Genomic DNA, 43,558 nt, shown 5'->3' with positions numbered 1-43,558 from the left:
ACCTAATCTAGTTAATAAAGAAGAAAAACATCAGGAATGGAGTAAAAACGCAAAAAAGAAATTTTACAAGTATAGAAATGAATTAAAGCTTGAAAGAAGACGRAAAAAGGAAAATCTTCCAYTTAATAGTCTTGAAAAAGCAAAATATAACTTCAATAAATTAATGGAAAATATAAGAACATATGATGAATTGGTTCAAAAACGATTGTGGATGATCAATAAACACTGGCTAAATCTTACTTTGTTCCATTATCTTCCAGGAGCGCCRGCGACAAATAATCCTATTGAAAGYTAYTATTCAAAAAGTCTAAAAACGGATAACAAGAAGCAGTTCAGGACWGATAAAGGAATTGAGAATCAGATTAAACTTACTCAAATGAGAAGATTAAATTTGCTCAAGAAACCACAAAAGTCATTTCTGGAATTGTTCAGATTATTTACTCCATTTAAGCTTTAGTAAAAGATATTTTTGAGAGCTGAGTTAAGGATTAAGTAGCGAAGCGTATCGATTTTAGTCAAAAAATTCAGTGAAAAATTTAAGGAGTAAAATAATTCTTTGGCATTCTTGCCAAAGAAATCGTTTCTCAAGGATTATTACAGTTTGTTTGAGCAGTTAGCAGAGAAAAGTGAAGTTTTAAGGACGGAAAAAATGAGAAATCACTAAATTATGAAACTGAGTCAGATAAGCAGAACATTTATAATAATACTTATTTAGCACTAAATTCCTGTACACATATTAACATTAAAAGACAGATTCGTAACAGAAAAGCAATTATTATGGAATTCGGTAGATAAAATGGATTACGTACACGGATATTCCAATAGAGAAAATTTTCGACTCCATGATCAGGCAAATACACTCACTGCGCTATTACATCACGATACCATATATCCTCCTGGAAGCAAAGTGCTTGAGGCCGGTTGCGGTGTGGGTGCACAAACAGTCATACTTAGCAGAAACAGCCCCGAAGCCAGCATCACATCAATTGATATTTCAACCGAATCGGTTGAAAAAGCAAGACTACTGGCTAAAAAAGAGGGGTTGAAAAATGTTGATTTTCAGGTGGCAAATATCTTCGCTCTGCCCTATGAAGACGAGACTTTCGACCATATTTTCGTATGCTTTGTGCTTGAACACCTTAAAAATCCTCTTGATGCCTTATTGTCAGTTAAGAGGGTACTTAAAAAAGAGGGTACGATAACTGTCATAGAGGGTGATCACGGTTCAAGCTATTTCTACCCCAGGAGTGATGAAGCTATGCAAGCAATAAAGTGTCTGATTGATATTCAGGAACTTTTGGGGGGCAATTCTCTTATAGGCAGAGAAATTTATCCGCTATTAAATCGTGCTGGTTTTAAAAACGTGATTGTCTCCCCCAGAATGGTATATGTTGATTCGAGTAAACCCGATCTGGTAGAGGGATTTACGAAAAATACTTTCACTGCGATGGTCGAGGGTGTCAGGAAGCAGGCGCTGGAACTAAAGATGATCGATGAAAAAACGTGGAATAAAGGTATTAGTGACCTCTACCGGACGGCCGGGAAAGAAGGCACGTTTTGTTACACCTTTTTTAAAGGCACAGCTATTAAATAATCTCGCCATAGGTCTGTGCTTTCTTGACTCTTTTTGCCAGTATGAAGTCGATCAACTAAGAGATTGTGCAAGGTTTTTAACCAGGCAAACTTATAATTGTTTATTTAAAATTTCCTAATGTATTCACAATGTATTGGTGAATTCTGTCTTTGTTGGTAAACTCTGTCTTAACTCCACACGCCGAGGCTAAACCATGAGAAATATTGTAAAACATGCAATTTTTTTAGTTGGAGCTCTTTTTTTGCTGACATTAAACGCTTTAGCACTGCCCAATCCTTCAAATGACACTTTCAGACCCGAAAACAATAGTGAAGAACCCATCGGTGTTGACATATGTATAGATTTCATACCATACAACCATGATGAGTTGAGAAGTCATTCCGACATGATTGTAATAGGCACCGTTAAAGAAATACTTCCGTCCAAATGGAATACCATAGATGGGAAACAACCTGATAAACCAATTTCTGAACTCTACTTTGAAAATATTATTTACACTGACATCATTATAAGTGTTGATGAGTACCTGAAAAACCCGCTATCATCCAGAGATGTTGTTGTGAGAGTTACTGGTGGGACAGTTGGAAATGTCAAAATGACTACAGATGCCGATCCAAGCTTCAAAACGGGTGAGAAAGTTTTGATTTACCTAAACAAGGACAATAATTCAAATACAAAGGATTTTGGCCCTGAACACTTTATAGTTACAAATTTTTATCGGGGTAAATATACATTAACTGACGATGGAAAAGCTATAACACTATATGAAAATACTACTCTTAATGAGTTGCTTCATACAATTAATAAAACCAAAAATAAGGCAAATGATGCTGGAATATCAAATACCGGAATATTAAATACCGGAATATTAAATGATACGGAAACGGCGAGCAAGCAGGAACAAAATTCCAGTTCTACTCAGGAACCAAAAAGTGCTCCTCTTATGAGCTCTTTCTGGGCGTTTGTAGCAGTGATCGGAGTAATCATATATCAAAGAAAGAAAAAACAATAACTGCGTATGTTCTTTCTTCGATTTATTGATTTTTGATTCAGAGGTCGTGTCCCCGAATTATAGATCAATTCCGAAAAAGCGAGTACATCCCACGCATTTAATGAATATATTGAGAGACTCTTGCGCTTTCGGTTTTCAATGATTCAAACCCACGACCGATTCAGATTTGGGAAGGAAATAGAAAAGTGAGTGTTCATATTAATGGCATTCTTTTATTCAGGTTCAGGAATGAAAGACTTGAAGTAATGCTAGCTCACTCAAGTGGGCTAATTTGATCAAAAAAACTATGGAGTGGGGTCAAACCCAAAGTGTTGTCCGGTGTAAGAAAATCGGAAAGTAATACAGAATACCCGGCAGAAAGTTTATCCTGAAAAGATAAATTCTTTATAGCTTGAAAGTAAACTAATTTACAATGTTTGTGCCCGTCCAAAAACCCCGCTCCTTTTCAGTTCTATTTTTTCTTTTAACGCTTATTGTCTTTTTCATTCTTCCAGTTCCTGCCTCCGGACTGACCGAAGTGGAGGTAAATCCTGTTAACACACCCCAGGGCGCAGTCGTGCTGATTGTAGACGGGCTGAGTGCACCTTTTATCTATCCTGAACTTACACCTCATGCGCTTGACGGGGCATCCCTTGAAAAAGCCGAACTTGAAAATCTACCCGAAATAAGTAAAGAAAGTATTAGAGTTCTGGAATTCCGAGCACCTCAGACCTTTACCGAAGGAGGGCATTCAGTACTTGTCACGGGAAACCCGGGTGCAGACAGTGAACTTGTAAGCTTCAAAGATGCCACTATTTTCGATATTCTACGCAGGGAAGGCTATCTCTGTATTGCAGTTATGGAAAGAGGGGATTCCTGGTCAATCCGTGCCGAGCAGGATGTCATTCTCAGGGATGAAAATAACTCAATAAATAAAATAAACATTGTTCTCGAGCAACCCGAACCATCCTCTGACAGTTTGGAGGTACCTGAAGGGCTTTTACAGGTTATGGGAGAAGCTGCTGACAAGGCTCCCGGATATGTTACATCAAAAGAGACACGGGAAAAGTATAGCGGATATAACCGATGGGGAGTCGAGACTGCGTGTAATATTGTTAAGTATATGGCTAGAAATACGCCGGAACAAAAATACCTGCTCACTATCAACGTAGGCGCTGTAGATTCAAGTGGGCACCACCGGGATAATTATGGGTATGTAGATTGCATTGAATGTCTTGATACTGATATTTACCCTCTTTATGAGCTCTGCAAGAAAAATGACCTTGCCTTTGTACTGACAGCAGACCATGGAATGGGTTTTTCCAAAGACGATTCCAAGGGAGGGCATCAGTCAGAAAAATTTACGGAGACTGATGAAGCACAACTCATTCCCCTTATAGTGCATGCCCAGGATGTTGAAAGTGGAATTATCAGGGGAAAGCATGGTCAGGAAGACTTTGCTCCAACGCTGCTCGGAATTCTGGATATCCCAGACAGGCCAAGGTTTGCAGAAGGAAAGCAGATTCTTCTGACAGGCCACGTAAACCTGAAAGTGGAACTCCCGGAAAAGGGCTCTGTAGAACTAAGGAAGAATGGGGATGAAGAAGACGGAAACGTGCAGGACGGAAATATTGTAGCTTCCCTGCAACATGATGACGAGTTTCTCTTCCTGGGGCTTGATCCAGAAAGCACCTATACGGTCAGTGCTGTTCTTGATTCCGGAAACAGCCTTGAAAGGCAGGAAAAAGAGCTCACTCTTGAAACCGACTCGGTACTGGAATTCACTGAAAAAGGGCAGAAAATCGAAGAAAGTAGTGAAGAAAATTCAGAATCAATATCAGGTTCAGGAAGAAATTCTACTGCTAGTTTCTTGAAAAAGGAATCTGGAAAATCTAATTCGAGCTTAACGCACCTGATAGGATACCTTGTGATAGGATTGGTCAATCTTGTAGGAATTGTGATTATTGCAAAGATCCTGAAAAAAAGCTGAAGAGATATTTACCACGCCTTTTTCCTGCTTTTTCGCTCAAGCCTTTTTTCAAAAGGTTGAAAAAAAGCTGAATAGACATTTACCACGCCTTTTTCCTACTTTTTTGCTCAAGCCTTTTTTCAAAAGACTTGGTAAACATTTCCAAGGGCTTCTTTAAAAGTGACATCGACAGCTTCCACATGAGCAAACATGGGCCCTTTCCTGAGTTCAGCAATATAAAGTTCCACAGATTCAGGTCTGCCTTCGGCAATGACAAACACCCTGCCGTCCCTTAAATTTTTGGGGTTAGATTCTACGCCAAGACGCTCGGCAGCATTTCTCGCAAATCTTCGAAAACCCACGCCCTGCACCCTTCCGGATACAAGGATTTCTGCCCGTACAGTTTCTCCAGAGGTCACAAGTGGCTATTTTGAATAACCCTGATTTATAGTTATGGTTATTTCTGATGGGGAAGTTCGAAGGGAGGTGATTTTTGAGATGTAATAAGAGGCGAAATATAAGGGAAATAAAGACAGTTTTCGTAACGCAAATTTGTAATTCAGCATAGTGTCTAGGCCGATTTTTCCCATTTTGGCCTGATTACTTTTCCCCACCTTTTGATACAAACTTTACTCAATTTTTCATAAACTTGCTAGAAATTAGTGACAAATATATTTCCTGTTTTAATTCCCTGCATCTTCATTTCTTTCAGCCTGTAACTTTCTCCTTTGATGTTAATCGTCGTACTATGCTGAAGAATCCTATCAAGTACAGCAACCGCTATCACATGGTCCTTAAATATCTCCCCACTCTCCCTATGACTTATTCGATGTTAAGGTCGTTTGCTACTTTTCATAACGTCTTGAGATCAACTGAAATAGGCAGTGATCTCCTTCTTCGTCAAATGAGAGATATTTAGGTATTCAATTCTTACTTGCCATAGAAAAGTTAAGTTCAGCATTGGAAACGGCTTTTCAAACGACAGTATATTTATATTAAGTTATTCTTTTAATTGGCAAGTTGCTCTTGGGTTTGAATTGCCTTTCGCTAGAGAGGTATTTCTGTATCGTATAATGCAAATGTCATAATAAACAAAGGCAAATCTCCATCGAAATTTAACATAAGTATGAGACTTCTACGAAAACCTAAAGTTGTTCCGTTATTTAGAGTCTATTCGAAAAGTGGTTATCGACTGCAACTTTTACAGTAATAAGATGAACAATAAGGATGAACAATAACAGGACGAAAAACCAAAGCAGCTACTCTGATTATAGATTTATTGTGACTTTTCAACATATATCATAGATTTTCGGCAGACTTTTAAAAACAGAAGGAAGTACATTGATGAAAATCGGAAAGAGAGATAAAAGAAGAAAACAACATCACCTTATTACTGAAATATTTAAAATTGTGCCATATCTTTTTCTAAAATTAATAAAGCTACTGTTTAGTTTCCCAATTTACTTACTGAAAGCAATGAGGTTATTGTTTAGTTTCTCAATTCATTTACTAAAAGCAATGTGGCGACTATTCTGTCTCTCAATGCATTTACTGAAATCTTTATGGCTGCTCTTCAGTTTCTTAATTCACTTACCGCATAGGTTTGTAAAACAATTCCTTAGAAAACCATCAAAACCAGTACTACCCACATTAGCCGAAATTGATGAAATGAACGGATACAAATTTGAAGAGTTTATGAAATGCGTTTATGAACAGTTAGGGTATTCAGTCTATCACACTCCATTTTCAGGTGATCAGGGTGCAGATCTGATTCTGACGTCAAAAGAAAAAACGAGAATCGCTGTTCAGGTCAAACGATACTCGAGTAAGGTATCAAACAGTGCAGTACAGGAAGTTGTAGCTGCAAAAGGCTTTTACAAATGTACCGAAGGCATAGTAGTTACGAATAGTTATTTCACTGATTCTGCCAGAAAATTAGCTGAAGCAAATCTTATTGATTTAGTTGATAGAAATGAACTTGAAAAACTGATTAATACTATCCTGAATTAAGCTTTGAAAACGGATCAAGCTTGAATGTGAACTGCTTGCTTTTGTGTGACCTTTTGTGTGACTTCGTTAAGTTAACTATCTGCTCATTCTTCCGGTTTAACTAACCTCTAATTAAACCTTAGTTTGACAGATTCTGTTACTTAATACAGTATTTTATTACAAAAAACGCCTCGCGTTGATACATCATTTTGTGGAACAGTAAAATATGTTAAAACTCTTTAAACACAAAGAATAAATTTGAATTGTATGGACAAAGCCGAAGTCTGAAGTCAATTTATACATTATATAATATATGTTTCTGTCAATTTTGGGATATTAAACAATATATATATTTTTCCATGTCTTCAATTCTACTCAGTAAAGAATAAGTAAATTTAGCAAGGATATATGGAAAACACCCAAAAACAAGAGAACTTTTCAATGGATATATTGTCAGAATCCCATCACAATTTATTATTTTTTACATAGTAACGTTGAGTAATATCATCTCAAATGGTATGATATTTATATTAAATTGCTCATTTAATTAGTAAGTCGCCCTCAGATTTGAGTTCCTTTTCGCTAGAAAGGTATGTGCGTTGTTAGACTACGCAGATATTATACTAAACCGATGCGTGCCATACTAAACAGAGGTCTGTCGTACTAAAAACGAACATGAGATTCTTTGAATAACATGCACAAAAAATGAAAATGCTTGCAGATGGCAGTATTTTCATGCTAAATAGAGGTAAATCTCATAGAAATTTAAACAAAATCCGAGAATTTCATGAAAACCTAAAATTGCCCTGTGACTTAGAGCCTGTACGAAAAGTGATTCTCCACTGTTGCTTTGAAAATATGCAAGATGTAAAACCGAAGCTGATAAAAGAATATTTATATCGATTGTAATTTTTACAACATTCGATTACTGACTTTTCGGATAGCTCTATTACCTAATAAATCAAAATCAATATCTGTTACCCCTGGCAATGGTACCAATATTCAATACTAATTAGGCATATGATTACATAGTAGGCATATGGTTACATAGCCAAAAATTTCGTGGAGTTGAACTAAGTGAACCCACTACGGCTAAGAAAGAAAGTAGATGTGCTCAAAAAAGCAATAAACCCATTTACCGTTATATTTTGGATATTTGCATCTGTGACTGTAGCCTTTACGTTGCTGGTTTTGAGACGAAAGAAGTCACCTTGATGAAAAATAATTTCATTTTTTTTCTTTTTATCCTGAATTGGCAAAAATCCTGATATCAATTGTTCCGGAATGAAGACTCCAACTTTGAATTTGTTTCTTTTACTTAATCATTCCACAATACCAAAATGGAATTGGAATTTATTCAACGTTTAACCTTTTGTGTCGAATGCTGTTGTATTATGAATTAGACTTTCAAATGGTTTTGAGTCTACGAAATCATTTCAGGATACAACAGGATACAACAAAATCTAAAATATGTCAGTTTATTATATAATATCAGTTAAATAAATAATATGACACCATTCGTTATAAAATGATGTTCTATTTTCTATAGTGACGTTCTTTTTCCCTTTATCTAATTGTGGACTCTTGCAAAAAATTCATGAAGAATAAACTCCTAAACTATACATTACTATGAGACAGTTAGCGGGAATATGGTTATTTATAGTACTGGGTCTGCTTTTCGGCCTGTTTGTAGATTTGGGAGCTGCAGATCCTGTTACCTCGGGCGGGGACGTAAATCTTTCAGAACTCAGAGCTTTTGACCTGCTCTGCAGATGTGAAACAGGATGTATAGTTAACACGGTTTCTCTTTCTTCTGATGGAAATTATCTTGCAGTTGGGGATTTTAATCATAATGTTTCTCTTTTTAATTTCGAGGGGAAGAAACTCTGGAATTATACTACTGGAGATATTGTTTACACTGTATCAATCTCTCCAGATGGGACTGGTGTAGCTGCAGGAAGCAATGATAAGAAGGTATACTTTTTTAACAGGGAAGGGAAAGTGCTATGGAGTTACAAAACAGGGGGCAGCGTGAATTGTGTTTTGATCTCTTCCGATGGTTCATATGTAGCAGCAGGCAGTGACGACGGCAAGATTTACTTCTTTAATAAAGAAGGCAAGCTGTTATGGAATTTCGATTCCGGGGCTTCCGTCCGCAGTATAGCCCTCTCCAGAGAAGGCCCTTACGTTACAGCCGGAGGTTCCAATTATTGCATTTATCTCTTTGACAACGAAGGGAATAAAATCTGGGAACGAAGGACAGGTAGTGTAATCAATTGTGTATGCATTACTCCACAGGCCCATTATGTGGCTGCCGGAGGGTCCAATTATAATGTATATTTCCTTAACCAGAAAGGAGATTTTTCCTGGATACACAACCCTGCTTACTGGATCAGCAGTGTTTCCCTGACAAACAACGGTTCATATCTGGCAGCAGGAAGTTTTGACGATAAAGTATACCTTTTTAACAGCACAGGCACAAAACTCTGGGATTATAAGGTAAAAGATGATGTCTACAGTGTTGCAATTTCGCCGGATTCATCATTCATTGCAGCCGGAAGCTGGGACGATACGCTTTATGTGCTCGATCTCGATGGGAAGGAATTCTGGAACTACAGTTGCGGAGGAAATATTAATGATGTGTCCATTTCTCGCGATAGCTCGGCCCTTGCTGCAGCGAGTGATAATGGAGCAGCATATCTTTTTGAGCGGAATTCCACGGTTTTTGCACGGCTCTTTAAAGATTCGCGTTTCCTTTCAGGAGACGGACTCGGACTGCCTTTAAAAGAAGGTACGGCAGTAACGGGAGGCATTGAAAATGTAGTTGAGATTGCTTCAGCCTCTTCAGGTAAAATGCCAGGTGATACAAAAAGTGAAAATGATCATGCTACAGAAAGTTCAGCTTCTACAGAAAGTTCATCAAGGCTTCAGGGATTACTTAATTTCTTTAAATATCCAATATTCCTTCTACTGGCAGTTTTAATAGTGGCGATCTACCTGAAAAACCGAGCCTTTAAAAAACGGGCAAGAGAAGAAAATACGGAAGACTTTGAGAACCTTGATGATGAAAAACACAGGCCTGAAAATTAATAAGAAAATTCGGAAATCTGAAATTTCAGCTCTGGAGGCTTAAACTTCCAGTTCTGCAGATTTCAGTTATGGAATTTGAATTCATTTGGGCTCGGTTAGGGAACAAAAACTAAGAATAGTTTTGAGACAGCCCGTTAACATCTTTTCATTTTCATCTATTTTCTCAATCTATCTCAATCTCCACATGGCTCCCATCGCAAAACGGTTTATTTCTGGATTTCCCGCACCTGCAGAGAGTGACCCTGTTTCTGATCTCGTACTGTTTGCCGTCGGCAGATTTTATCGGGATGCCGCCACGTACCCATAGAGGACCGTGCTCGCCCTGGTGAAGCCCTTCCACAACAACAATCGATTTTTCAAGCTCAGGCTCAATCGTTTTTCCTGTGGCATTGTCAATAATTACCAACCTGCCTGAAGGGCAGTTACTTGCTTCTTCTATAGCAATGTCTCGAGCTTCCGAGTTTTCGGGTTGCTGGACAAGGTTCCATATTTTCCCTGCCTGTGTGCAAAATCCTGCATGGACACATAGATGCTTATTGTCAATAAGAGTCAGCAAAGGACCAGTGATAACATTAGTACCTTCGCTAAAGGGCGCAAAGTCTCCTGACTCGGTTCCGTCAAAGTTGATCTTTGAATGTGTCCCATCACAGAAAGGCTTATTCCCTGAATGGCCACATCGGCACAGAGCATACCGGTTCCTTATAGGGTATTTCTTGACTTCACGCCATATTAGACGTTCAGTGTCTTCATCTTTGCAAATTTCCCAGGTCATAAGAGGAACTCTACCGGTCACCATATATGGACCGTTCTTAAACACAGTGATCTTCATGGAGTCATTGAGTAGATTTGATTTTTTTTCTATTTCTTCGACCATCTTGCAGCCTCCTCTGTGTCTCAGTTTCTCACAACTTTCTATGGCGGAATCACCAATCATTTTCAATATTTTCAAAAAAAGATTGTGAAGATTTTTCATCTTCGTGGCAAGAAAAAAATCATAAACTTATGGATTGGTTAAATTATGGATTGGATAAATTATGGATTGGATAAATTATGGATTGGATAAATTATGGATTGGATAAATTATGGACTGGCTGAATTATGGATTGGCTAATTCATGGATTAAACTTATAGATTAAGCTTTAAGCGGGATCAAAGCAGTTTCTGTCCTGGCTCGTCCCCAGCCCCGGGTTTGCACTCATAAACATCAGTAATTTTCATAACTGCAAGGGCTTTTGCAGGGAACCTGTCTCCTTTGCTCTTGACCATTTTATACATTTTCTCGTAATCTTCCCCTTCAGTCTTAATCTCAATATCTCCTTTTATCTGGTAGCAGCCTTTGATTTCCGGGCCCCATACATAGATCGCTCCCCTGTGGTTTTCATCAAGATTGTTGCGAGTTTTATTAAAATAGTTGTCTGCGATCCAGATTGTTTCTCCATCTTCCTGTAGGTCACACATGCCTATTGGTATGACATTTGGTTCTCCACCTTTAGATGCAGTTGCAAATGGAAAAATTTTCATCTTTGCAAAGTCTTCCTTCATTTCATCAGTTAATTTCACCATTTATTTCACCCCTTATTGAATTGGTTTTTATTAATATGGTTACAATCCTTATATAACTTTGAAGGTCTCAAATATATAAAAAATCCCGGTGATTTTTGTTCCTTTTTTGTGGCTATAAGAAAGCGTACTGGAAGGCATAGAAATATCTGCCGGACTCGACAATCTGAGGTCACCTAATCTCAGCTATTGTCATATTTGATAAACAATCCCCACACCCCTTTAACCTCAATCTTTTTTATCGTTTTTAATCTTGAGGATTATTGTATCCTCTTCAAATTGAGTGGAAGTCCCTCAATTTTCGCTCAATGAACTTTTTTCACTGATGAGTTGAGCCAGAGGGGCCATAGATGGTATCTCGAATTTGTTGGCGACTCTATCACATATGTACTGATATGCATTTACACCCAGTTTCTTTGCTGTCTGAACAATCATCATAAATGTGTCATTTGCCTTTGTTCCTTCCTCTGTTATGGTTTGAAGGCTCACATCCTTTTTTCTGACCTTTGCTCTCGCCGCCAGTTTCGCCGCATTGTTATGCAGTGGACTCTCTGGAAAACTCCAGCACCTTTAACAGCTATTTCTTGTTCTCCTTCGTTTTGGTGATTCTTTCATCCAGCTGTTCATATCTTGTTTAGGAATATTCAAAAAATAACTTCATGTTTTTACATTGGAAATTGCTTTATAACTTCACTTCCACAAATAATCATCAAATACAATTTTCATTTTTTCCTTAAGGTCTCACTTTTTAGTCGCAATCTTGTGCCGGGCAAAGAAGGTACTGAGGTGATGTCAGTCTGTCCCTGGATAATGTCAGCCAGTAGCAGCAGTGTCACCCTGTGAATACGAATTCAACGAACAAAAATAAAGAGGATGAGTAAAGTGAAAATAAAGAAAATATTCAAGTCAATGCTCCTGTTTTAAAACCATATACAAGAAACCTCATAGGATTAAGAACTTTATACAGGAACTAGGAACAGAGGAAGAAACGCTTGTACTTTCAGATGGAGAATTCCGGTGGACCTATATCCCCGGCACAAATACAATAATGAAAACAAAGCTTCCAAAAACTTCTGAAATAACTAAAAGTGATTATCTGACCATAATAGGAATTACCCTTAATGATACGAATGTCTCTTTACTGGGAGTTGAGAAACTTGACAATAGAGAAACGTATCTACTGAAAACAAGTCCTAAAGAAACCGGAGAAAGTGCTGCACAATACTATACGAAAGTCTGGGTAGATAAAGAAACATGGATGCCTCTTAAGTACGAGATGTACGACAGTAGTGGAAACCTGACAGCAAAAGTCGAAATATGGGATCTTAAGGTTAATTCCGGAATTCCAGATTCTGAATTTGTGTTCAATATTCCTGATGGCGCTGAAATAAAAACAACAGGTTAATACTTTCACTCGACTTCCTCAAACCTTTTTTATATTTTTTTCTATCTAAGAGTAATGCCTATTTCCATTTCGAAAATAAATCCCCCTGAAAGGCGAATTACCTTCCACGCAGATATGGACAGTTTCTTTGCGTCTGTTGAGGTAAGAGAGAGGCCAGAACTAAAAGGTCTGCCTGTAGTTGTGGGATCTGACCCAAAAGGAGGTTCAGGAAGGGGAGTTGTAAGCACCTGCTCGTACGAGGCGCGGAAATACGGAATTCACTCCGCAATGCCCATTTCACAGGCTTACAGGCTCTGTCCGAATGCGTTTTTTTTGCCTGTAAACATGAAACTCTACGCAGGCGTTTCGGAAAAAATAATGGAGCTTTTGAAGGGATTTGCAGACAGGTTCCAGCAGGTCAGCGTGGATGAAGCCTATCTTGTACCAGGGCCCGAAATCACGAGTTTTGAAGAGGCTGCCCTTTACGCCCTCAGGATCAAGGATGAAGTACAGAAACAGGAAGGAATTACCTGTTCAGTCGGAGTCGGGCCGAATAAGTTAATCGCAAAAATCGCGTCTGGCTTCCAGAAGCCTGATGGGCTTACCGTTGTCAGGCCCGAAGAGGTGAGGAAATTTCTTTTTCCGCTGCCGGTTTCAAAAATTCCAGGAATAGGGGAAAAAACGGCTGATACACTGAAATCGATGGGCTTAAACAGGGTAGAAGAACTTGCAACCTGTGATGTACAGCTTCTTTCTGAAAAGTTCGGAAAAATGGGACTTCGCATGAAGCAACTGGCAAACGGACTTGATTTTAGGGAGGTTCGGGAAAAGGAAAGTGTAAAATCAATCAGCAGGCACGGAACTTTTGCTGAAGACACCAGCGACCCTGTAAAAATCGCCTGTTCTCTTGACCTGCTTGCTGAAAGTGTGCATAAATCCCTTCTCAAAAACAGGTTCCTTTTCAAAACCGTAACCCTTACCGTGCGTTTTGAGGATTTCTCTACCTATACACGCTCAAAAACCATCCCTATCTGGACTTCGGACATCTTTGTGATCAAAAGGACATCCATGCAGCTTCTTTCCGAATTTATAGGGAATCAAAAGCTCAGGCTAGTAGGCATAGGAGTCACCAAACTCCGCGAAAGAGACGAAAAGCAAACCCTGATAACAGACTTTTAACATAAGCTTTTTCAAAAAACGTCTTTCCCGCAAGCCTTTTGAAAAAAGGCTTGAGCGAAAACCACAGCAACGACAGGTCGGCGTGATCAACCGGCGCAACGGTTGATCGAAAACTTCTGGCAACATTTGAATTTGAGTACCTTATCCCCGAACCCTATCGGCGTGATAAACCGGCGCAACGGTTTGTGATAAACCGGCGCAACGGTTGCGGGTCAACGGTTGCGGGCAAACGGTTTATTTGGAACAGTCGTAATTATATTTTAATAATAGAAAGCCAATTAAGTTTGATGAAAAAAGCTGTAAAGATGACTTTGGCCCTTCTCATAATTGTTGTTTTGACTGTTCTTATTGCTTATGCTACACTTCCTTATTTAAATTATATTTTTGGGGCCCTGATCCTTTTCGTTATATTTCGTCCTTTATATCATTTTTTCGTAAGAAAACTAAGGCTTCGGAAACAATTAGCAGCCGTACTTGTAATAATAATTTCTATCTTTGTTGTACTGGTTCCTCTTTACTTTCTTTTGAATACAGTCATCGACGAAATTGAACAGCTTTTAGTTAATCAGGCATCTATTCTCACGTCTATTGAAGCTGGAGGCCACTTTTTAGCTGATTCTCTCGCAAGGTTGAATATTCCTGTAGATATATTCCAGAAAAAAATTGAAGAAAAAGCAATGGAACTTGCTTCGCGGGCCGTTAATTACACAAGCCTGTTCATTGTGGGGTCAATCCAGAGTATAAGCCAGCAGTCCATTGGGCTATTGATAATGTACTTCATGCTCTATTACCTCTTTACTGGAGAAGACTCGGATTTTATGCGCCAGGTCTCTGTTGCAGTTCCTTTCAATGAAGAAAATACAGCCACTCTTCTGGATGAATTCCGAAGAATTGTTCGGACAACTCTTATCGCCAGCGGGGCAGTTGCTCTTGTCCAGGGTGGAATTCTGACTATAGTATTTGTTATCTTTAATATCCAGGGATCTTTTCTCTGGGGCTTCATTGCAGCAATTCTATCCTTCTTGCCTGTTGTCGGAGCGCCCTTTGTCTGGGTTCCTGCAACTATTGTCCAGTTTTTCCAGAAAGACTATACTGCAGCGATCGCTATACTTGCAGCCGGGATTTTTATAAGTGTTATTGACAACTTCCTCCGGCCCATTATCCAGAAAAGAGTTGGAGAAATCCATCCATTTCTGTCCCTGCTTGGGGTTGTTATAGGAGTATCCCTTTTCGGACTGTTAGGGATCGTTATAGGTCCCCTTTTGCTCTCCTACTTTGTTCTGACCGTACAGATGTTTTCCAGAGAATACCTTTCTGGAAAGGAGTGAAAATGTGCAGATCGAAATACTCGGGTGTGAGTCTTTTGGAGCAAGATCCCTTGCCTGCGTTGTAAAGACGGACGATAAGACGACCCTGCTCGACCCCGGAGTTGCGCTTGCACGCTTACGTTCAGGCCTGCTTCCCCACCCAATAGAAGTTGCTGCTGCTTTCAGGATAAGAGAAAAAGTTCTTTCTGCATTTGGGCAGGCGACAGATGTTGTTATCAGCCATTTTCACGGTGACCATATGCCAATGAGGGCTGAAGATCCGTATCAGCTCCCGATGGAAGCCCTCCCTTCGCTTGATGGGATAAACTTCTGGTGCAAAGGCCCGGAAAAAATCTCAGGCCTGTCTTCAAAGCGGAGGCGTGAACTTTCGGATTTTCTGGGTTTTCCTCTCCCGGCTTCGGAAGGCGTGAAGTCTGGCAATATGGAATTTTCTTCTCCTGTCCCTCATGGTGCCAGAGAAAAAGGCTTCGGGACTGTAATGATGACCCGGATCTGCGAGGGAGATGATGTTTTTGTCCATAGTTCTGACATCCAGCTTCTGGACAGGGAAGCCGTCCTTAAGGTGCTTGCCTGGGAACCCACAATTGTTTTTGCCTCAGGCCCTCCTCTTTATCTTTCACACCGCGTCCCCGAGGCAGGAAAACAGGCCTTGGAAAATGCTCTCCTTCTAGCCAGGCATGTTGATACCCTGATTCTGGACCATCATCTGCTCAGGTCTTTTGAAGGGTACAACTGGTTAAAAGAACTGGATGGAATGGTTGAAATCCGCGTCCTCTGTGCTGCAGAGTTTATGGGAAAGACCCCGGATCTTTTTGAGGCTCAGAGGAAAAACCTTTATGAAAAAATGCCCGTACCTTCGGGCTGGCACGAAGAATATTCAAAAGGTAAAGCAGGTTTTGAGGAATATCTCTGAAAGGCGGCTGGAAGAAATAGAAACACCCCTTTTTCCCTGGAGCATATAGGCTCACAGGTTGGTTTTTAAAATTCCTATTTTATTTGGTCAGGGGACGCCGGTATAATTATTGATATTCTACATTGGATGCGATTGTCTATATTTACGCTTGTGTGTAATTGTCTATATTCTTAATTTGTTCAGAGTGCTGTTCATAGTAGTCATAGAGTTCTTTTCCCCAGGCCAGAGCTCCCGGCTCAAAGCATATCACATATTTTCGGTCAAAGACCGTGCTTTTCGGGAAAAGAGCCAATGCCATAAAATTATTCGCGGCTACGACCGCAGATATCCTTTCGCAGTCCGTGCAGACAAAAAGTTTAGTATTTTCCTTTTTCAGGTATTGTTCGGTCTGTTCTCTGTAATCTTCGATCCATCTTTTCAGGATGGACTCGGGGAGTAACAGCGATATAGGGATTCCTTTTTCGGCAATTTCCAGGTAAAAAGAAGGGAAAAGCGGGTGGAAATATGAAATTGCAACCTTTAGCTCTTTTGCCATCCGGACATTTCTGACGTATTCCGGGATCATCTCAAACATATAGTCTACCTGAGGTTCGATTATAGTGCAGTGCCCAAGCTCGCAAATTCTTTGCAGGAGAAAAGGTGGAATCTCATTCACTTCCCTTTCTGCCCAGTAATTCGCATTCTCTTCTAGAACGGCAAGCGTGTCCACAAGAGGCTTCATCTTCTCAACCACAACTCTACCTATTTCGCTAAGTTTATAGAGGTTTTTTTCCTGGACTATCAGGTGCTGCTCTTTAAGCTTTTTTACCTGGGGCTGGACTGCGGTTGCACTGGCACTGAGAGCTTTTTTTATTGTTTCAATATCTTTTGGTCCTTCAAGCAGAAGAAGCAGTACATTCTTTCTTTTTTCAGAGAGGAGGATCAGATCGAGTAGATTGTTTTCCATATTATGCACCTTGACCGACTGCCTGCAGGCTTGTAAATGTATAGATGTTTTGTAAATTAGGAGAAGATTCGTAATAAGGAATCTTCACACTAAAAACTGGATTATACTAATGTTAGCTTGAAAATGCTGCCATCTGCAAGCATTTTCATTGTTTGTGCATGTTATTCAAAGAGTATCATGTTCGTTTAGCATGAAAATACTGCCATCTGCAAGCATTTTCATTGTTTGTGCATATTATTCAAAGAGTATCATGTTCGTTTTCTATAAAGTTCGTTTTCTATAAAATTTGAAAATTTATAGTTAATATATTTTTCTCTTTAATTTATGAACTTAGTGCATTTTTATCCATTTTTTTCAAGTAAGTGCTTTTTTCCTGAGAAAAACTCAACTCAGAAACTCAATTTCAAAATGCATCTTTGTTCAACGAATTATGTTTATTGAGGTGAAACTCCCAAATTGAGCCACCCAAATTTCACTCTGGAACTTAGGGATCAGGTTAATGGATTCCAGAAACCATTGATAATAATCCCATAAAATTTGGAAACCAAATAATTAGCATGAAAATGCTGCCATCTGCAAGCATTTTCATTGGTTTTGCATATTATTCAAAGAATATCATGTTTGTTTTTTAAGGAATTATTTTGCTGCGAGGAATAGATATTTGCCATTAAGAGATACTGTTAATATGAATTAATATGAATTACTTTTTAAACTTTCAGAACAGTTTCGCTGAGCCGTCATTATAGGCTTTATAGTATTTACTATAGTACACATTGTCCAGCCAATATGATTTGCTTCCGGTTCCAAAAAATTTAGCAACTTTGGTTTCTGCGTTTTCATATCCATCTACTTGATGTCCAGGAATAATGAGAACACTGTCATCGTGGTGGGCATTTGAAACGACGTTCCCATTTGGTAGTTTCCAGAGCCGTAAATGATAGCCACCGAGAAGTCTGTATTTATTGTCTGCCATTCCGTCTCCAGCAACCCAATTTCCATTAGGATATGATATATAATGAGTGTATTCTACGGGGTTGTCAATCCATTTTTTCTTAAGGATCGTATTTTTAACTGTCTTCAGACTTTTCTGTTTCCATATTTAATTTATGGGGTCTGCCACTACGTAATAAGTATTCTGTCCCGAGGTAATCTTTGAGAAAGTCCATTGGGGGTAGGAAATAGAGGCTAAAGAAGAACTGTTCCACCACTCAAAAGGATCATTGCTAGTTGTAATCACTACAGATTTTTGGGTTACAAATTCTTTCTTATCTCCTGGTTTCAGTTTCAAACTATCGCTTTTTGTACTAAGAGCGATCTCTTTTCCGTCAGAGACTGGAAAAGTCTGAGATCTTGTTAGTTCATTTTCCTTAAATTTAGACTTAAGTCCTATTCCCGAATAAGTTTCAGTGATTTTGAGTGTACCATCTGTTTTGTAATCATAAACCGTTGTCACTTCAACTTCCATAGTATGAGACTGTTGCCATTCACTCCATTGTAAATCATCAACAGATTTCTGTTCACTCTCTTCGTTCTCTGTGACTGGTTCTTCCGAAGTGGCATTTGCCACCGGGCCAAGCACTATCCCAAAAAACAGGGTCACTAAAAGCATAACTATAAGCTTTAATCTTTTGTTCTTGTTCATTTGCTCTACTCCGGGTAATTTCATAGAGTGATATAAATAAAGAGCTAGTCTTTTATAGAAACTTGGACACGTATATAACTTTACTAATTTCTCATTTCGTATATATTTATATATCACCAATTGCAGCATTTCGAGAACTTGCAGTTCTTTTCATTGCCTGAGTCCTGTCTCGGGAAGACGGTGTCCTTTTCGCTACGCTGTACTTCGCTCAAAAAGACTGTTTTCGGGAAAGTTTCAAAATTGTATTGTCACGCCGCAGTGTGGCCTTTCAGAAAAAATTAAAAAACATATAAGTGTTTTTGTTTTTTAAAAAACGCACATGAAATTCTTCGAAAAATGAAGTAACTATTCAACATAGAAAAAACACTCTCAATAGGCATCTTCTTAAATTTAAAATGGGCAAAATTTTATTGTCCAATTTTTCATAACTATTGTTAATGATCGCGCTTTTCGGTTTTATACAGTTGGTAATTCTATGCTTATGAAACATTAAAATCAATAGCAATAAACCTGTTTTTTGTACGCTGAATAGATGCCAATAAATTACCATTTTTCTCGTATTTTTCCTATATGGGAGAAGAGAATCAAACCATTAAAGTAATCAATAAAGGTTAAAACAACAAGAGTCATTGTTTTTAAAAACCGGATTCAAGATGTTTCTATAATATATTTTTTTACAGAAATATTATTTGACTTGATGAAGTTAGTTGTTATTTGTTTCATGAAACTATATTTATAACGGAAAAATTAGACTTCACGGTTGATATGGAAAGGAAATGTGACAAAGTCAAGATAGAAAGCCCGTTTAAATAAGCTGAAGTTGATCTCGATAAAAAACTACCCCTGAAAATAATCTGATTCCAAAAAAATAATCTGATTCCAAAAAAATAATCTGATTCCAAAAAAATAATCTGATTCCAAAAAAATAATTTGATTCCGATTACTTATTTTTCCAATAATGATAAACGTAATCGGAATAGGCGTGAAATCTTTAAAAAGCAACTTTCAACTTATTTCTGGACTTTCGCGAAGTATTTATCGATTTCTTCCCAGTCGATTATATTCCAGAATCCTTCAATGAACTTACCTCTATTGTTTTTGTAATCGACATAGTAAGCATGCTCCCACACATCGAGCGCCATGAGGATAGGGTAATCCGGAGCTACATTCACATTGTGCTTTTCGATCTGCATTATCATAAGTCTATTTGTATCATTACAGAAGGTTAAGGCTGCCCATCCGGAACCCTCAACGCTTGATGCAACCTGGGTAAACTCCTTTTTAAACCTGTCAAAACTTCCAAAGTTATCTTTGATCACCTCGGCCAGTTCACCCACGGCCTCTTTGCTCGCATTACTCTCAGGGGTCATCTCCCACCAGAAGTAGTTGTGAAGGATATGTCCACCCAGGTTGAAAGACAGGGCTTTTGCAGTTGCCTTATAATCAAAGTCAGTTCCTTCTTTCCTTGCCTTGTCCATCATTTCTATAGCTGCATTTGCGTTAGTAACATAAGCCTGGTGGTGCTTGTCATGATGTAACTTGAGTTGTTCTTCGGAAATATAAGGTGCCAGGTCGTCATATCCATATTTCAAATCCGGTAATTTGTATAATCCTTTATCCATGTTGTTTTACCCTCTTACTGATCGCCGGTTTTGCAAAATTTGTTTGAAACTTAATCCGAAATTTAATTTGTTTGAAGCTCATGTATCGAACTCAAGCTTTAAGACTCGGTTCAATAAAACTCCATTACAAATTCTGCTAACCAGTTCTCCCCTTAACGATATTAACAGAAATCTGTCACTTAAACGATTCTGCTTAAGGCGATTCTAAGGTGAATCTAAAGTGACTCAAAGGTCACTATGCCTTTTTATCTCGTCAATTACATACTAAATTGCCGCATGACAATTCCAGATGTAAAATATAGTTATACGCCACATCTATTTAAAGGTAAAAGATGAAAACTAATTAAATATTTTTGTAATTATTCATCTGGGATTAATATTAAAATTTTGAATATTAAAATAACGATAATTATTTTCTTATGTTTCCAGTACTTAGCAAATTTATATATACCAGAACATTTCGCTACAAAATACAGAATTAAAAATTAATAAATGAAATTTTTGTTAAACATTTATAGTTTCCAGTACTGGAGTACTATAAATTTTGTAAGAGAGGTAAAACTCAATTGAATTAATACAAAGCTGCAAGAATATATCTGTATTGAATTATATAATTAACAGCAGCTCAAAAACGTATTTTAAAATTAGGCTCAAAAACGTATTTTAAAATTAATAAGTACATCCATTAGCTTCCTGTTGGAATTTTTTGGGATAATTGGTACCTAATTATGGGTTTCATTAATTGTTCTGAATCTATAGTTTAAATTAAATTTATTGATAATCGTTTTTTGGGATCAAGAATAAATAGGGGATGATGGGAGTGACAGTAGAAGAAAACCTGCAACTGATGGTGACTCTGGATGATGCATGGAATTCACAGGACTGGGATACCTTCAAGAAACGTCATGCTGAAGAAGTTGCTGTGTACTGGCCGGGTCAACCGGAACCGACAAGAGGAAAAAAGGCACATCATGAAGAAGCCGTGCAATTTTTTCAGACATTTCCGGACAACCATGTCGAGAACAGGCCGTATAAAGTGCTTTTTGGCCAGGGCGACTGGACATGTTCAGTAGCCATATTCACAGGTACCATGAAAGGACCTATGAAAGGGTCCAATGGAAAAGAAATCCAGCCTACAAATAAGAAATTCAAAGTGGAATTCTGTACAGTTGCTCACTGGAAAGATGGTGAGATCATCGAAGAGAAGCTTTTCTATGACCTTGTGGGATTGATGAAGCAGATTGGCCTGATGTGAGGAAAAAATAATCATTTTTTCAAATCTACCCTGGAGTTTCTGGTATTTTCTGTTTTTGATATTTCTTCATTTTTTATTTCTCCTATTCTGGCAGATTTTTGCAAGTCCATTCAATTAAACATATATATTTTAACAGTTTTCTTCTTTAATTAAGGGAGAAAGCAAATGGTAAATACACTTTCCCACCTGGGGATCGGTCTTCTGATTGCCCTGGCCTTTGGCTTCAAAGGAAAAAAACGAAATGCTCTCGGGTTTCTGGCAATCCTTCCTGACCTGGATTTTATCCCATACATCCTGTTTGCTCTCATCAGCGGCAGTGTAAGCCACGAGACACGAAACCAGCTCTTCTACCTGCTTGGCCACAGGGAATTCCTGCACTCTATCCTCTTCATCCTGCTTGTCACACTTTTCATCTGGTTTAAAACAAAAGACCGCCTGTTCACAGCTACCGGCTTTGCAGCCATATTTTCCCACATCTACCTTGATTATGCGACAAGCTGGAAAATGCGTCCCTTCTATCCTTTCAGTACCGAGACGTCAACTCTCGGAGCTATTTATTTCTTCGATCCTCTGGCAAATATTCTTCCCCTGCTGCCTGTTTTCGTTTTAGTTGTAGCATACATGAAAAGCCGCGGAAAATGGAAAGGAAAATTCAATGATTTCTGTGCCTTTGTCACGAAAAAACGGAGCAAACTCTATCCCGGGCTTTTAATTGTGCTTGTGGTATGGCTTGCAGTCCTGCCGGTGGCAAAATTATTTTTTGTGAATTATATTTCCGGCGCTGAAGGCGCAAAAATCAGCTATCAGGACACCTATCCTTCGTCTGTAAGGAAGTTTATTTCCGCGTATTCGTATAACTCCACTCATTACAGGATTATGGAAATTAGCTACTGGTCCGGGATAGAAAGAAGCGATTACATCGAAAAAGTCAACTTGATCGGCGCTGTTTCGGATGCCTCCGTGTATATTGAAAGAACCGAAAAACTCTACAGCACAGCCGTTCCTCAGGAAATCGATTATCCTGTTTACAGCGTTTCAGAAGAAAATGGCTCGGTAACTGTTACGCTAAGCGATGCAAGGGATCAGTATGTTAAATACTGGGCTTATTTCAAAACGGTTTACAGGTTCGTTTTTGAGAAGGAGGGCGAGGAATATATTGCTTATGCAAGTGAACCAGGGGAAAGGGAGGAAAGATTGGATAAGAATTGGTTTGAGTAAAAAACCTATATAAATATAACAATTTTTGAATATTTTTAGGCTTTTCGTTGTTTTTTGTGGATAATAACTCCTAGTTAATCGCTCTGCATTTTAATATATAGTTAAATATTTTATTAATTATATAGAATTGCTTATGCCTCGTATAAGTCATTGTCCTAAATGAGCAAATTAAGATAGTGTCGAGTCAATCATTAAGGAGTCAATGGCTCTGAATAATTACATTTGATTTTATACGACATTTTGCGGTTGACTCGACAATAGTGACTATTTCCTATGATGAAAAACCAGGTATTCAGGCAATTGGAAATGTTTGAAGCTTCGTGGCTGAATATCATCGAAAGTTTTTTCAGTAAAATGGTGAGAGGCGTGTTGAGAGAAATTAAAATAGACTCAATTAAAGAATTAAAAGAACAACTTAGTCAATATATACCCCAGTTTAACGAGATCCCTCTTTTAGAAAACAAAACCGTTTAAAAGTCCCCGAGAATCTGCAGTACGATTCTTCTTACTTTTTCAATCCTGTCAAAGTTAATGTACACAATCTGTTGCCAGGTTCCAAGAGTAAGGTTTTTTTCAACAAAAGGCACTGTAAGGCTCGGACCGATAAGCATAGCTCTTAAATGCGAGCCTCCATTATAATCTCCCCAAGTTTCGTGATGGTGATAGTCCCTGTCAAGAGGAATTAGCTGATCAAGCGTTTCAGAGACGTCTTTTGAGAGATTAGGCTCAAATTCCATCGTGGTTATTGCTCCGGTTGACCCAATACAAAAGATCGTAACCGTTCCATTTCTTATTTTTGATTTTCTTATTTCTTCTGAGATTATTTTGGTAATATCAACAATTCCGCAGTCCTCTTTTCCGGTTACAGAGATATCCCTTGTTTCCACTGGCATGAAAAGATGATTGGTGAGTTGTATTGATAAATTTTTCTAAGTATCTGAGAAATCTCCTGTTAGTCTTGCTATTTTGCACTGATTCTAAAGAGTAGAATCGATGCAAAGATCAGGATAAAGTATGGAGATATCCATTTTTTGATTCTATAACGCCAATTGCATTAACTTTCACTCTTGAAGCTAATTTGGCGACCCTGTTTTGTTTCACTGCTCGCGCTGGTTTCAGTGTTCGTGCTGGTTTCACTATTCGCGCTGTTTTCACTATTCGCGCTGGTATTAGCTTTGCTGGTTTCATTATTCTTGCTGGTTTCGAGAGCTTGGCTGGTTTCGAGAGCCTGACTGTTTTCGAGAGTCTGGCTTGTTCCATGTCCCTCTTGGCCTCCAAGGTCTAGTTGACCATCGGGGTAACCTTCATCATAACCGTGTATGTAACCTTCGTTATAGCTACTATTCTCACCTAAGCCACCTTTTACATCATAATATTTGCCATTGAAAGCAGTCTGATAGCTGTCTCGGTAGCCATCTTCGTAGCCATGCTGGTAGTCGGGAGACCTCATGCCCGACATTCTTACTCCTAGTATCAAAGTTAGTATGACAAAGACTGCCAGCAAAACTACACTCACTTTAATCCAGTTTCTATTATTCGATTCGTTTATCAATCAACTTTCCCTCGGCAGATTATTAATAATAGATATTCACACTTATTTATCTAAATAATATAAAGTAAATAATATTATGTAGTATTATTATATCAATTCCGGGCAAAATCTTTTAGGTTATATACAGAAGATTTACATGTGTTTAAAGGTCTTATAAAGAGCTAGTTTGTTTTGTGTTACTTCTTAATGTGTATATTTCTTTTGATTTTATTCTCTTAACCAGCTCTTATATCTGTTTAAATCTTATTTTTTAATATAAGTTATGACATAAAATCATACTGGTAATTTTGATCTGGAATTCCAGGACATCAGAACATTCACCAAAAGCTTCAAATTCTGGAATTAACTCATGAAATAGCTTAATTAATTCTAATTAAATTATCCTGTATATGAATTTTTATTTTTTTGTTTAATGGTTATGACGAAAGTACTTGTAGTAAGTGCCTTTAAGAATAATATCTACCCTACATTTTATGTCTTTAATTCTAAAAATATAAGGCATGCGAATGTAAGGAGTAAATAAAAAACCTTTGTTTTTGGGCGAAAAGATATTATGCCAGTACAGCAGGACTTTATGTTGATATTGCAGGATTCGATGTCACTCCTGAGGGATTTTATTCCACTCCGGCAGGATTTTATTCCACTCCGGCAGGATTTTATTCCACTCCGGCAGGATTCGATATCAACAGCAGGACTCAAGGCGGGAGAGTATGAAATATAGTACTGTTATTTTTGATTTTGATTACACATTAGCCGATGCAACGAGTGGTATTGTGTCAAGTTTCAACTATGCCTTCAGCAAGCTGGACATTCCCTGCTTTGACCGTGAAAGTATAAAAAGAACTGTCGGACTACCACTCGATAAAGCATTTATTCAGCTAACAAAGAACGAAAACGAAGTTTTGATAAATCAGTTTCTAAGCTTGTTTCGGGAAAAGGCTAACGAGGTAATGTCCAGAGATACAGTGCTGTATGCCGACACAGTAAATACTTTAGAACGATTAAAACGGAGTGGACTCAATACAGGTATTGTAACCACAAAATATCATTTTAGAATCGTTGAGACCTTAAACATGCATGGGGTCCTGGATTTAATAGATATTATTGTTGGAGGAGAAGATGTTAAAGTCCCCAAACCGTCCCCAGAAGGATTACTCCTTGCAATTAACAGCCTTAGTGAACAACTTGATAATGTGCTATATATTGGAGATAGTCTGATTGATGCTAAAACGGCCCTGGCAGCAAATGTTGATTTTGCGGCTGTGACAACAGGAACGACAATGGAAACTGAATTTTTACAATATCCATATGTAAAGATAGTGAAAAGCTTGTCCGAACTTTTTAATGAGTAAAGACTATTTCTTTTATTTTTGGATTTCAGCATATACTTAAAATAACGTAGTCCCAACATTCAGCTGCGGATACACTGCAGCCAGGAGAAGAAAAATGCAGAGTTTTGTATCAGGCGTACAAAAACTGGCTGAGAGTGTAGGTGCTCCAATTGAGGCCACAGAAGTGGCCCTGTAACCGTAATTGAAGCGCTAAGAACCATGAACCCGAAATTGTTTAATCCCTTTTGCCAGGCGAGGAGAAAATGAAGGACGTGATGTCTGGCATAGATGCGGTAGGTTATCAGGTCATGGAGAGGGCTGATCCCTCAAAAAACCGGGTGATAAGTAACCTTGTAAGGTTAGTAGACCCTACAGGCCTTCCTGGAATTACAGAAGTCTTTACTGGGGACGATCCGGACAGCGTCAATGAACATGCTAAAAAACTGGCATATTCTGCCTTTTGGGCAGTTGTGGGAAAAAAGCTTAACAATTGGAACAGGCCCTACCCCAGTGAATAAAATCATTTTGATGCTCAGGGATATAATAATTGCAGGTGCGGCAAAGCCAGGCTTTATTGTAGGTTTCAGTATCTCTATTGAGGACGCGACTGCCGCCTACAGGGAGTTTTCTCAGCGTGCAGAAGGCTATACGAAAGTGGTAATTGAATTTGAATATTAAAAAATTTAGCTTTAACTATTACAAATATAAGTTTGAAGTTAATAATTATGAACAGTGAGGTTTTTAAAACTCATTTTTCATTTTTCCGGGCTAATGAAAGTAAAATGTCTCTCAATATGGTTTTGAATGATCTTATGGGATCAAAGTTTCTAATAAATATGAAGTTCATGAGAAAGGCTCTGAGACAGTTTTTATCCATTCTCATAAATAATAAATACAATGGATTTTATTTGTATAATTGTATGAGCCAATCTGATAATGAATTTTAAATAACGCTTGTCTTTATGCTGATGAATCAATCTGAAACAAAGTGTTTGAAACGAACCGAGCAAAATAAATATATTATTGAAGTTACAACTTATTGATTATATTATGTCAGTTGAAAACCAAAATGAGATTGTTTGCCCAAATCCTGAATGTAAGTATTATCTCAGGATAGAAGGGAAAGCTATTATAAAACGAGGAAAGTATAAAACCGGCCATCAGCGGTACTACTGTAAGCACTGTGGAAAATTTTTTATGGATACAAAAGGTACCGCTGTTTATCGCAAGCATCTATCTGCAGATGAGATAAGACTGATATATCGTCTATTCCTTGAAAAAAACGGGATAAGAAGTATTGAACGAATAACAGGGCATCATAGGGATACAATAAGCCACTTGATAAAAGACACAGTAAAGAACCAGAAAACGGAAGAATACTTTGTCAAGCAGATCGGGCTTACAGCCAGTGAATGTGAAAAATTATGGGGACTTCTTGAAAAAAAAAGAGAAACTTCTCGAAATAAACTCTGAAAAAGCAGTCATATGTTTATTTTCCTGAGTATAGGCAGGCCGATGCGCAGTGTCCGAAAGTATATAGCCTTGCAAAAAGAAATATCCGACATTTATGGAAGCATTTAGGGCTTACCAAGTTTCTATACTGCATAATGTGAATACCTTAGAAGCTATCAACCGAGAATCATTTGTCCACTTGCCATAATGTCCGCAGACACATTACAGCCTGATTCTGTACCTTTTGGTTTAAGCATCAACCTGTTTTCGCTTATTCCACTTCACGATTCTTACGATGGTTCACTTTACGTTCTTCATAGTATTCTTATCCTGACCAATTATCAAAGCCAGGTTCTTGAGTTCTTGATATTGTCATGTGAACTTCACAAAAACGTTACCATTTGTGAATGTCACACTAAGATTACCTCAAATGGAAAAGGTAGCTTATAACGCAATTCATAGTATAGCTTCTTGTCGCACCTGCAGAATGTGGGATTCTAGTTATCAACAACATTTATCAACATTTGTCAACAGTTTATATTTATTTCATAAATACTCCGTTGCTTGCAGTGGAGTGCGTTAGTGCAAATTTGATTTCTAAATGCAAGCAGGCTGACGGTTCTTACTCCCGAAAGTAATTCTATGTTGACAAAAGATATATATGATAAATATAATTTCTGTATTTCATTTTTCAAAAGAAATTACAGCAGGCAGTAGAAGATAGATAGCATGGTCAGAAATGGGGAGTACAAAAGGGAAGCAGGCGAGCAAAATAAAGATCTTTTAACCATCGCTTTCAAAACCACAATTCCTGTGCTTCTTGGGTACATACCTCTTGGAATGGCTTTTGGGTTTCTGCTTGACGGTGCAGGATATCACTGGATCTATGCTTTTATTATGAGCCTTTTTGTCTATGCAGGTTCTGGCCAGTTTCTGGCAGTAGCTTTACTTTCTGCCGGCGCAGGACTAACTGAGTTTGCCATAGCCACATTGCTTCTGAATTTCAGGCATGCTTTCTACGGTTTGTCCCTGCTTGAGAAGTTTTCCGGTATCGGAAAGGTTAAACCTTACCTTATCTTTGCACTAACCGACGAGACATATGCTCTCCTGACCACAACAGATGTCCCGCAGGGCAGCTCAAAATCAAAGTTTTACTTTTATATTGCAGCCCTTGACCACCTCTACTGGATCACAGGTTCAGTTATGGGAGCTGCACTTGGTTCTGTACTGGATCTTAATCTTGAAGGCATGAGTTTCGTGCTGACCGCGCTATTTGTAGTGTTGACCATAGAGCAATATTTCAGTTCAGAGGCGCGTTTTCCCTTCATAGCCGCAGTTGGTGCAGGGGCCCTGTCTCTTATTCTGTTCAGCTCTGACAACATGTTGCTTGCTTCAATCATTCTTGGGACTCTGATTCTGATTGGCAGGGAAAAGTCAATGCAGAGAGCACAAAGAAAGCAGAAAACACAGGAAACATAGGAAACGGGAGAAAACACAGGAAACACAGGAAACACAGGAAACGGAGAAAACACAGAAAAAGGAGAAAACACAGAAAATGCAGGGAATTTCACAAATAAAGAAAGAAATTCTGTTGATTAATACATCCATACAGTCTGTTGAAGATAAAATAAAGGAGGAAAACTGATGCTGAGCGCTCTTCAAATGTTCATTACCATTGCAGTCATAGCGCTTGCAACCTTTGCAACCAGAGCTCTTCCATTTCTGTTTTTTGGCTCAAGGGAACCCCCTGAAATGCTTGCGGTTATTGAAAAAAACCTGCCTCCTATGATTCTCCTGCTGCTTGTTATCTACTGCTTAAAAGACGTTCAATGGCTTACAGCTCCTTACGGGATTCCGGAATTTGTCACCATAGGTGTCGTTGCCGGGCTGCATTTCTGGAAAAGAAATGCCATGCTCAGCATCTTTATAGGGACCGCGCTTTATATGGTACTCGTGCAGTTCAACGTTTTTTCATTTCTCTGAATTCGTCTCCTGTCTTTCATTGATCCAGTTCTCTTGCCTGTATCTGGTAAAAATCTCCGGTTTTCTCTGGTACAGGTATATTTCCAAATTATTCACATTTCAAGGTTCGATTAAAGCTGCAATCTTTTAAAGGCCGAAATCTATTAAAAAAGCCAACTGAAAAAAGACAAAAATATTTATATAGGTCAATAATAATGCTTTTGCATAAGTGACCTTATATGAATGATAACAAAATCGATGTGTCTTTACTAAAAAGTAAAGGATTTCTGCCTCAGAGGCAGGAAAACATGTTTTCAATGCGTCTGAAGGTCGTGAGTGGGAATCTGGATGTCGAAAAACTGCGGGCAATTGCAGATGCAGCCGAGAAGTATGGCTCTGGCTATGTTCACATAACCTCAAGGCAGCAGATTGAGGTTCCTTTTGTTAAACTTGAAGATGCGGAAGCAGCAAACAACGAACTTGAAAAGCAGGGTATTTTTGGAGGCTCTGCCGGAAAACGGGTAAGAGCCGTGGTTGCCTGCCAGGGAGATAGGGTCTGTAGAAACGGGTTAATTAACTGCGAAAGCATAGCTTGCAAGATCGATGAAAAATACTTTGGGGAGGCTGTCCCTAAAAAACTCAAGATTGCAGTAACAGGCTGCCCTTCAGCATGTGTAAGACCTCAGGAAAATGATTTTGGAGTCATGGGTACGGTAAGGCCTAAAACCGTCGAGGAAAATTGCGTCGGCTGCAAACGCTGTGAAAAGGCTTGTAAGGTGGGAGCAATAAAAGTCCAGGAAGATAAAGCTTCTATAGATACTGAAAAATGCATCCTCTGCGGGGCATGTATTGCAGCCTGCCGGAAAGATGCCCTGAGAGCAGAAAAAACCGGATGCACGATCTTCGTTGGAGGCAAGGCCGGACGCCAACCCATGCAGGGGATAAAGCTTCTTGAGCTTGCAGACGAAGAGCAGCTTTTCTCAGTCCTTGAAAAAACCTTTGAGTATTACAGGAGAGAAGGTCTTGATGGGGAGAGATTAGGAGAACTCATTGAAAGGCTCGGTATCGACAAGTATAAGGAAGAAGTCCTTTCCTGAGCTTTGTAGAAATTCGTAGTTTCAGCTTAAATGCGCTTACAATTTCTTTGTTTATTTTATACCATCACTTTTAATTTTATTTCTTTTATTGATCTTCATCTCTTCTTTTTCTTCTGGTTTCTTGTATCCTCTTCAAATTTTATGGGCAAGAGTAAATTTCATGTATTTGCTGAAAATTTAATAATTAAACCAGGTTTAAAAAACAACATCAAGTGATACATTCAACTTTTCAACTGGATTATAAAATTGTGCACATTTTTTGAGTTGGAAAATTCGACATTGAATTTGAAGATGATACAATTTGTTTTGTTTAGTGGTGTATTAATGATAAGCATATGATAAACATCAGATTTTTAATGATAGGCAGTAATTCTTGTCGAATCAAAAGAAGCTTTGAGCCTTTCCAGAAGGGGGAAAGGACTTTAATCTTTGAGGAAATATTTTATCCGATATATAGCTGGATTATTTCATATTCCCAAAGAGAAAAACAATCATGTTATGCCTTCGTAACTCTTCCCCAAATCTTACTAAATATTTTTCTTTTTGTGTGCAGCCCTCTTTGAGTTACAGGTCAATACCTGTAAGTACACTCAGTCAGACTTTGCTTCCATTTAACGGAAGCTATATTTATAAGTTTAATATCAGTATGTTTGATATTTCATATTTAATATTTGTAAGCTTAATATCAGTATATTTAATATTTGCAGGTTTAATATTTTATTTAACATGGGTTTGATTATAATTTAAACTCAGACTTAATAATCATTTAAAACGCGCTTAACTTTAACCGCATATAACTATAATCGCACTTTACTTTAGTTGAAATTCTCTGCAACAGCACTTTACTTAAGGATTAATCGATTGAAATCGTGCATACGCGCAATTAACAATCAGAGATTTCTACATATAAATCATACTCAGGAGCAGTAATCAATGAAACGAAAGTGGGAACGGGATTTGGGACTTCAGGGACGGATGATTTTCACGATGTTTCTTCTGGCAGCAGTTTACTTTTTTTTCCTGTTGTTTCTTTCGTACAACGGGACTCCGCCAGTGTTTATGATGCTTTTTGTAGGTTCTTTCATGGCTATCCAGTACTTTTACTCGGATAAACTGGTGCTGTGGTCAACAGGCGCGCAAATTGTTTCTGAAAGCGAGGCCCCACAATTACATGGAATAATTACGCGTCTCTGCGCAATAGCTGACCTTCCTAAACCTAAGGTGGCAATTGTCAGGACTCAGGTTCCAAATGCTTTTGCAACAGGCCGGAACCAGAACAACGCTGTTGTTGCAGTTACAACAGGAATTCTGGACAAACTATCTCCAGCCGAACTCGAGGCCGTGCTTGCTCACGAACTTACCCATGTCAAGAACAGGGATATGGCTATCATGACAATTGCCAGTTTTATCTCAACGCTGGCTTTTTACTTTGTCCGTTACAGCCTCTACTTTGGAGATATGGGAGGAGACAGGAGAAAAGAAGGCGGAGGCATTTTGCTTGTCTGGCTAGTTTCACTTGCAGTCTGGGCTGTTAGTTTCCTACTTATTCGAGCCCTTTCCCGCTACAGGGAATATGCCGCAGACAGGGGCGCAGCCATTATTACCGGACAGCCGTCGGACCTTGCATCGGCCCTGATGAAGATCAGTGGAGTCATGTCCAGAGTCCCGAGTGAAGACCTCAGGTCAGTAGAGGGGATGAATGCCTTTTTTATCATCCCTGCAATCTCAGGTTCTTCCATAATGGACATTTTTTCCACTCACCCGTCTGTGGAAAAAAGAATAGCCAAACTTGAAAAGATGCAGCAGGATCTGGGCTAACCTTGTGTACTGGCAAAATCCCGGTTACAGGACTAATCCCGGTTACAGGACTAATCCCGGTTACAGGACTAATCCCATTTACAGGACTAATCCCATTTACAGGACGAATCCAGGTCATAAAAATTAGTTAATAGAAACAAATTCATAGAACAAATTAAGAACATGACTTAAAAAGGAGAAACTAAATGGGTCTTCGCGATTTAGTGAATTCCGTTCTAGGGAAGAGTGCGCTTCCGAAAGCAAAAAGTGAGAAACTATTTGCAATGTCTACAGCCAGTATTACTCTGGAAAGCAATCTTGGCCTGAAGCCTTCAGGATCGGCAGGGATCTGCTTTAAACCAATAGGGGCTTCAGCGTACGAATCTGCGCGAAAGGAAATTCAGGAGCTTCTGGAGTATAGTTCAAAGGAAACAGAAACCGAGTTCAGGCTGGAAAAAGACGAGTTCAATTTCCTGTGGGCTATTTTTAAAGACCCGGAGTTAGAAGATCTTGTTGCAAACATTCACCTTGTAAGTGAAACTCTTGAAGAACACGGCTTTGGCGGGCAGCTTCTATGTGCCATTTACAGGTTTGACAGCGAACCCGAAGCCGGAAAATCCAGCCGCGGAGAAACTGTTTACTGGATCTACAATTTTAAGCAGGGAACTTATTATCCCTTTATCCCGCTTTCCGGCAAGCAAAGAGACAGCCCCTTTGAATTCAGGTTAAGGGCAGAAATGGAAAGGGAAATGCCTATCGAAGAAAATGTAGAAAAGTGGTACCCTCTCTGGGGAATTCCATTCTAAAAGACTGCGGTGCCGATAAGTTCAACCCGTTTTTTGATCAAGTTCAGTTTTTGATCAAGCTCAGCTTTAATCCTTGAGCTTTGAGCTCTTCCATAAGCTCTTTTGAATAATCAGGTACTGCACCAGCTTTTGATGCAACATATGTTCCAAGGAGGCAGGCGATTGATGCGGCTTTTGAAACTCCGTACCCTGAGATGCAGGTGTAAAGAAAACCTGCGGAAAAGGCGTCTCCGGCTCCGACGGTATCTACAACCTCGATAGGAGTGGTTTCTACCTCCTCATAAATGCCTTTGTGATAAACCGCAGCTCCTTTAGGCCCCCTTGAGATGCAGACCACGGAAATTTCAGGATATTTTTCGGTAACCAGGCGGCAGAAAGCTTTGTAAGAAGTAAGAGGCTTACAGGTGTTGGCAGTGCCAGAAAGCAGGCAGGAAATAGTGGCGACTTCTTCCTCATTCAGCTTTAAAATAGTTGTGTGTTCCAGCGAAGACAGTATCCATTCTTTTTCGTAATTCCCTGTCCTCAGGTTTACATCGTAGAAGAAATATTTTGTTTTTATTTCCGAAAACAGCCTTTGAAGAGTTTTTCGGTTTTCTTCCGACCTCTGGGCAAGGGTTCCAAAGCAGAAGACATCCCATTCTTCCCCGGAAAGATCCCTGAACTCTTTTTCTCCAAGTGTAATTGCATCCCAGGCAACGCCTTTGTTAATCGTGAAAACCGGAATTCCTTCAGCCTGGAGTTCAACAGTAACCGTCCCTGTCGGCCTTTTTTTATCAATTACGATGTAAGAGGTATCAATCCCCATTGCTTCAGCTCTGGCAAGCAGGCTGTTTCCAAGCTCATCCCTTCCGACTGCAGTAATTACAGCCGATTTTGCTCCTAATTTTGCAAGGTGGGCTGCGAGGTTCAGCGGAGCTCCTCCAAGGTGGGCTGAACCCTTTATAATATCAAAAAGAGCTTCTCCGAATGTAAGGGCTTTAATTGGCTTTAGATGATCCTTTTTCACTCTTTCACTCCTTTATACCACTTATATTAGTTCGTCCCAAAACTTGATTCTCTGAAATGTGGTTAAAGAAACTTGCCAAAAAGAAGAACCAATATCTTTGACCACTCTTTTCAGAGGAACATAAAGTTTCTTTTCTCGGAAATGCTTTAAGTCCCTTTTATAGTGCTGTAACTGCGTTTTAAAAGTTTTACAAGATCTTTGATTGTTAAAAACATGCTGATTTCTAGTCTCTTGAGTGATTCGTAGCAATATGCGTTGTCTGTATGCTGAGAAACCAAATTTTTCGTGGACATCCGTGTCTTCAGGAGTATCTAATGTTAGGATAACCTCTACATGCTTTGAACCAAGAAGTGATTTTCCAGGACCTTCTTCATCAGAGATGGAAAGATAAAGAATTTGACCATTACAAATTCCAGAATTATTATTCTGAAAGAAACTTTTACTAATAATAATTATTGTATCTGCAATTATATGAGCGAAGTTGAAACCATTTATTAAACGAAGACAAAATATTTGCTCCTTAGTCATCCCACTCTTTGTAACATATATGTCGTTTATATGAGCCACCAATGATACATTTAGATCATGGGGGCATATGAACCAATAGGAGAAACTTTCAAATAACTACACTTACATAATATTTTTTTAAAGTTGAGCTGGGTTTACAGTATAATTTCTGTTTTCAGGGGGGTGTACTTTTGATTGATGCTGACATTTCACATACAATCGCCAGGCTAGCCAAGCTAGCAATATTACTTGTTGTTTTGTATGGAGCTGTTCACAGGCTCAGGTTCAATTATACTGCTCCGGCAATAATAATTATTGCTCTCTGTGGGGTAGGGGCTGTTATTGTGGATTTTGATGGAGACAAATTAAATACACCCAGTGAGATTCAGCATGATACCAGTATATTCGCATCTGATTCGGATTCTGACGGAATTTCGGATGGATATGAGGTCAACACACTCCATACTGATCCTGCAAACGGCGATACTGATTCCGATAAAATCTCGGACTTTGACGAGGTAAACAAGTATAAAACCAATCCGTTAAGCGAGAATTCTGACGGAGACTTATACGGAGATTATCAGGAGATCTTTGAGTTCGGTACAGACCCCAATTCCAGGACGGTGTCAAAGATAATAGTCAAAACTTCTCCTGTGAATGGTGATATATTCATAGATGGAGAATTTCAGGGTAATGGGCAGATATCAATAGAGTTGAAGCCTGATGCATACAAAGTGCAATACGGTAATGTAAATAATTATCATTCTCCTCAGTCTCAGTTAGTGACCTTAAAATTTGGACAACAAATGAATATTGTTGGGGATTATGAGTCTTACTCTCCTTCAAAACTGGCGATTTCAAGTGCAGTATCCGATATGTCTGGTGTGAGTCCGGCAGTATACAGTTATTATATAAATAACAAAAAGAAGCTTTTCCAGGTGACTATTGCTAACAACGGGGAATCATCTGCAGAAAATGTTATTCTGTCTACTCGCATTGAAGGTGGAGATTGGATCTCATCATCAATCAATGAGATCTCTCCGAATAAAGTATCGAAAATCGGGGTAACCCCGAGCATACCCGAAGAGTTATTTGAAAAAGCCGGCAAAGAATCAACGAAAAATCTGTATTTGAAACTCGAATACAGTTCATCAGGAACAAAACAGCCTTTTGTGGAAAGCACTATTCCCCTCAAGGTATATGGTAAAAATGCGCTTCCATTAGCAGATACTGCCAGGTTGGCATCTTCAGATGCAGGTATCTCATCAAAATCGTTTTATTCGTATTACATCGATCCACATGACTCAAATGTGAGGAGTATTGCAGCAAATGCAACAAAGGGCACTGATGACGATCTAGAAAAAGCCAAACTAATTTTTGATGCGCTTGGCCAACACGGAGTATATTATGTTTCCGATCCCCATGACCCATTGGGGACTGGTATAGATTATATCCAGACTCCATCCGAAACTTTATCTCTGAAAGGTGGAGATTGCGACGATCTGGCTGTACTTTATGCGTCTGCACTTGAGTCTGTAGGTGTGAATACGGCACTGATCCATATCCCTGGTCATGTGTTTGTTGCATTTAAAGTGGATGGGATATGGAATTTAATTGAAACAACGATGATTAAAGCCCCTGAGAGTACTGACGACGATGAAATCTCATATTTTGATCAGGCGACATCCTCTGGATATGATACGTATACAGAAAATGCAAATTCAGCACTAATCGTGATGACTGAAGAAGCCTGGGAACAGGGAATTACGTCGTAAACGGTCTATAGAATTATGTTATCTTACGAAAGTCGTGAAAAGGTTGTGGGGAGGCATGAGGAGGAAAGGGATTACAACTGACATTAAAGTCTTCATTTCCCTCTTGTGCTTTTGATAATTCCGGTAACATTTTTGCTGTTGTTTTTCACCAGACCGACTGAGAATAACAACAGTTAAAAAAATTTTATAAATATCTAAACCACAAGCTTTGTTTATGACTTCAATCCCACATGCTTTGTCTATGAGCTCGTCCCAAAACCAATATTATTTCCACATCAGTAAGAGGTTCAGGATTATTTTTCAGAATCATAAGCTCTATTGATAATCCAGAATACAATATTCAGAGAATCAATTTTGAGTTTTGGGATAGGCTCTATGACTTCAATAATCAAATAATATCACCCAATTTATTTGGCAGTGAAATTGCCTGAAAGCCAGTTTAGCATACGTGATCAAAGTCACACATGAGCCTTCGATGGCAATTCACTGATTAGTTTATGGACGGTTTTGAAAATCCAAAATTAGGACAACCTTACTGCCCAAGGTAATGAGAGCTTAATAGTCAAAAAAGAGGGGAGAATACTTTCGTTTAGTTGTGCCTGTTATTCGAAGAATTTAATGTGTGTTTATGACCCAAATGTACGAACTTGGAGTAGTTTTGAGACAGCCTGAAAATGGGAATTTTGATCCTAACTTGAACGCGAAAACACCTAAAATTCCTCATCTGCTGCACATACAGGTAAAGAATTCAGGAGTTATGCGTTCAATTCACAGATTTAGGAGGCTTTTCTATTTTTGTCTGTTCGCTTAGACATATGATACATACGATGAACTTCTATTTAATACTTTTCTTTATGTTTGTCATATTTGATGTTATTATATTAAAAACTTGTATTACTACTATAGATCAACGTCCAGGAAAAATATCTTAACTTTTAAGGTACCTGAGAAATATGGAAATATGAATTGAATTTATGTGCTTAAAAAGCGGAAGTTAGATATGAAATGTGAGTTTAAAAAATTCTAGATAGATTTGGTAAATTCCAACAAAAGATCACCTATGTTACTTTAGGCTTCTGTGGACTCAAATCCAAAATTTACTGATTTTTACATTTACATTCATCAATGAATTTTGGTATTGAGTCATTCTGAGTGATAAAACTTATATTTTCTCTGAGTTATAATTATATTTTATATGAGCAATAAAAATTGTATTTTTAATTCCATGCTTCAATCAAAAACGTCAGAATAGCTACAATCAGGTAAATACAAAACATTCGATATTTAAGGAGAAAACAGTGATGGACTTTATATCCAATTTATTTGGAAAAGATAAAAACCAAAATCTTTTCGAGGCTTCTAAGTTAGGGCAGGTAGAAAATGTAGAGAAACTTTTGAAAAGCGATAAAGTTGACATTAACTCGCAGGACACATATGGTAAAACTGCTTTAAATTATGCGGTGAATAAAGGATACAGAGACGTTGTACAATCGCTTATTAAAGGCGGTGCCGATCTTAATATTCAGGATGAAAACGGGGATACCGCCTTAACTTCTGCGGCAAAGATCGAACGTGGGGATATTGTTGAGCAGCTCATTAAAAGCGGTGCAGACCTTAATATCCAGGACGGAAACTATGAGACTGCTTTGAAGTTTGCGGTAAAAGTAGGATACAAGAGCATTGTTGATATTCTTCTTGAAGGTGGAGCCGATCCTGATATTCAGGGCAGGAACGGTGAAACGGCTTTGATTTCTGCTGCATCCAGGGGACAAAAGGATATTGTTGAGTTGCTCCTAAAAGGTGGGGCAGACGTTAATCTTCAAGACGAAAATCTTAACACTGCTTTGAATGCTGCAGCAAAGATTGGACATAAAAGTATTGTTGCGTTACTTGTTAGCGCCGATGCTGATCTTAATCTTCAGGATAAAAACGGAAATACAGCTTTGACTTATGCAGCAGATAGAGGGTACAGGGACATTGTAGACTTGTTTATTGAAAGTGGTGCCAGTATCGATGTTCAAGAAGAAAATGGGTTTACCGCTTTGATGCTCTCAGCACAGGCGGGGCATAGGGACATTGTAGAGTTGCTGATCAAAAGTGGTGCTGACCTTAATATTCAGGACGAAAATGGCAATACTGCTCTGGATATTGCGGCAGAAATGGAGTTTACCGAGATTGTTGATTTGCTCCTTCAAAGTGACGCGAATTTAAAGTCGTGATTTGTTCAGAAGGATTAACTTAATAACATTTTCAGGAGAAATACAAAAAACGCACATGAAATTCTTCTAATCACAGGCACAAAGAAATGAAAGTACTTGGAAGAACTTTCATGCCAAATAACCTGCAATAGAATAAAATGCTTATCAAAAATCATTGGGTCGTCCAGTGTTATATGGGTGATATTGTCATGGTTAAGTATTCATTATGACAAATACTTGCGTTTTTGTGCAAGGAACGCAAGTCAGCTCCAGTTGACTGAGGATCGGAGCAAAAGGGCCTAAAAACGATTTTACTAGCATTTTGGGAATAATATCAACCAGAGCATAAAGGATGACCAAAATCAGTGTAATTTTGATTACAGTAACGAAAACAGAGAAAGCCCTCGTATAATTGATATACCATCGTGACAATCCTTACTGCTATGAATGACAGTGAACCCGAAAATTCAGCTTCGCCTTCTCACTTAACTGACCGTGCAGCCCGCGAAAAGGCCCTTGCCGGAAATCTCACTCCTACTTACGAATCAGTTTCGTTTTCAAGTCCGGTCCTTGACCAGTTCAGGGGAATTATGCCTGATTTCAATAAACGCCTCTCACCTAACAGGGATCTTAGACTCTCTTCTTCTGATCACCTCCGCTTGAGTCCGGAAACTCTTCCGAGGCTTGTTTCCAGCTCCTTTACCGGAATAAAATCTACTGGTCTTTTGGAGTCCATGCCCGAAAGCCCGAGGCTGCCTGCAGGAAAAGGGCTTGAGATTTTCCCTGACTTGCCTGGAAGAATGCTGACAGAATCAAGGACAAGCTCTCTGACGCTTAGTGCAGACCTTCCTATGGCTCCTCTTGCAAGCAGGCTTTTAATGCTCAGACAGACAGATGGGCTGAATGAAATCAAAAGAATAGAGAATAAAAACAAGGACTGAAAAGATAGGGGAAAATATATTTTCTCTTTTTTATTTGAACAATCCTTAGTTATTTGTTGGGTAGGTCAGGAGGATTACTCCTCTTTTCTCCCCAGGAACTTTACTTGAAAGTTTCCCTTCATGCGGCTTGAGTGTTTTCAAACCCTTTCTGTATCAGGCATCAGTAATTTGCATAACTGATTTTGTGATTCTGGATATAGTCCACTAACATTGTTGTCTGTAAGCTTCTCACCTATTTGGTGTCTTTGAGTATCTTACATTCGTGAGTTTCTCATCGATCAATTTGTCAACTTCAAGCTCTTGGAAAACCCCAGCAATGAGACCAAGGTGACCTAAGAAGCTTGGACTTTTTATTGAGGATTCAACTCTTCTACTATTGTTTTTATCTGCCGTGGAAGATTAAGAAAATATATATGAAAATCAATTATGTTAACTTATATGTTTACCTGCCGAAGCTAGTGCATTGATTCCAAAGTATGTCAGGAATGAATTTTTTGAAAACCAATGAAAGCACAGAAAACACGGAAATCAGTAGTAAAGGCGTGTTTCTTCCTTGCTTTCCGTGTTTTCCGTGGTTGTAATATCCAGATCGAATCACTATGCGACAGGCTGCGTTTTCCATGGCTGCGTTTTCCGTGTTACAAAATTTCATGTGACTTTAAAATAATATTTGTGCCATAAACTGTAGTTATTTTCTTATTATATATATTCGATAATCGGTATACTAGTGTCATGGCAACTTAGTTATGATACTTCAATACATAGACAATGCTTCATCTTTAGTCCCGTTCTTAATTATAATGATCCATAACTAAATTGCTTAGACATTAGGTTATATGTTTGTCATCTTAATACAATTTTTATTGTTAGGGTTGTTCTTTTATTAGACATATACAAATAGAGTCGCAGGATAACGTAAAATTACTCATCTTATAAAGGAAAGTTTAATGGTTGTGAAATCCGATCTAAAATTCATTTCTCCTCTTCCCCATGCACCAGAGATGCAAAATAAGCTTCTTCAATGTAGTTGCATAATTCAAGAATTCGTGTTTGATGAGTTTCTTCCAGTTTGCGGAATGGATCATCATATACAGCATCCAGCATTTTGCCAGTGTTTTCCAGATATCCAAGGGATTTTTCATCTTTTACTTTATTCTTCAGGACTTCCACAGTTACCTTGACAGCAAAAGCGTCATCGTTTATGCACTGGTTCCTGAGCTCATTAAGGGTTCGTGAAAGATCAAGGGCAGCAAGTCCTCCGTCTCTTCCTCTTCCAGTATTCTGAGCTTCTATCCTCATCAATTCGATTTTTGCCTCGGCCATTTTAGCTTCATTTTCTATCTGCTGGTACCCGGCTTTCTCTTCGATTTTCATTTTTTTGAGTTTGTGGAGAAGTTCAAGGCCCTGATTTGCTTCTTCCATATCGGATTTGAATTCCGTAGTATCTGCATCTCCTGTGCTTTCAATATTTCTTCCACCTATAATGATGGAATCCTTTATGGTAATTGATCTTGAAGGTCTCATGCCTTTTTGTTATATTTGTACCTATTTAACTTATGTTATTACATTTTGGAAAAATAATTTAAAAATTTAGATATGTTGAAATAATAAAAATGTTTAGAAGTCTATGCTTATTAGTGAATATCAAAATAGTTTCTGGATTTATCTCAAATAAGGACATTTACTCGCTTTTGGGAAATGTGCTGGGTAAAAAGACAAAAAAGTCATGAAAATCTACCCCACCTGGGTATGCTACTGAGTGGAGCGGACTGGGTGCTCACTAACTATAATTAGGAAGTTACATTCTGATAAAAAGTTTAAGTTCAAATATATTTCTTGAATTTTTTCCACAAAAGCAAAAATTTGATAAATACTTCACTTGTATTATTCTCTCTGACCCGGAGCTGAATATTTATGTCTTTCCATCCCATCACAATAACCCGTACTATATATGATCCTGCCCTCAAAAATTTCGTTTTTGATTCTCCTGAAGAGAAGGTGATGCCTAATGTCAGGCAGTGGATTGAGAAGGAAAATCCTGTTATTTACTGGTACATTCTTCGTGTAGACAACCCTTCCGAACTCCTGTTTGATCAGTGGGCTGTTGAACTTTACACTCATCAAGTTCTTTCCATTACAGATGCTTACATTGATGGCATTGACCGCCGTTTTGAAATGAGAAAACGTGAACGTGACCCCTGGAGCGATAAATATGTCCTTTCAATTCCCAGACAGCTGGGAATTCCCATTGTTGGAAAAGGGATTCGCCGTATTTTCTTCAAAGTTGACATAAACTGCTGTGAAAGTCTGATGCACGAATATGGCATTTCTGGCAAGTTCATTGCAGAAGGTATTGAGGCTATCAATATCCGGGAAAAAATGTTTCGTTATTCTTGCAAAGTCGGAGAGTTTCGTCAGATCTTCGATAATAACCCTTATGAGGCTTCCATCTATGCCGAAAAACGCCTCTCGGCCCGTTATTCTTCAAATTCCATCCAGGTCTTTACCAACAGTTTCCGGATGATACACGAGCTTTACAAATGCTGTCATTCCGGTGATATTGTAAAGGACGACCTTTTTTACAAGCTCAATTCACTGTATTCCAATTTCGAAAAGATTCCCGAAATTGCCGATAAACGTATCAATCCTCTTCTAAATGATGGCATCAAAGTGCTTACTCTTCTTGATGAAGGCAACATGAGCGAATTCAAGTCGCGATACCTCCGGCTCTGTGACTCTCTTGTGGAGCAGTTGCATATCGAAGTTGTGGGTACTGATTTGAAAGCTAATGAGGCGAGTTCCCCTGCCCAGGACCTTTCGCCCAAACGGAATACGGGAAGTATGAAAGAGGATTCAAAATCAGACGATGGGCAGCTGAGATGTCCTGTCTGCAAGAATCTGATTGATTCCTCCAACCGTTCTTTGTTATGTAGGAAATGTGGAGCACATTTTTGCCAGATCTGTGAGAGCTGGTTCCGGGAAGAAAGAGAACGTGGGAAGAAGCCACTCTGTGAAAAGTGTTTTACATCTGAGCAGGAGAAGCTGAGAGAACAGAGCGAAGAAGAGGAAAATAAGGAAAAGGAAAACTCAGGAATAGATGAATCTGAAAAAATAGAAAACTTCACAGAGGAAGCGATTCAACACTTCGAGAAAGGGCTGGCATTTTATAAATTAGGCAGATATGAAGAGGCAATAATAGCTTATGAAAAAGCTCTGGAGATCGACCATAAACATATCGATTCTTGGAATAACAAAGGTATTGCTCTTTATTGCTTGGGCAGATATGAGGAAGCACTACAAGCTTATGATCAATCCCTGAAGATAGACTCGAAATCTATCTGTGCATGGAATAATAAGGGTATTACCCTTTATGATTTGGGTAGGTATGAAGAGGCAATAATAGCTTACGATCACTCCCTAGAGATAGACTCGAAATCTACCTATGCATGGAGTAACAAAGGTAATGCTCTTAATAAGTTGGGTAGATATGAAGAGGCAATAAAAGCTTGTGACACAGCCATATCGATAGACTCAAAATGTGACGATGCATGGAACGGAAAAGGGATTGCCCTTAAAAAATTGGGTAGATATGAAGAGGCAATAATAGCTTATGATAAAGCCATTGAGACAGGCCCGAAATATATCCATGCATGGAATAACAAAGGTATTACTCTTTATTGCTTGGGCAGATATGAAGAGGCAATAATAACTTATAAAAAAGCTCTGGAGATCAACCCCAAATATGTACCTGCATGGAATAGAAAAGGGAATGCCCTTAATGATTTGGGCAGATATGAAGAGGCACTACAAGCTTATGAAAAAGCCCTAGAAATCGACCCGAAATATGTCTATGCATGGCATAATAAAGGTATTGCCCTTGAAAATTTGGGCAGGCATGAAGAGGCGTCTGCTTGTTATAAAAGGGCTGAAGAATTGAAGAATAAATGAAGAAGAAAGATTTAAGATTTTTTAAAAGAAGAAATTATGGCTTATAGAGTGAAACCTTGATTTAGGGAGTAACGGCAAGAGTAATAGGAATAGATGTTTTTATCCGGTATCAACCATTTATATAATTATTTAAATTAACTTGCTGTTTTTGGATTCCTAAAATTCATTTATCTTTCTTCCCATGTACCAGAAATGCAAAATAAGCTTTATTGGTCATCGATCAAGGAATTTTCTTTCCTGAAAGCTGTCGATTTTGCATTAGAAGCCGACCTTAAATTTTTGTCTGTTTACAGTATCTCCGAATCACTGCTCTAATTTTTCCAGAAACTCCTAATTTAGCCAAATTATTTATCCTTTTTGTATATACATATTATATACTATGAAGCAAGTTGAGTTGGAACTCCAAAACCATCTTGAAATTGATAACATTGAAGGATTCCTAATTCGTAAAGTAACCAAATTCGGGAACGGTGCAAAGGTCGACTGTCCCAAGGAGTATCTTGGAC

Annotated in this window: 37 protein-coding genes and 3 pseudogenes; 25 read left to right on the top strand and 15 right to left on the bottom strand. The window is 38.6% G+C overall.

Annotated elements, in window-relative coordinates; genetic code table 11:
- The 4 genes and pseudogenes from FXW07_RS18725 to FXW07_RS18710 all read left to right on the top strand — a co-directional run.
- A pseudogene (locus FXW07_RS18725) lies at positions 1-457 on the top strand (ISNCY family transposase); the annotation flags it as partial.
- A 339-nt stretch (positions 458-796) separates the two neighbouring features.
- Complete coding sequence (locus FXW07_RS18720; RefSeq protein WP_229397122.1) at positions 797-1,594, top strand: class I SAM-dependent methyltransferase; 798 nt, start codon at positions 797-799, stop codon at positions 1,592-1,594.
- Between the two features lie 193 nt (positions 1,595-1,787).
- The gene (locus FXW07_RS18715) at positions 1,788-2,606 is read left to right on the top strand and encodes a hypothetical protein (protein ID WP_229397121.1); all 819 of its coding nucleotides are present in this window, start codon (positions 1,788-1,790) and stop codon (positions 2,604-2,606) included.
- A gap of 412 nt (positions 2,607-3,018) precedes the next feature.
- On the top strand, positions 3,019-4,575 hold the full coding sequence (locus tag FXW07_RS18710; RefSeq protein WP_229397120.1) for a sulfatase-like hydrolase/transferase: 1,557 nt from the start codon (positions 3,019-3,021) through the stop codon (positions 4,573-4,575).
- A 119-nt stretch (positions 4,576-4,694) separates the two neighbouring features.
- On the opposite strand, the gene FXW07_RS18705 is transcribed toward FXW07_RS18710, so the two are convergent.
- The gene (locus FXW07_RS18705; protein ID WP_229397119.1) at positions 4,695-4,973 is read right to left on the bottom strand and encodes an acylphosphatase; all 279 of its coding nucleotides are present in this window, start codon (positions 4,971-4,973) and stop codon (positions 4,695-4,697) included.
- A 233-nt stretch (positions 4,974-5,206) separates the two neighbouring features.
- Positions 5,207-5,468: pseudogene (locus FXW07_RS18700) on the bottom strand (ATP-binding protein); the annotation flags it as partial.
- A 430-nt stretch (positions 5,469-5,898) separates the two neighbouring features.
- Between FXW07_RS18700 and FXW07_RS18695 the strand changes: the two are divergent.
- Positions 5,899-6,564, top strand: coding sequence for a restriction endonuclease (locus tag FXW07_RS18695; RefSeq protein ID WP_229397118.1), 666 nt, complete (start codon positions 5,899-5,901; stop codon positions 6,562-6,564).
- Between the two features lie 1,608 nt (positions 6,565-8,172).
- Entirely contained in the window at positions 8,173-9,633 is a 1,461-nt protein-coding gene (locus tag FXW07_RS18690) for a PQQ-binding-like beta-propeller repeat protein (protein WP_229397117.1), read from the top strand.
- 163 nt (positions 9,634-9,796) lie between these two features.
- Here the strand turns inward: FXW07_RS18690 and FXW07_RS18685 are convergent, their stop codons facing one another.
- From FXW07_RS18685 to FXW07_RS18675, 3 genes are all read right to left on the bottom strand, one after another.
- A complete protein-coding gene (locus tag FXW07_RS18685) occupies positions 9,797-10,507 on the bottom strand; it encodes a CDGSH iron-sulfur domain-containing protein (protein ID WP_229397116.1) in 711 nt (236 codons plus the stop codon).
- Between the two features lie 275 nt (positions 10,508-10,782).
- Positions 10,783-11,196 (bottom strand): pyridoxamine 5'-phosphate oxidase family protein, encoded by a 414-nt coding sequence (locus FXW07_RS18680; RefSeq protein ID WP_229397115.1) that lies wholly within the window; start codon positions 11,194-11,196, stop codon positions 10,783-10,785.
- A gap of 291 nt (positions 11,197-11,487) precedes the next feature.
- Positions 11,488-11,682, bottom strand: a complete 195-nt coding sequence (locus tag FXW07_RS18675) for a hypothetical protein (RefSeq protein ID WP_229397114.1) — start codon at positions 11,680-11,682, stop codon at positions 11,488-11,490.
- 439 nt (positions 11,683-12,121) lie between these two features.
- Here FXW07_RS18675 and FXW07_RS18670 point away from each other — a divergent pair, with 439 nt between their 5' ends.
- From FXW07_RS18670 to FXW07_RS18655, 4 genes are all read left to right on the top strand, one after another.
- Positions 12,122-12,598, top strand: a complete 477-nt coding sequence (locus FXW07_RS18670) for an outer membrane lipoprotein carrier protein LolA (protein WP_346655681.1) — start codon at positions 12,122-12,124, stop codon at positions 12,596-12,598.
- A 54-nt stretch (positions 12,599-12,652) separates the two neighbouring features.
- On the top strand, positions 12,653-13,756 hold the full coding sequence (gene dinB, locus FXW07_RS18665) for a DNA polymerase IV (RefSeq protein ID WP_229397112.1): 1,104 nt from the start codon (positions 12,653-12,655) through the stop codon (positions 13,754-13,756).
- 287 nt (positions 13,757-14,043) lie between these two features.
- Positions 14,044-15,084: an AI-2E family transporter gene (locus FXW07_RS18660; RefSeq protein ID WP_229397111.1), complete on the top strand. Its 1,041-nt coding sequence runs from the start codon at positions 14,044-14,046 to the stop codon at positions 15,082-15,084.
- Positions 15,085-15,088: 4 nt separating this feature from the next.
- Positions 15,089-15,997: a hypothetical protein gene (locus FXW07_RS18655; RefSeq protein ID WP_229397110.1), complete on the top strand. Its 909-nt coding sequence runs from the start codon at positions 15,089-15,091 to the stop codon at positions 15,995-15,997.
- Positions 15,998-16,139: 142 nt separating this feature from the next.
- Here FXW07_RS18655 and FXW07_RS18650 read toward each other — a convergent pair whose 3' ends face one another.
- The 4 genes from FXW07_RS18650 to FXW07_RS18635 all read right to left on the bottom strand — a co-directional run bounded on the left by FXW07_RS18650 (position 16,140) and on the right by FXW07_RS18635 (position 20,207).
- Positions 16,140-16,943, bottom strand: coding sequence for a winged helix-turn-helix domain-containing protein (locus FXW07_RS18650; protein WP_229397109.1), 804 nt, complete (start codon positions 16,941-16,943; stop codon positions 16,140-16,142).
- A gap of 715 nt (positions 16,944-17,658) precedes the next feature.
- Positions 17,659-17,916, bottom strand: a complete 258-nt coding sequence (locus FXW07_RS18645; protein WP_229397108.1) for a hypothetical protein — start codon at positions 17,914-17,916, stop codon at positions 17,659-17,661.
- A 126-nt stretch (positions 17,917-18,042) separates the two neighbouring features.
- On the bottom strand, positions 18,043-18,585 hold the full coding sequence (locus FXW07_RS18640) for a hypothetical protein (protein ID WP_229397107.1): 543 nt from the start codon (positions 18,583-18,585) through the stop codon (positions 18,043-18,045).
- Positions 18,586-19,595: 1,010 nt separating this feature from the next.
- On the bottom strand, positions 19,596-20,207 hold the full coding sequence (locus FXW07_RS18635; RefSeq protein ID WP_229397106.1) for a superoxide dismutase: 612 nt from the start codon (positions 20,205-20,207) through the stop codon (positions 19,596-19,598).
- An 820-nt stretch (positions 20,208-21,027) separates the two neighbouring features.
- Here FXW07_RS18635 and FXW07_RS18630 point away from each other — a divergent pair.
- A complete protein-coding gene (locus FXW07_RS18630) occupies positions 21,028-21,462 on the top strand; it encodes an ester cyclase (protein ID WP_229397105.1) in 435 nt (144 codons plus the stop codon).
- Between the two features lie 165 nt (positions 21,463-21,627).
- Positions 21,628-22,680, top strand: coding sequence for a metal-dependent hydrolase (locus FXW07_RS18625; protein WP_229397104.1), 1,053 nt, complete (start codon positions 21,628-21,630; stop codon positions 22,678-22,680).
- A 470-nt stretch (positions 22,681-23,150) separates the two neighbouring features.
- Here the strand turns inward: FXW07_RS18625 and FXW07_RS18620 are convergent, their stop codons facing one another.
- Complete coding sequence (locus tag FXW07_RS18620; RefSeq protein ID WP_229397103.1) at positions 23,151-23,573, bottom strand: secondary thiamine-phosphate synthase enzyme YjbQ; 423 nt, start codon at positions 23,571-23,573, stop codon at positions 23,151-23,153.
- 161 nt (positions 23,574-23,734) lie between these two features.
- Positions 23,735-24,232, bottom strand: coding sequence for a hypothetical protein (locus tag FXW07_RS18615; protein ID WP_229397102.1), 498 nt, complete (start codon positions 24,230-24,232; stop codon positions 23,735-23,737).
- 710 nt (positions 24,233-24,942) lie between these two features.
- On the opposite strand from FXW07_RS18615, the gene FXW07_RS18610 reads away from it, so the two are divergent.
- The 9 genes from FXW07_RS18610 to FXW07_RS18570 all read left to right on the top strand — a co-directional run bounded on the left by FXW07_RS18610 (position 24,943) and on the right by FXW07_RS18570 (position 32,677).
- Entirely contained in the window at positions 24,943-25,584 is a 642-nt protein-coding gene (locus tag FXW07_RS18610; RefSeq protein WP_229397101.1) for an HAD family hydrolase, read from the top strand.
- Between the two features lie 242 nt (positions 25,585-25,826).
- Complete coding sequence (locus FXW07_RS18605; protein WP_229397100.1) at positions 25,827-26,081, top strand: hypothetical protein; 255 nt, start codon at positions 25,827-25,829, stop codon at positions 26,079-26,081.
- Positions 26,074-26,241, top strand: coding sequence for a hypothetical protein (locus FXW07_RS18600; RefSeq protein ID WP_229397099.1), 168 nt, complete (start codon positions 26,074-26,076; stop codon positions 26,239-26,241). The genes FXW07_RS18605 and FXW07_RS18600 overlap by 8 nt, the downstream gene beginning before the upstream one ends.
- A 372-nt stretch (positions 26,242-26,613) precedes the next feature.
- Positions 26,614-27,036, top strand: a complete 423-nt coding sequence (locus FXW07_RS18595; RefSeq protein WP_229397098.1) for a hypothetical protein — start codon at positions 26,614-26,616, stop codon at positions 27,034-27,036.
- A gap of 708 nt (positions 27,037-27,744) precedes the next feature.
- Complete coding sequence (locus FXW07_RS18590) at positions 27,745-28,494, top strand: AzlC family ABC transporter permease (RefSeq protein WP_229397097.1); 750 nt, start codon at positions 27,745-27,747, stop codon at positions 28,492-28,494.
- A gap of 165 nt (positions 28,495-28,659) precedes the next feature.
- Positions 28,660-28,998 carry a branched-chain amino acid transporter permease gene (locus FXW07_RS18585; RefSeq protein WP_048155201.1) on the top strand — a complete coding sequence of 113 codons (339 nt, stop codon included), beginning with the start codon at positions 28,660-28,662 and terminating at the stop codon, positions 28,996-28,998.
- Positions 28,999-29,216: 218 nt separating this feature from the next.
- Positions 29,217-30,074, top strand: coding sequence for a 4Fe-4S binding protein (locus tag FXW07_RS18580; protein ID WP_229397096.1), 858 nt, complete (start codon positions 29,217-29,219; stop codon positions 30,072-30,074).
- Between the two features lie 933 nt (positions 30,075-31,007).
- Entirely contained in the window at positions 31,008-31,892 is an 885-nt protein-coding gene (gene htpX, locus FXW07_RS18575; RefSeq protein ID WP_229397095.1) for a zinc metalloprotease HtpX, read from the top strand.
- A 185-nt stretch (positions 31,893-32,077) separates the two neighbouring features.
- Positions 32,078-32,677 (top strand): hypothetical protein, encoded by a 600-nt coding sequence (locus tag FXW07_RS18570; RefSeq protein WP_229397094.1) that lies wholly within the window; start codon positions 32,078-32,080, stop codon positions 32,675-32,677.
- A 43-nt stretch (positions 32,678-32,720) separates the two neighbouring features.
- Here the strand turns inward: FXW07_RS18570 and FXW07_RS18565 are convergent, their stop codons facing one another.
- Complete coding sequence (locus tag FXW07_RS18565; protein WP_229397093.1) at positions 32,721-33,683, bottom strand: carbohydrate kinase; 963 nt, start codon at positions 33,681-33,683, stop codon at positions 32,721-32,723.
- A 21-nt stretch (positions 33,684-33,704) separates the two neighbouring features.
- Positions 33,705-34,211, bottom strand: coding sequence for a DUF1670 domain-containing protein (locus tag FXW07_RS18560; RefSeq protein ID WP_229397092.1), 507 nt, complete (start codon positions 34,209-34,211; stop codon positions 33,705-33,707).
- Between the two features lie 170 nt (positions 34,212-34,381).
- Between FXW07_RS18560 and FXW07_RS18555 the strand changes: the two genes are divergently transcribed.
- From FXW07_RS18555 to FXW07_RS18545, 3 genes and pseudogenes are all read left to right on the top strand, one after another.
- Positions 34,382-35,965, top strand: a complete 1,584-nt coding sequence (locus tag FXW07_RS18555; RefSeq protein WP_229397091.1) for a transglutaminase-like domain-containing protein — start codon at positions 34,382-34,384, stop codon at positions 35,963-35,965.
- Between the two features lie 1,271 nt (positions 35,966-37,236).
- A pseudogene (locus FXW07_RS18550) lies at positions 37,237-38,184 on the top strand (ankyrin repeat domain-containing protein); the annotation flags it as partial.
- A gap of 404 nt (positions 38,185-38,588) precedes the next feature.
- Positions 38,589-39,104: a hypothetical protein gene (locus FXW07_RS18545; RefSeq protein WP_229397090.1), complete on the top strand. Its 516-nt coding sequence runs from the start codon at positions 38,589-38,591 to the stop codon at positions 39,102-39,104.
- A 442-nt stretch (positions 39,105-39,546) separates the two neighbouring features.
- Here FXW07_RS18545 and FXW07_RS18535 read toward each other — a convergent pair whose 3' ends face one another.
- Both FXW07_RS18535 and FXW07_RS18530 read right to left on the bottom strand, forming a co-directional pair.
- Positions 39,547-39,756, bottom strand: a complete 210-nt coding sequence (locus FXW07_RS18535) for a hypothetical protein (protein ID WP_229397089.1) — start codon at positions 39,754-39,756, stop codon at positions 39,547-39,549.
- Positions 39,757-40,076: 320 nt separating this feature from the next.
- The gene (locus FXW07_RS18530; RefSeq protein WP_229397088.1) at positions 40,077-40,628 is read right to left on the bottom strand and encodes a hypothetical protein; all 552 of its coding nucleotides are present in this window, start codon (positions 40,626-40,628) and stop codon (positions 40,077-40,079) included.
- 390 nt (positions 40,629-41,018) lie between these two features.
- Between FXW07_RS18530 and FXW07_RS18525 the strand changes: the two genes are divergently transcribed.
- Complete coding sequence (locus FXW07_RS18525) at positions 41,019-43,052, top strand: tetratricopeptide repeat protein (protein WP_229397087.1); 2,034 nt, start codon at positions 41,019-41,021, stop codon at positions 43,050-43,052.
- Positions 43,053-43,558: the final 506 nt, after the last annotated feature.

This window comes from Methanosarcina sp. DH1 (genome assembly GCF_020804205.1).
GTDB classification, from domain to species: domain Archaea; phylum Halobacteriota; class Methanosarcinia; order Methanosarcinales; family Methanosarcinaceae; genus Methanosarcina; species Methanosarcina vacuolata.
Note: the sequence above shows the minus strand (reverse complement) of the source record. Positions and strands in the feature narration are given on the sequence as shown.

Coding starts and splice junctions, on each gene's coding strand:
- htpX (WP_229397095.1), top strand. CDS start 31,008: ATGAAACGAAAGTGGGAACGGGATTTGGGACTTCAGGGACGGATGATT.
- FXW07_RS18530 (WP_229397088.1), bottom strand. CDS start 40,628: ATGAGACCTTCAAGATCAATTACCATAAAGGATTCCATCATTATAGGT.
- FXW07_RS18580 (WP_229397096.1), top strand. CDS start 29,217: ATGAATGATAACAAAATCGATGTGTCTTTACTAAAAAGTAAAGGATTT.
- FXW07_RS18685 (WP_229397116.1), bottom strand. CDS start 10,507: ATGGTCGAAGAAATAGAAAAAAAATCAAATCTACTCAATGACTCCATG.
- FXW07_RS18710 (WP_229397120.1), top strand. CDS start 3,019: ATGTTTGTGCCCGTCCAAAAACCCCGCTCCTTTTCAGTTCTATTTTTT.
- FXW07_RS18590 (WP_229397097.1), top strand. CDS start 27,745: ATGGTCAGAAATGGGGAGTACAAAAGGGAAGCAGGCGAGCAAAATAAA.
- FXW07_RS18570 (WP_229397094.1), top strand. CDS start 32,078: ATGGGTCTTCGCGATTTAGTGAATTCCGTTCTAGGGAAGAGTGCGCTT.
- FXW07_RS18660 (WP_229397111.1), top strand. CDS start 14,044: ATGAAAAAAGCTGTAAAGATGACTTTGGCCCTTCTCATAATTGTTGTT.
- FXW07_RS18525 (WP_229397087.1), top strand. CDS start 41,019: ATGTCTTTCCATCCCATCACAATAACCCGTACTATATATGATCCTGCC.
- FXW07_RS18625 (WP_229397104.1), top strand. CDS start 21,628: ATGGTAAATACACTTTCCCACCTGGGGATCGGTCTTCTGATTGCCCTG.
- FXW07_RS18585 (WP_048155201.1), top strand. CDS start 28,660: ATGCTGAGCGCTCTTCAAATGTTCATTACCATTGCAGTCATAGCGCTT.
- FXW07_RS18695 (WP_229397118.1), top strand. CDS start 5,899: ATGAAAATCGGAAAGAGAGATAAAAGAAGAAAACAACATCACCTTATT.
- FXW07_RS18720 (WP_229397122.1), top strand. CDS start 797: ATGGATTACGTACACGGATATTCCAATAGAGAAAATTTTCGACTCCAT.
- FXW07_RS18620 (WP_229397103.1), bottom strand. CDS start 23,573: ATGCCAGTGGAAACAAGGGATATCTCTGTAACCGGAAAAGAGGACTGC.
- dinB (WP_229397112.1), top strand. CDS start 12,653: ATGCCTATTTCCATTTCGAAAATAAATCCCCCTGAAAGGCGAATTACC.
- FXW07_RS18715 (WP_229397121.1), top strand. CDS start 1,788: ATGAGAAATATTGTAAAACATGCAATTTTTTTAGTTGGAGCTCTTTTT.
- FXW07_RS18640 (WP_229397107.1), bottom strand. CDS start 18,585: ATGAACAAGAACAAAAGATTAAAGCTTATAGTTATGCTTTTAGTGACC.
- FXW07_RS18690 (WP_229397117.1), top strand. CDS start 8,173: ATGAGACAGTTAGCGGGAATATGGTTATTTATAGTACTGGGTCTGCTT.
- FXW07_RS18610 (WP_229397101.1), top strand. CDS start 24,943: ATGAAATATAGTACTGTTATTTTTGATTTTGATTACACATTAGCCGAT.
- FXW07_RS18605 (WP_229397100.1), top strand. CDS start 25,827: ATGAAGGACGTGATGTCTGGCATAGATGCGGTAGGTTATCAGGTCATG.
- FXW07_RS18595 (WP_229397098.1), top strand. CDS start 26,614: ATGTCAGTTGAAAACCAAAATGAGATTGTTTGCCCAAATCCTGAATGT.
- FXW07_RS18650 (WP_229397109.1), bottom strand. CDS start 16,943: ATGGAAAACAATCTACTCGATCTGATCCTCCTCTCTGAAAAAAGAAAG.
- FXW07_RS18680 (WP_229397115.1), bottom strand. CDS start 11,196: ATGGTGAAATTAACTGATGAAATGAAGGAAGACTTTGCAAAGATGAAA.
- FXW07_RS18535 (WP_229397089.1), bottom strand. CDS start 39,756: ATGAAATTTTGTAACACGGAAAACGCAGCCATGGAAAACGCAGCCTGT.
- FXW07_RS18635 (WP_229397106.1), bottom strand. CDS start 20,207: ATGGATAAAGGATTATACAAATTACCGGATTTGAAATATGGATATGAC.
- FXW07_RS18645 (WP_229397108.1), bottom strand. CDS start 17,916: ATGGCAGACAATAAATACAGACTTCTCGGTGGCTATCATTTACGGCTC.
- FXW07_RS18560 (WP_229397092.1), bottom strand. CDS start 34,211: ATGACTAAGGAGCAAATATTTTGTCTTCGTTTAATAAATGGTTTCAAC.